Consider the following 57,671-nt stretch of genomic DNA (forward strand, 5'->3'; position numbering starts at 1 on the left):
GCTATGGTTCTGAGTAATCATATAAAACACTAAGAGCAACACCATAAGCGCCGTATAAAAGACCAAAAAAAGAAGGGCCAAAAACACAGCATCCAACAACATCATCATCGCCGCGATTTGCAGCATGAGCAGGGAAAAACTCAACAAAATCCGGATAGGATTTTTTAAGGAGAGAAATAAAAAGCTTGCCCCCCCCATCCCCAAAGCCAGCCCATAAAAACCCATGTCAAAAAAAGTCATGATGGCAGCTTCTCTTTCAAAACCCTACCATTTTCAAGAAGGCTCTCTTTGGTGTGATAAAGTTTTTCTTTCTGATCAACACTCAGCAGGGTGCGAGGCACCAGCCCAATGGCATCCACAGGGCACGCCTGTTCACACAATCCACAGGTGATACACTTGGTCATGTCCACATCAAACCGCCCAGGATAGGGCATTCCCTTACCATCCATAAACGTATCAATAATGATCGCTTGGGCGGGGCACGCCACTTCGCACAGTTTGCATCCCACACATTTTATCTCACCTTTCTTAGACTCGAATAGCGCCAGGTCTTTATTTGTATTTTTTTCGGGTACACTCGACCGAAAGGCGCTCTTAAAAAGATTCTTAAAAGAGAGAAAGGGCACCCAGAAGAAGAAACGAAAATGAAATAAGATGGAGCGAAACAATACAGACATTTGGAAAGATTCTATAATACTCAAGCGACGCTGTCACTAAGACTTTGACAACCTCAGGGTTGTCTTCTATCTTTAAAGACATGAAAAAATTATATCTCTGGCTTCTGGAGAAATCCAAACATCGTCATGCGCCTTGGTATCTCGCTCTCGTCTCTTTCACTGAAAGCTCCGTCTCTTTCATCCCACCAGACCCCATGATGATCCCCATGATTGTGGCTCACAAAGAGCGCGCGTGGTCTCTTGCTTTCCTCACCACTCTATCGTCTGTTGTGGGGGGAGCTTTGGGGTACGCCATTGGATTTTATCTGTTCGAACGGATTGGTGTCCCTCTTCTCAAGACCTACGGTCTTATGGAAAAAATTACTGTCTTTCAAACCTTTTTCAACGAATGGGGGTTCTGGGCCATTGTGATTAAAGCGTTTACTCCCATTCCCTTTAAGCTTGTGACCATCACGGCTGGCGCACTTAAGTTTAATTTTGGCCTCTTTATGCTCGCCTCAACGCTCTCACGGAGTATTCGTTTCTATTTAGAAGCGGCTGTTGTGTGGAAGTGGGGAGAAAGAATGAACACCATCATTCAAGAAAACATGATGCTGATCAGCTCTCTATTCTTTGGGATCCTCATCGGTGGATTTTTCATTTTGAAGTATCTGGTTTAGGGGTTTTTCTAATGAAAAGAGATACAAACTTCCTCAAAGATCGTTAATTCCAAAGCCTAATCTTCCTTTGTCTTTGGTGCCGTTTTGACAATTTCATCAATCAACCCAAACTTCTTTGATTCTTCCGCTGAAAGAAACCGATCACGTTCCAACGCATCCGCAATCACTTCAAAGGATTGGCCTGTGCGCTCCACATAAATATCATAGAGTCTCTTGCGCAGAGACAAAATTTCTCGCGCTTGAATTTCTATGTCCGTTGCTTGTCCACGGGCCCCCCCATGAGGTTGATGAATCATGACGCGCGCATTGGGGAGACAATATCTTTTTCCTTTGGTTCCCGCCGTTAAAAGCAGTGACCCCATGGAGGCTGCCTGACCCAAACAAACGGTGGAGACATCTGGCTTGATATAATTCATGGTATCAAAAATGGAAAGACCCGCTGTCACCGCCCCCCCGGGGGAGTTGATATAAAAAGAAATATCTTTTTTAGGGTTTTCTGATTCTAGAAACAGAAGCTGGGCACAGATAAGACTGGCCGTATGATCGTTCACCTCTCCCACCAAAAAGATGATACGCTCCTTCAGAAGGCGGGAATAAATATCAAAAGATCTCTCTCCGCGTGGTGTTTGTTCAATCACCATAGGAACAAGTGTATTCATATAAGTATTTAGTGGATCCGACATCGCTACTACCTCTGCTTTAAATATAAGTTAGAGGACCTCAGCCGCTTCGCTAACTTTCTGGAACTCTTCTTCTGATACTTCTTTTTTCTTAATTTTAACAGTTTTTAGAATAAAGTCGATGGTTTTCTCTTCCAAAATCTGGGCACGGAGATGATTCACCGCTCCCGGATTTTGGCGATAATAATCAACCACTTTGTTTTCTTGACCAGGATACCGTTGGGCTTCTTGAAGCATCAGATCTGTCAGCTCTTTCTGGGCCACTTGAATATTGTGACGTTTCCCCACATCTGCCAAAACCAGCCCTAGACGGACACGGCGTTCTGCGATTTTTTTATATTCCTCGCGCCATCTTTTAAAGTCTGCTTCTGTGGGTTCATGAAGGCCTTCTTCTCGGGCGACTTGCTGAAAAATACTGTCCAGCTCCATATCCACCATACCAGGAGGCACATCAAAAGAATAAATGGAGGCCAACTTGTTCAGCACTTCTTGCTTCGATTGCCCATGCTCCATACGAACGTGAGAGTCTTCCAAAATTTTCTGATTGGCGACTTCCATGGCTTTCAAATTTTCAAACCCATGTTTCTTCGCCAATTCATCATCAATGGCCGCCGGGATACGTTCCATGATTTCATGAATCGTCACGTCAAAGACAACCTTTTTCCCTGCAATGGTCTTTTCATGATAGTCTTTTGGAAAGGCTAAATTAAGAGTCAATTTTTTTCCCGTATCATAACCAAGGAGGCCTTCTTCAAACCCAGGAATAAACTGTTGTGCCCCTAATTCCAGTTCATAATTTTCAGCTTTGCCACCCTTTAAAGGTTTACCATCGATTTTTCCATCAAAGTCAATGCTTACAATATCTCCAAGTTGTGTCTTGCGCTTGGTTTTGATGGGCTCATTCAGCCCCGCTGCCTTCGCGCGTAACTGGTTTAGGTGCTCTAATTTCTTAGGATCTTTTTTAATCTTATACTGGATAATCTCCAGAGACTTGAAGTCCACTTCTTCAATCTTGGGCAATATTTCCACATGAACGATATAAGAGAAATCTTCCCCTTTTTTGTACGCCGCCTCAGGGTGAGAACACGGACGCAAAGCAGGTGTCAATTTATTATCTGTAATCAGTTTTTGGTTAGATTCACTCATCAACGTCTCCAGAACCGCCGAGACAATTTCGTTGCCTTGGCGCTGCTCAATCACCTCAACAGGCACCTTACCTGGGCGGAATCCAGCAATGCGCGCTGTTTGGGCGCGACGCATCAATTCGGCTTGAACTTTCGACGCAATGTCCCGATGAGGGATCGTTACAACAAATTCTTTGACAAGGGTCTTTGAGGGATTTTCTTTAATTTGAATCGTCATTTAAAACTCTGAGTCCTTCATTATATTTACGTGTTATTGTTTTTGAATGGTGCGGGTGGAGGGACTTGAACCCCCACAGCTTTCGCCGCTAGAACCTAAATCTAGTGTGTCTACCAATTTCACCACACCCGCGAACTATGCTGGCATTTTTCACGCCATATCTTGTTAAAGCGATTTTCTGTTATCTCGTCAAGTTTTACCTGTAAAAAAATATCATCCGACAGTTTTTTAAAACAGGGATGTATTAAATAGGTCTAAGCCACGTGGCCGATAACCCTGACTATTGGTCAGAGTCTTCCGCCTCTGGATCATAGAACTTTACAGATTCATTTGGCATCACCGTAGAGATCGCATGCTTGTAGACAAGCTGTAGGTGAGATTCCCGACGCAGCATCACAGCAAAATTATCAAATCCAGTAACAATTCCCTGAAGCTTAATTCCATTTACCAAAAACATGGTTAAAGGAATCTTGTTTTTCCTCATGTGGTTTAGGAAAACATCTTGTGTGCTTTGTTTCTTTTCTGTAGTCATTTTTTCCACTTAATTTTGTTTAATTGTTCTCTTTCATATACTGAATAAGAAAATTTTTCAAATCTAAACACGAATTTAAGTAGATTTTTGGCGGAAAAAGGTTCTTTTTGTCTCTTTTTAGCTTTGGATTATTCAATAAGACGGGGACAACTCCCGCCCGATGGGCGCATTCCAGATCAGCCAACCAATCCCCAACAAGCCATACACGGTCATTGGGAAGAGGGATTTTTTTCTTCGATAGAATGTATCGAACCGGAACAGCAGACGGTTTATCCTCTGGACAATCTTTCGATCCCACGACTTCAAAAAAGAAAGATTCAAACCCTAAATGTTTGATCTCTTTTCGCAAAATGTCACCTCTTTTATTACTGATCACGGCCATGGGCATTCCTAAAGTGTGCAAAAATGCCAGCACCTCCCCTGCCCCTTCTGTTTGTTTCAAACAAGACAAATGATTCTCATGGATATGGCGATAAAAGGTAGTCTCTGCCTCTTTCGCCCGCGCCCCAAAAATATGGGGAAAATAATCCCTCAGAGAGGTGCCTGGCAACTGATGCAAGGTATCAATGGGTAAAGGGTCCATCCCCACCGCCTCAAATGTTTTCAAATAGGCTTCTGCGATCAATTCTTTGGTGTCTACCAACACACCATCCCAATCAAAGAGAATAGCGACAGGGTTTAAACAAACCTTTTTGTCTAAGATCTCAGCCATGGCGAAGACCGTCTTCCACAAATCTGAGATACGCTTGATGTAATCTTCGACTGATAGGGCCAGGAACCCCCGTTCCAATTTTCCGATCATTGATCTGAACAACAGGAGTCAACGGCGCATTCGAGCTGCTGTTAAATGCCTCCTCCGCTTGATAGGCGTCCTTCACCGTAAACGATTTTTCCACCACGGGGATTTTCTCTTGGGCCGCCAGCATTATAAGTCGCTTTCGGGTGATGCCTCCTAAGATATTACATGTGGTGGGTGCTGTATAGAGACGTCCCTCTTTTACAATCCATGCATTGGAGAGACTACCCTCAGAAATAACGTCCCCTTCCCCCACCAACCATCCCTCAAAAGCGTTCTCTTCAAAGGCTTTTTGTTTGGCTAAAACATTCGGCAACAAGTTGGTGGTTTTAATGTCACATCTTTTCCATCGCGTGTCCGGAAGTGTAATGATTTTTTTGGGCTCAAAAGATGTGAAGAGCTGTCTTTTGATGACCACCACCAGCGTCGGACTTGCCCCCACCGGAAACAAATGGTTTCGAGGAGCCTGACCCCGCGAAATTTGGATATAAACAAATCCTTCTTGGATGCGGTTTTTTCTCCGCAAATGACGCACATGCATCATCAACGTAGCACGCGGAAGGGGAACGGGGATTTTAAGTTCTAAAAGGGATCGTTCTAACCGATCCAGATGCCCCTCAGCATCCACATAAAAATCGCCAACGAAATGGATAACCTCGTAAATGGAATCCCCAAATTGAAAGCCTCGGTCTTCAATAGAGATACGGGCAGACGCCATATCTACATAGGCTCCGTCTACAAAGGCTACTCTACTCATTCCGAGACCGCAGCATTTTCTCAACACGGCCGATATAAGTGTTGTTCACTAAGAGAATCAAGTGATCGTCCTCCTCGATAAATTCTTCCGAACTAGGAATATAAAACACGCCATCGCGCACAATCCCCCCCACAATAGATTTTTCATGGATGTTCAGCAGGGCGAATTTTTCCCCAATCAGTTTGGAATCAGAGGGCACATTGGCTTCAAAAATTTCCCCTACCTGACCTTGCAAGACATGAGCAGTTCGAATAGATCCGCGACGAATGTGGTTCAAAATGGTAGAGATGGTGATAAAGCCCGGGTTCAGGATGCTATCTACCCCGAGGGAGGGTAAAAATTTGGGGTACATCATGTTGCTCACCAATGTTGTTACCCGAGGAACACCCAAACTTTTTCCGAGGAGTGAGGACAAAATATTCGCAGCATCATCATTTGTAACCGACACAAGCATATCTGTTTGGGAGACCTTTGCCTCTTTCATCACATTTAAATCAATCACGTTCCCATGCAACACCACAACATTTTCCAGGGCTTCTGCCAAAAATCGGGCGCGCTCTCTATTATTCTCAATAACCTTTAACGATACTTCTGGCATTTCTCTGAGAATACCTTGGGCCAAATACAACCCTACATTCCCCCCCCCTGCGATGATAATTTTTCCGAGTGGTTCAGACTTAATCCCAAACACAGCCAAGAAACGGGGTAGTTTGTCTCTTTCCACCAACACATAGACATCATCTCCCGATTGCAAATAATCGTGGGCCTGGGGAATGATAAATTGATCACTTCTAAAAATACCCAAAATGCGGAAAGGAAGCCCCGAGAACTGTTCCCCAATTTGTCTGAGTGGAATATTGTTCATGGGAGAATGTTCATCAAAATGCAGAAACAAAACCACCGCTTCTGAATTCTTCAAATGCAAAACTTCCATAACCCCAGGAATCTTCAGATTCGATAAAATAACTTGGGCCACCTGACGCTCGGGCGAAATAATGTAATCGATAGGAAAATTGTGAATGGTTTTATCCAACCATCTCGAGTTGAGATAACTTTGATTGCGAATATGCGCAATCTTGACGGGAATGTTCAGAAGAGACTGCGCGATTTGACATGCAATGATGTTATGCTCGTCTGACACCATCACCGCAATGAGAATATCCGTATCGTTCCCCGCCAATTCTTCTAGTAAATCAGGGTTGGACCCTCGTCCCACCACAGCCTGGACATCCAATGTCTCTCGCACATATCCAATAAGATCAGGAGATTCATCAATAATAATGATATCGTTTTCTTCTGCTGCTAAATAAGAGGCAATGTTGTAACCAATCTGATTGGCCCCACAAATGACGACCTTCATTGTCCTTCTTCCACATATTCAGGCGTCTCCAACCCAAGCTGCTTAATTTTGCGGTGGAGCGCTGTTCGATCCATCCCAACCGATCGAGATGTTTTAGCGATATTGCCATTAAACCGGCGTATATGAAGGGCCAGGTACACTTTTTCAAATTTTTCCCGCGCTTCTTTTAATGCTAAACTTAAAATCCATTCTTTATTAAAGACTTCTGAAATCATTTTTTGATTATCGAGCTTTAATTCAGTTGGCAACATTTGTGCTGTGATATCAATGTCAGAGGGGTACGTAATAAACAACCACTCAACAACGTTCCGGAGTTGGCGAATATTCCCAGGCCACTCGCACGCTTGCATCACAATCCGAGCATCTTGTGACAAAATTTTTTCTGCCTCCTGCTTGCCCTGCGCCATTCTTTGAATCAAGTGATCACAGAGGAAAGGAATGTCTTCACACCGTTCGGAAAGGTTGGGAACCTTCATAAATACAACATTAAGACGATAATAAAGATCTTGGTGAAACTTATTTTCTTTAACAAATTGCCCTAAATCTTCTGTGGTTCCACAAATAAAGCGAGTCTGCGTGACAACCACGCCCCCTCCTCCTCGCGTGAACTTTCCTTCTCGGAGGATTTGTAAAAATTTTAATTGTGATTCCATAGGCATATCTTGGATATCACTTAAATAAATTGTGCCGCCTGATGCGGTCTCTAAAACACCGGATGATCGTTCTGTCCCTAAGAACTTTGCTTCAAAATCGACCGCTGATAATTGGGCACAGCTCACCACAATAAAGGGCTTGTTGGCGCGGACTGATTTCTCATGAATAAGATGGGCAATGGATTGTTTCCCTACCCCCGCAGATCCTTGAATGAGAACACGCCCATTTGTTTTAGCCGTTCGCTCAATAGACTGCCGCAATAAGTTAACTTGAGAAGAAACACCGACCAGATCCTGAGGCTTGTCCACAATCTCCTTGAGATGATCAAGTTCTTTTCTTAAGACGGAAAATTCGATAGCCCGCGAAATGGTGGCCAAAAGTCGGTCCGTCTTAAACGGCTTTTCAATGAAATCATACGCCCCTTTTTTCAGCGAGCTCACCGCTGTCTCTACGGTGCCATGACCGCTGATCATGATGACTGGCACAGAGGAATCAATCTGCTTAATCAGATCCAAAAAATAAACACCATCAAAACGAGGATTGGCAAGCCAGACATCTAAGAGCACCACACTTGGGCGATGTGTCTTGATTTTATCTAAAGCTTGTTCACCGGTTTCCACGGCAATAGTTTCGTATCCCTCGTCCTGCAAAACACCGGACAAAAGTTGGCGAATATCCACTTGATCATCAACAATTAAAACGACTGGCTTCATGATACGACTCTCTGTGACGACTTTATCATATCTTTTCCATGATTGGGAATATTAAAGAAATCGTCGCTCCCAATCCTTTCTTTCTATTGGCGAGCTCTAGAGTTCCTTGATGGTCCTCCATAATTCGCTTCACGATGGACAAACCCAATCCTGTGCCGGCAGGACGCGTAGTGACATAAGGATCCATCAAATTGTCCTGCAAGTCTTCTGGAAACCCTGGGCCGTTGTCTTCCACCAAGACCGTCGCCTTTTTCTCTGAGACCTTTAAAATAAGAGAAATTTTTCCTTTTTTCTTTGGCAACAGAGCAGACTCTAAAATAGATTCCATAGAATTTTTCACAACATTCAGTAACGCTTGGGAAACTTGCTGTTCATCACACAGAATGATCACCTCCGTTGAAGGCACCTTTACCTCAAACTCAATGCTTGAGGGGGCCACATTTTTTTGCAAAGAAACCACCTGATGAATAATACGGACTAAGTTTTCTTCTTTCATTACAGATATGGGCATCCGCGCAAAAGATGAAAATTCAGACACCATATTCCCAATATACGCCACCTGTCGAGTAATGGTGTCCACACATTCTAAAAAAGTCTCAGGAGAGGTTGTAATTTCTTTTACATACTTCCTCTTCATCCGTTCTGCCGCCAAATGGATGGGTGTCAAAGGGTTTTTAATTTCATGGGCTACCCGACGCGCCACATCTGACCACGCCGCCTGTTTTTGTGCATTCAGTAATCGTGTAATTTCATCCAGCGTCACCACATACCCTGTTGATTTTCCTTCTTCGTCTCTTTCTCCCAATACTCGGATAAGGAAAACATGCTGCAGACCCCGAATTTGAAACATGACTTGTTGTTCAAAAAAAGTATCATGTGATCGTAGGGGGGCTGACAATACTTCCCCCAACGGCGGGAAAACGGTCGCTAATTTTTGACCAATTTTCTTGGAAAGATTCACATTCAATAAGTCAGACGCCCGCTGATTCGGATACAGAATCTTTCCGCATTCATCCAACCCAATAACCCCCACAGAGACACCGGCTAAAGTGGATTCAATGAATTGTTTTCGGGTCTCCAACTCTTTGTTCGTTTTAAGAAGTTCAGATTGTTGGTACTGTATCTTCTGAGCCATTCGGTTAAAAGCGCGGCTTAATACATTCATCTCATCTTCTTGGTTTTTCTTCTGCTCAGGAACGCGTGTGTTTAAATTTCCCGACCTCATTCTTTCCGCCGCATCAATGAGATGGCGAATGGGGGCGATGAGACGGCTGGAAATGGAGATCCCAGCCCAGATGGAAGCTAGCAATAACAACAAGGCTACCACCGAAAAAAGCGCCATAACCAAAAGTTCAAACCCTGTGCGGTGACCTTCTAGAATCCCGTATTCCGTAAAAATTTCTTCAGATTTTTTTAAATGTTGCAGAACCTTAGGATCAACAGATCTCCCCACAAAGAGAAACACGCCCGGACGCCCGGGAAGAGCAATCAACGCCCTGAGACGATCGTGCGTATTGCTGCTGAGGAGGGCGACTTTCCCCTTTTGAGCCCGTTCCAAAGCCCAGGTGGGGACAGGTTCGAACTGCAGAGCGAAGGTTAAATGAGATCGACCCAGCAGCGTCTGCTCTTGATCAAAAACAATGGCTTCGGTTAAAGAACGTAAAGAGGCCATCACCGTCAGATAATGATCAAACGTACGCCGATCTTTAACCAACTGAGGAAACTCTTGGTTCAGGTCATACGCCATAAGGGAGGCATCTTTCGCCACAATGTTTTGATGCTCCTCCATGTAAGAGGAAGAAACGGCCACCGACTCTGCGAGCGCTCCTTTAATACGGCTGCTAAACCAATCTTGAATGCCATAATGAAAAAAAAGAATGGCAAAGATGGTCATAGAAATGGCCGGAATAATGGAAACAATGGCAAAAAGGGCCGTAATGCGAACATGTATTTTAGAGCCGGCCAGCCCCTGTTGACGATCCACCCAAATTTTTACAATTTGTTTGGCAATCACCGCCCCTAATAAAAGAAGCACCACCACATCCACCCCTAAGAGGATGAAAAGATGTCGATTGGACATATCGAAAACAGAAAACCCGGCCAAAACACCAATAGTCAACAATCCAAAGAAAAGACCCGATAAAATAAGGGTTAACGGAATTTGATCCAACAGTTTCAAAGTGCGGAGAGAAGAAAAGGGCATCAGGCTAAAGGTTTTTTTTACTCTCTCAATCACTTTTTTTCCTAACTTTAGAGAGATTCAAAGCAATCATTTTCTTCTTAAGGGTGTTGCGGTTTAGTCCTAAAATGACCGCCGCCTTTGATTGGTTATACCGTGTCTTTTTCAAAACCAATTCTATCAATGGCCGTTCCGTTCCTTGCACAATCAATTCATACAATCCGTTTAAACATAAGAGGTGCTCTTTATTGGATTCCAAATAGGCCTCCACAAGCTGGCTCAAAGTGGCGGGAGAAGGGGGTTTGTTCTCTCTCACTTTTTTAAGCTTCTCCTTCCAATGTTCCATAAAATTTGCGCACCAAATTTTTGAGTGCCTCTGCTGTTTCTTGTTGATTAATCTGAACGCGAAAATCAGCTGAGTTATGCAACCCGCGACTATACCACCCGAGATGTTTCCGAGACATTCTCACCCCCGTGTACTCTCCATAATGCTCCATCATATCTTCCAAATGGCCCAAAATGGTTTCTTCCTGCACCGCCAAAGAGGGGTCAGGCAATCTTTCCCCCGTTTTTAAAAAATGATTAACCTGTGACAAAAACCAAGGCCGACCATATGACCCCCGACCGATCATCACCCCATCCGCTCCAGACTCTGACAAAAGACGTTGGGCATCTTCAACAGTTTTCACATCCCCATTGCCGATCACAGGAATGGAGACAGCCTCTTTAACTTGTCTGATAAACGGCCAATTCGCAATGCCATTATAAAGCTGGCATCGGGTACGGCCATGAACCGTGATCATTTGAATGCCACAGTCTTCCGCAATCTTCGCCAATTTGGGGGCATTTAAATGGGCATGGTCCCACCCCATTCTCATTTTCAGGGTTACCGGTACCTTGACTGCTTTCACCGTGGCGTCGATGATCTGAGAGGCTAATAATTCATCCTTCATCAAGGCGGAGCCCGCATACCCATTGGTTACTTTTTTCATGGGACATCCCATATTGATGTCGATCACCGACGCCCCTCTGTCCTCATTCAATTTGGCCGCTTCTGCCATCACCTCTGGTTCACATCCCGCCAATTGAACCACCTGAGGAAAGTCTTCTAAATCATGCTTAGCTTTCAAGAGAGATTGCTTGGTTTCTAAAATCATGGCACGACTAGCGATCATTTCTGACACCACTAATCCGACCCCTCCATGCCGCTTAACCAATCGCCGAAAAGGCAAATCGCTCACCCCCGACATGGGCCCCAATAAAACGTTTGATTCTAACTCAATGGAATTAATTTTTAACATCACGCGTTCAAAATTGCTCAAATAATAAGCAATTTACATGACTTCTCCCCCTCTGACAAGGCTGAGCTATATTTTTACGCCAGATTTTTCCCTTATCTCATAAGTTCAGTTGACAAACCCTAGGGGGAGGGGGATAAATTAAACAAAAGAGCTAAGGGAAAAAAGATGATTGAACATGTGTTTAATTTTTATAAAACTTTTGAGTTAAACCACCCTCTGACCTCCCTCTTATCAACCATCACCATCGCTCTGGGGCTGATCGCTCTGGGGATTATTTTTCATAAAACACTTCATCATGCCTTGGCGCGTCGTTTCCATGCTTTTATCCAACGCCGATACCCTGAAATAGCGGCTGTCACGGCCGAGATTCCCATTCTGGAGCATTTTTTAATGCTCTTGGTACCCATCATGTTGTTTCTCTCTCTTCCCCTCATTGTTGGTCCTCTCGAAGAAAAGGTCCTCTCCCACATTTTGCACGCCATAGAGAAGATTTTAATGACCTATATTCTGTTACTTTTAGGCATCCTCACCAATACCCTGATTAGCGGGATAGAGTTGGCCTATAAACAGCATTCTGGAAGCCAAAGATGGCCCATTCGCAGTTATGTTCAATTCACTAAAGGATTCACGTTCATTGTCTACACGATCCTCATCGTGTCCTATCTTTTAGGAAAGTCGCCGCTCACGTTCTTAACAGGGCTAGGAGCTATCATGGCCGTCATTACCCTCATATTCAAAGATGCCATTTTGTCTTTTGTTTCTAGCGTTCAACTCGCCACATCTAATATGATGCAGAAAGGTGATTGGATTGAAATTCCCGAGAAAAACATTTCGGGATATATTATTGAAATGTCCTTAAACACCATCAAAATTCAAAATTTTGATAAGACCATTTCCACCGTTCCTCCCTACTATCTCACCTCAAACGCTGTTAAAAATTGGCGCGGTATGTTTGAATTTGGTGGGCGACAGATTAAACTGTCTTTTACAATAGATGTGAACACCATCCAATTTGCTGATAAATCCCTGCTCTCCAAACTCGGGAAACTGTCTCTCCTTTCCGAGTACATCTCAGAAAACCAAAAAACACTTTTGGGACAGCCGGTTACAAACCTATTTCTGTTTCGATATTATGCCGAAGCCTTTATGCAAAAGGATCCGAGATTCATAACAAAAGAAAAAACCGCTGTCTTTATGGCCCGGGTTATACAGCCTTCCTACGTGGGGGGAATACCTCTGGAAATCTATACCTATACAAAGGAAACAAAGTTAAAACAACATGAGCATGTGCAGGCTGATCTAATCGAACATCTCATCGCCATGATGCCCCAGTTTGAGTTAAAATTAATGCAGCAGAAATAAAAAGAGGCAAGACCATCAGCAACCAGATCCCCTATTTCTTTCTCTTCTTCGCAAGATTGACCAAGGCATTTGTTTGTTCAGGTAGCTTATTCACCACCCCCTGGGCTACCAGACGAACCCACAGAAAAGAAAGAAATCCTGAAACGGTCATAGTGGTGGTTAATTTGAGCCCTTCCTTCGTGTCGATCATCTCGTGCATACCATACATGGTTGCCCCCGGAAATTTAGTACAATCCTCATAGAGTTTGTTTTTCACCACTTTCGTCAGCTGAATCCGCACGGACCTCACACCCTTTGGCTTTAACGTAAAAAAACTTCCTACTTTAAAAGGTCCTTCCAAAGTCGCAAATTCAATGCCCGGATTCCACAGATGCCACTGATTCACCTCTGTCCACAATTTCCAAATTTGCTCTTTCTTAATGTCTTTGAATGTTTTGGTGTATGTCCTGGTCCACATAGTGTTTCTCCTAGATGATAAGACTATCCTAGACCATAAAGCCCGAGAAGCCAATGGTGGCTCGTTCCCTACCCCCCGAACTTATTACTCTTGGAAAATCCGGTGGGGGCCAACCGTCCAGCGGAGGCCCGGCGGCCTAGCCATGTGGTCAGGTCTGTTTCCTGGTAACTTTTCTTTTTGTTCGACCAAGTGAGGCCCGTTTGCAAGGTGAACGTCTTCACGTCAGAGAGTCCCCCATCGCCATATTTCTGCAGCATGACCCCTCGCCCCCTGCTCATGGTAGGCAGGTCCGCCACGGGGAAGAGCAGCATTTTTCTGTTCTCACCCACCACAGCCACAGTGTCACCCGCAATTTTATGACAGACGAGCGCCCGCTCTTTGTCGTCTAGATTCAGAATTTGCTTACCGTTTTTGGTTTGGGCCACGGCACTCGCCGCCTCCACCACAAATCCACGCCCTGTGGAGGACGCTACCAAAAACTTATCCCCCTCTTGATACGGTTCCATCAGCAGAACTTCAGCCTCTGGCGGCAAATCGAGGAACATACGGATGGGTTCGCCAAATCCACGGCCCCCCGGAACATCGCACGCCCGCATGGTATAAAACCGACCATCTGTCCCAAAGAAAAGAAGGCGCTCGGTGGTGTCTGTTTTCACCATCAAGGACAATTCATCCCCGTCTTTGTATTTAATCTCATCGAGCTCGATAGAATGCCCCTTGAAAGAACGGATCCATCCCTTTTGAGTGAAGATAATGGTCACGGATTCTTTCTCAACGGTGGCTTCTAGCGGAATGAACGTCGCCTCTTCCACAACTTCAATTTTTGTCCGTCGGGGCCCAAGAACCACGTCATCCCCAAACTGGGTTTCCATCTCTTTGACTTCAGCCTTTAAATGGGCCATCTTTGCCGAGGGATTAGACAAGAGCTCGTTCAATATTTTGGCTTCGGCTTCTAATGTATCGAGCTCTGTTTGAATTTGCAGTTGCTCTAATTTCCGGAGCGACCGCAATCTCATATTCAGGATGGCTTCCACCTGCACATCACTGAGATGCCATTTTTTTTGCATCACCGGTTTAGGCTCATCTTCTTCTCGAATAATACGGATGACCGCATCCAAATTGAGGTATGCAATCAGCAGTCCTTTCAAGATCTCCATCCGATGGGCAATTTCTTTCAATCGATAGTCAGAACACCGCTTTAAAACCACAAGCCGGTGACTAATATATTCCTCTAAAATTTCTTTGAGGTTCATCACCCGCGGTACATTTTGATGGTTCAACACATTCATGTTTAGGTTGACGCGCGTTTCCAAGTCTGACTGCTTGAACAAGATGGACATGAGCACCGCAGGATCCACCGACCGGCTCTTCGGCGTCAGGACTACGCGGATATCATCGGTGGACTCATCGAGCACATTAGAGAGGAAAGGCACTTTTTTATTCAGCAAAAGATTGGCCAACTGTTCAACCAGTCTGCCTTTTTCCACTTGGTAAGGGATTTGGGTAATAATGATTTGGTATTGCCCATGCTCCAGGGGTTCGATCTCATAGCGCGCTCTCACCCGCAGACTCCCCCGCCCGGTTTCATAAACACTGCGGATGGTTTGTTTGTTTTCAATGAGCTGGCCGCCGGTGGGAAGATCAGGCCCCATGACGAATTCCAGCAAATCTTGAACTTCACAGTCGGGGTAATCGATCAGATGGGTGAGCGCCCCGCATAGTTCTTTCACATTATGGGGAGGGATGCTGGTAGCCATTCCCACCGCAATGCCTTCCGACCCATTCGCCAGCAAATTAGGAAACTTGCCTGGGAACACCACGGGTTCTTGATGCTCTCCATCATACGTCTCGCGCAAGTCCACCGCGTCTTCGTCGAGCCCATCCATCAAGGCATGGGCCACAGCCGTCAACCGCGCTTCGGTATAACGCATAGCAGCCGCGTTGTCGCCATCAATATTTCCAAAGTTCCCTTGACCTTCAACCAGCGGATACCGCAGCGTGAAATCTTGGGCTAATCGCACCAATGCATTATAAACGGCCACATCTCCATGAGGGTGATATTTACCGAGTACGTCTCCCACAATACGTCCACATTTCTTTGGAGAAGATTTGGGATCCAGCTTTAACTCACGCATGGCAAAAATCAACCGACGGTGCACCGGCTTCAGCCCATCCCGCACATCAGGTAAAGATCGTGCCATAATGGTAGAGAGAGCGTAAGAAAGATATCTCTCCCCCAGAGCGTCTTTAAAAAGGATTGTTTTTTCGGTCGACATCTTCGTCATAAAGTCTCTATAAATCGTTGTCTCATCTGAAAGAGAGAATCGTACTTCTGTTCAGAAAAGTGTTTTGTCAAAAAATGGCCCATCAACTCAAGGCCTCTTAAAATTTCAGCGTGATCCGCCCCCTGATCTTCTTTTACCAGGAAAGCAGGCAACGACAAAAGTTTGTCATGATACGGACGTCCCACCTCTTCGGTGACCGCACATCCCGTTCGGGGTGACACGTATTTTAAATTTTCTGCCGTATTCGTCACCGCACACGAGTTTAGTTTAAGGCCGAACCCAAGCTCTTGCAAGAGATGGTATTCAAATAGTATGTATCCCCTCTCCCATTCCTCTTCTTCCCCCAGCATTTTCAAGAACTGTTTCCAGGTATGAAAGAAAGAAGGATAGGGATGCCGCTCGGGCAAAAGCTGAGACGTAAACTGGGCCGCAACGGTTAAGGCCATCAATCGTTTCGCATCTAGAAAAATCTCTGCCAGATAAGATTTCTCTGCTTCCAAACGCCAGCTTCCCATATGCTCTGAGAGCCGCGCTTTCCAGTGACACGCAGCAAGAGTTCCCACTTGAAGAGATTGGTTTGTTCTTGATCTGATGTTCTTCAGGATCCCCGCATGACATCCATGATGGTGGGTGAGGATCTGGACAATCCCATCTTTTTCCCCAAAAGACCGGACGCTGAGCACGATGCCTTGGTCTGTCCACCCCCCCATTTAGACTAAATCAAGCCCCAACTCTTGGTAAAATTCGGGGTTGTCCTGCCATTTTTCATCCACTTTGACATGTAAGAATAAATGCACCTTACATCCCAGCGCTTTTGAAATTTCCGTGCGCGCGATCTCACCAATGGTTTTAATCTTCGTTCCTCCTTTGCCCAAGATAATGGCTTTATGGCTCGGGCGGGACACACAAATAAGTTGGAAAATTTTCACATCCCCATTGTCAAAGTCTTCCCACTTTTCCGTTTGCACCGCAAGGCCATGGGGCACTTCATCGTGCACTTGATGCAGCAGCACCTCCCGCGTCAGCTCTGCTGCCAAAAACCGCTCGGAAAGGTTTGAAAGCTGATCTTCCGGATACATCCACGGTCCTTCTGGCAAGGATTCGGATAAGAACTCTTCGAGCTTTGGAAGCCCTGTTTTTTTCTGGGCCGAAATCATAAATACTTTTTTAAAGTTAAAGGCAGCGGTCAACTCTTCTGTCAGACCTAGCAGCTTAGATTTATCTTTCAGCCTATCGGTTTTATTCAACACCAAAACCACTTTTTCTTCTACCGTTCTAAGGCGTTCGATGATTTTCTTGGTGTCTTCCAAAAGATAGGGGCTGTTGGTATCCACAATCAGAAGAATCACATGGGCTTCTGCCGTTGCTTGCCACGCCGCCGACACCATGGACTTTTCCAGGCGACCTTTTGTATCAAAAAAGATGCCTGGGGTGTCTATCAAGACTGCCTGCATCTCTCCCTTGGTGAGAATGCCGGCCACCCGGGTGCGGGTGGTTTGTCTCTTGTGGCATACAATGGAGAGCTTCTCTCCCAACAAGGCATTTAGCAAGGTGGATTTCCCTGCATTCGGCACACCCATCAGAGTGACAAAGCCAAATTTAGTCATCAAATCCTTTTTTCTTTAATAGAAATAACATTTCAGACGCAGCTTGCTGTTCTGCTTGCCGGCGTGAGGGCCCTTCTCCATAAACAACGGGTTCATCCAGAACAGCAAGAGAGACTTTAAAATAAGGAGCATGATCAGGGCCTGTAATAGCCATGACGGAATACTGAGGCAATGGTTTCTTATGTTTCTGCACTAATTCCTGTAACTGGGTTTTGGCATCCACAGAAATTTCCACAGATTGCTCTTCTAGCAAAGGACTCCATCGTTCCAAGATAAACCGGTACGCACTGTCAAACCCCCCATCCAAATAGATAGCCCCAATCAAAGCCTCACACGCATCTGCCAGAATGGATTCATTTTTTTGGCCATCCGCCACGAGCTCGTTTTCAGCCATATAAATGAAATCCCCCAAATTCAATGACTGAGCCACCTTCAACAGGGCTTCTTTCCGCACCAAGTTTGTGAACCGCTTTGACAGATCCCCTTCCTTATTCTGGGGGTACCGATGGTATAAATAAGACGCAATCACCAAGCCCAAAACACGATCTCCTAAAAACTCACACCGCTCGTAATTGTCAAGCCGGGTTTTTTGAGGAAAGCTCGGATGCGTCAATGCTTTTTTAAGCAACTTGGCATCTTGAAAGGTATAATTTAAACTCAGTTTTTTATGAGGCATGGCTAATGAATAACAGACAGAAATCTACGAAGGCGCACAATATCAGGCCACTTCAAAATTTTCCACAAATCTAAGATACCCGAATCAATGGAGAAAAGAATCATCTTGGCCTGACCAATGAGATAGTCTTTATGAACGGGGCCTAATTTATACCGACTATCATTGGAATGGTTGCGGTTATCCCCAATCATAAAGAAATGGTCTGCTGGCACGATATATTCCTCCGTATTGTCCCCAGGTGCCATTCCCTCTTCTGATTCCCGAATAATCTTGTGTTCTACACCATTCGGGAGTGTTTCGAGATATTGCGCCACGGGCCGCAGACGACCTGAGGGCATCTTTTCCTCGAACACACCGTCTGGTCGTTGAGGACAAGCCTCCCCATTAATATACAAAATGCCTTGTTTAAATTGAATCCGATCCCCGGGCAAGCCAATCACGCGCTTAACCCAATAAGAATCGAGCGGGATGTGATCTGGGACCACAAAAAACCATTCAAAAATCCCTTTAATATCCCCCCAGACTCTTTCTAGACGCGGCAATTCCGCCCCTTCTGGGTATCTAAAGACGGTAATCTCTCCTCGCTCAGGGGGCTTGAAAAAGAGGCGTTCCCCAGAAACCAAGGGTAAGCTATAGGGGAAAGAGTGTTTACTATACCCATATTTGCCCGTATACACTGCCAAATAGTCTCCGATGAGCAGCGTGGGATAGAGAGATTCTGACGGAATTTTAAAAGGCTGAAAAACCAAACTGCGAATCAGCAGCGCTACCGAAATAGCTAAAACAATTTCACCTAGATTTCTCAAAAATCCTTTGGGTTGAACTTTTTTTCTTGAAGACCGCTTTAAGATTCTCATACGACTACCTAAACTCTGTTGAAATAATGACAAAAGCTAAAGCCATAGGATACTCATCCGACAAGCTTAAATCAATTTTAATTTCTTTCCCTGCAAAACAGTCTAGAACATACGTCAAACTCTGCCCTTTGACAACGAAAGAGGGTTTCCCTTTTAAATTATTTTCGACTGCCAAGTCTAAAAATCTCAAATTTTTTCCAAACCCACACCCCATGGCTTTAGAAAAAGCTTCTTTGGCAGCAAATCTTTTGGCAAAAAACATGGCCTGCAACTTGGCGTCCAAGTAGCGCTCTGCTGCCAGCCTCTCGTCTTCTGTAAATGTTTTTTCTAGAAACCTTTGACCATGCGTTTGGATCAATGTCTCAATACGACGCACGTCTACAAGATCTGTTCCGATTCCCAATATCACTAAATACGTTCCACTATATGCACAACCTCCGACATCCGCAAGCTCTCTAAGATGGAGCTCAAATGGTTTAAGTCATGTACCATAAGATCTACAGAAAAATCAAATAAATCAGAATTTCGACGGGTAATTTTAATATCAGAAATATTCCCCCCCTTCTGCCCAATCACGGTTGTAAACTCTCCTAAGCTGCCAGCTGTATTGTATAAGACGGCAAAGATGCGGGAGACATACATATCTTCTTTAGAAATCGGCCCCCAGCTTACATTCAGAAGACGTCTCACGTCTCCTTGAAACCCTTCCACATCTTCACACTCTTCTTTGTGAATGGTCACCCCTTTCCCCGTTGTCACAAGTCCCACGATGCTTTCCCCCGGCAAAGGATGGCAACATCCCGCATAATGAATCACCATTCCAGGCACCAGCCCTTTGATCTCACTTTTTGGCTTGGGTTTTTTAGGAAGCTTACCTTTAGCTGGCGCCAAAGTCACCGGCGCCCCCTCCACAGACTCTTTTTTTTCTGACGGATGAATCACATTCTCCAGCTCACGCGTCGTGATCACCCCCTCCCCTAAAGACGCATAAAAATCCTCTTCTTCTAACTGAAATTTTTTAAGGAGTTTAGGAAGAATATCTCCCACTTTTTTTTTCGGAATAGCTTGCAATTCTTTCAGGAAAATTGATTTCCCTGTAGATAAAAACTGAGACCTTTTCTTCGATCTTAAAAATCTCCGGATGTTGGTTTTTGCTTTACCGGTGACCACAAATCTTTCCCAGGTAGGAGACGGATTTTGACCCGGAGAAATCACAATCTCAACTTGATCCCCATTGCGAAGTTCAGTACGCAAGGGCATCAGCTTGCCGTTAATTTTAGCCCCTTTGCAGCGATTGCCGATGTCCGAGTGGACGGCATAGGCAAAATCAACGGGGGTTGACCCACGCCTCAGCGCAATGAGGTCTCCGTAAGGGGTAAAGCAAAATACCTGGTCGTGAAACATTTCCAGCTTTGTATGCTCAAGAAACTCATCATCCCCCGCCGCATGCTCTAAAATATCCAACAAGCCTCGTACCCAACGATATTGTTTTCCCTCTTTGGGCTTAATACCTTGCTTATATTGCCAATGCGCCGCTACTCCATACTCGGCTACTTCTTGCATAGCATAGGTGCGAATTTGTATTTCAATCTGACGCTGTTTGGGGCCAATCACATAAGTGTGAAGAGATTGATAATTATTGGGCTTGGGGGTTGAAATATAATCTTTAAATCGACCAGGAATCACAAAGAACTCGTTATGAATAATCCCCAGAGCATGATAACAATCTGCAATGGAATCAACCAGGATCCGAAAAGCAACCACGTCGCAAAGTTGTTCAAAACTGACATTCTTGTTTTGCATCTTTCGCCAAATGGAGTACGGGCTTTTTTCGCGCCCCGTCACCGTTGCTTTGATCCCCGCCTTTTGCATCACACCACCCAGATCTTGAACCACAAAGGACATGGTGCTTTTATCAAGCTGATGCAAATGCCTGATGCGATTAGTGATAATGGTATAGGCCTCTGGGTTCAGTTGCGAGAAAGACAAATCGTGAAGCTCTTCCTGAATGCCCTTCATACCAATGCGTTCAGACAAGGGAGCATAGATTTCAAGGGTCTCCAAAGCCACACGACGCCGGCTCTCTTCTGATTGAACATGCTTAATGGTCCGCATATTATGAAGACGATCACAAAGCTTGATCATCAGAATGCGAATATCGTCCGACATGGCCAGCACAAGGCGACGAAAATTTTCTGCTTGTTTTTGTTCGGTGGACTGCAACCCAATCCGCGCGAGTTTCGTTACGCCCTGCACGAGAGACGTAATTTCAGATCCAAATATTTTTTCCACATCTTTGAGGGTGGCTGCCGTGTCTTCCACCGTATCATGCAAAAGGCCCGCGATGACGGAGGGTACATCCATCTTGAGGTCCGCCAACATTTCAGCCACCGCCAACGGGTGCATAATGTAAGGCTCTCCTGAGGCTCGCTTTTGATCAACATGATGGGCCTCAGCAAAATCATATGCTTTTTTAATCAGCTGGGCATCTGCCCGGGGGGCGTAGGAGAGAACTTTATTGACAAGTTCAGAGGCGTTCAACGACATTCAATTAAAAAGGGCACAAAAAGTGCCCCCTCCTTCACAAAAAACCCTAGATCTTGTTCAGGCTTCGCCGTTTTCTTGGCCGTTTTCCTGGCCATTTTCCAAGTCTTCCAAAATTGCTTCCTCAGAAACTTCTTCATGATGTTCTTCGGTCTCCAAATCATCGACAATGGTTAAGACATCTTCCTTGATTTCTTCTTCAATGTTACCACTTTCTTGACCGCTCAACCAACTGTTTTCCTCAGAGAGGGCCTCAACAGCCTGCCTCTCTTCATCATCTTCTTCCACATGCAGTTGAAAGCTCTGAATAAGTCCTTCTGACAGAAGATCGACGGAAACAGTGCCCTCCGCAATTTCACGCAAAGCGATCACCGAGCTTTTGTCGTTATCTTTTTCAACCGTTAAAGGGGCGCCTGTGGAAATCTCGTGCACCCGCTGAGACGCCATCAACACTAAATCAAAGCGATTGGGAATTCTTGTAATACAATCTTCAACCGTTACGCGAGCCATTGTGATCCTCTATTCCTAAAATTCAGAAGGTACTATATACCTAAAAAAGGAATAAGTCTAGCTTTTAGCTGAAAAAATGAATCTTAGATTCTCTCAAGAAACAGGGGTGGGGATCAAAAAAATTTTCTATCCCTAACCCCCCCTTAAATAGAGGAGGACAAAAATCGAGAGATATTGTATAAAAACTCTATGAATCCACTTTATATCACCCAACAAGGGCAGCTTGAGACACTCTGTCAGTCCCTCTCCGAAAATAAACCCAAAGTCATCAGTGTTGATACCGAATTTATCCGGCAAACCACGTATTGGCCGAAGCTATGCCTTATTCAATTGGGGTTTAGAGACCAGATCGTTCTCATTGACCCCTTACCCGAAGCGCTGGATCTTTCTCCGTTAAAATCCATGTTTCTGGATAATGAGATCCTGAAGATCTTCCATGCCGCCCGCCAAGACCTTGAGGTCTTGTATGTGCTCTGGAATGACGTTCCCCAAACCATCGCTGACACCCAAATCCTGGCCATGGTCTGTGGCTTTGGAGACAGCATCTCGTATGACAAACTTTCGGAAGCCATCGCTGGGCAAAAAATTGATAAGTCGCAGCAGCACACGGACTGGGCCCAGCGCCCCCTATCTCCCAAACAGATGGCCTATGCTATGGGGGATGTTCAGTGGCTTGGGCTCATTTATGATAAATTGTGTCTACAGGCCGGGAATAAGATAGAGTATATCCGCGAAGAATTAGATTTCCTGAAAAACCCCGAGCTTTACAAGCCTGCCCCTGATAAAGCCTGGCTAAAAATCAAAACCCACACCCATCATAAACCCGAAGTTCTGGGCGTGCTGAAAGAAATTGCGGCGGTGCGTGAGCGCTATGCCGAGCAGCAAAACCGCCCCCGCTCTCATGTGATTAAGGACGAAGTGCTGGTTCAAATCGCGACGAAAAATGCCGTCTCTGAAAAAGATTTGGCGTCGTTCGGGATAAAAGACAACGACTTACAAAATGATCTTCTCAGCGCCATTCAGGCCGCCATCCCCCTTAGACAAATAAACTTCAAGTCCAAACAAAACACACCGCTCGTGGACATTCTCATTATTCTGTTAAAAATAATGGCAGACCAGCATGGGATTGCGTCCAAACTGATTGGAAATCGCGAGAAACTAGAGATTTTTCTTGAAAATCCGCAGCATTCCCCCCTCATGCAGGGCTGGAGGCTGGATCTCTTTGGGGACACTGCGTTTAAAATCAAAGAAGGGACAATAGCCCTGGCCTTTGATCCCAAAACCCATCAGCCGGTGTTTACAACCCTAAAGTCATAAGATGATCAACCGTCCGCCCACCCTCTTCCCCTAAATAAACCGCCACCTCTGGACAGGACGCCGAGGGTGATGTATGTTCTGCTGAAGATTTTTGGAGCATAAATGTCGATTACCAAAGAACAAATCATCCACATTGAGAAACTCGCCCAGCTTAAAATGTCGGAATCAAAGGTGACGGAAATCACCGCCAGTTTGTCAAATGTTTTTGATTGGATTGACCAATTAAAGAAAGTGGACATCACAAATACAGAGCCTTTGGCTAACCCCGTGATTGATCTTATTCCCCAAACCCCTCTTCGGGAAGACGTGCCTCACCTTGAAAATTCCAGGGAAGATATTCTCGCTAACGCCCCTGAAAAAGACTATGGATTCTTTTTTGTCCCCAAGGTTGTGGAATAAGGACTGATCATGACATCTCTTTTAAAATTAGACTTTCATCTTCTGCGCCAAAAATTGAAAAGCCGCGAGATTTCTGTGGCCGAAGTCATTGATACATATATCCGTCAGGCCAAAGAAACCTCCCCTATCAATGCCTACATCTTGGATACCTTTGACCAAGCCCGTATCCAGGCTGACCTTGCTGACAGACGCTATGTCCAAGGCACTGCCCGCGCGCTCGAAGGCCTGCCGCTCGCCATCAAAGACATTTTTTGCACCAAGAATATTCGCACCACCTGCGCCTCCCGGATCTTGGAAAATTTTGTGCCCCCGTATGAGTCCACCGTCACCCAAAAGCTGAATGAGGCGGGCGCTATTTCCCTGGGAAAAACCAACCTCGATGAGTTCGCTATGGGATCTTCCACCCTGACCAGCGTGTTTGGACCGAGTATCAACCCTTTAAAACGCCTGAATGATCCAACGAATCTCACCCCGGGTGGCTCTTCCGGAGGGTCCAGTGCTTCTGTTGCCGCTGGCTCTTCTTTGGCCGCTCTCGGCACAGACACGGGTGGATCCATCCGTCAACCAGCCAGCCACTGTGGTGTTGTGGGCATCAAGCCCACATATGGGCTCTGTTCACGTTATGGAATCATCGCCTTCGCGTCGTCCCTCGATCATGCCGGCGTTCTCACCCGTTCCGTTCGAGATGCCGCCTTGGTGCTGGAACACATGGCGGGACACGATCCAAAAGACTCAACCTCCATCAATCTCCCCGTTCCTCCTTACGAAAAATTCCTGAGTGGTAAGGTGAAAGGCCTTAAGATTGGCATCCCCAAGGAATACAACTTGCCCGGTCTTCATTCGGATATCGCGCGTCTGTGGCAACAGTCTGCTGCCTGGTTTAAGGAAATGGGCGCCGAAATTATAAATGTCTCTTTGCCTCACACCGAGTATGGGCTGCCGGTTTACTATATTGTGAACCCCTCTGAAGCCTCTTCTAACCTCGCACGGTATGATGGCGTTCGATATGGCCTCAGAGTAGAAGGCGGATCCCTCGAAGAAATGTATGAAAAAACCCGCACCGCTGGTTTTGGGGACGAGGTCAAACGTCGCATCCTCATCGGCACGCACGCGTTGTCAGCCGGGTGTTATGAAGACTACTACCTCCGCGCCCAAAAAGTACGCCGGAAAATTGTGAATGACTTTACTGACGTCTTCGCAAAGGTCGATTTTATTTTGACCCCCACCACCGCGGGGGATGCCTTTGCGCTTAACGATCCCTCCATGGATCCCATCGCCATGTATCTGGAAGATGTCTTTACCGTGGCCGCTAACTTGGCGGGGATCCCCGGCATTTCAGTACCCGTGGGTCTCTCTCATCAAGGGCTTCCCCTGGGCATGCAGCTTTTAGGCCCCATGCTCAGCGAGGATCGGCTTCTCAATGCGGCGTTTGCCTTAGAAACCGCCGCTCAGTTCAAACATCCCATCATTGAGGCTTTCTAATGTCGAAAAATTATTGGCTCCATACAGACTCTGGTCCTTGGAATGTGGTGATTGGTCTCGAAGTTCATGCCCAAGTGACGTCCGCCTCCAAGCTGTTCTCCAGCGCCCCCACTTCCTTTGCGGCAGATCCCAACAGCAAAGTCTCTCTGGTGGACGCAGCCCTTCCCGGCATGCTGCCTGTGCTCAACAAAAAATGTATCGAGCAAGCGGTGAAAACGGGATTCGGTATCAATGCCAAAATTAATAAATTTTCCATGTTCGATCGGAAAAACTATTTTTACGCTGACCTCCCCCAGGGGTATCAGATTAGTCAGCTCTATCACCCCATTATCGGAGAAGGTTTCCTCGATCTTGATCTTCAAGACGGTACGTCACATCATGTGCGCATCGAGCGCATCCATTTAGAGCAAGATGCCGGGAAAAGCATCCACGATTTGCATCCCAAAAAAACTTGCATTGATCTCAATCGCTCGGGTACCGCCCTTATGGAAATCGTAACCTTTCCCGATATGAATACCCCCGAACAAGCTATGGCCTTTATAAAAAAACTACGCCTTATTTTGCGTTATCTTGGCACCAGCGATGGCAATATGGACGAAGGCAGCCTGCGCGCAGACGTGAATGTATCTGTCAACCGCCCGGGCGAATCATGGGGCTGTCGAGCTGAGGTCAAAAACGTCAACTCCATTCGCTATATTGGACACGCCATCGAGCACGAAGCCCGCCGCCAAGTAGAAATTTTGGAAAACGGCGGGACGCTCACGCAAGAAACCCGTCTCTATGACCCGAACCGAGGCGAGACGCGGTCCATGCGTTCGAAAGAAACTGCCATGGATTACCGTTATTTCCCAGATCCCGATCTGTTGCCCCTCATTTTGACGGATGAGTATCTTGAGGGTATTAAAAGAAACCTCCCTGAATTGCCCGACCAGAAAAAAGAGCGGTTCATGAAAAAGTATGGCCTCACCCCCTATGACGCCGACCTTCTCATCGAAGATAAGGATGTGGCCAATTTTTATGAAAAGGCCGTGTCTGAGACGGACGGATGGAAATCCAACAAGAATCCAGCCACCGCCAAACTGATCTCTAACTGGCTCTCAGGAGATTTTTTTGCGCTGATGAATAAGGAAAATAAATCCATTCATGACGTGCCCGTCTCGGCGGAGCATTTGGCCGAGCTCGTTAACCTGATTCAAAAAGATGTGATTTCCGGGCGCATCGCCAAGGAAGTGTTCACTGACGCGTGGACCTCCAGTAAATCCCCCAAGGCCATTGTATCTGAAAAAGGATTGGAACAAATCACAGATACCGGCGCTCTTGAACAAATCATTCAAACTGTGTTAGAAAACAACCCCGACATGGTGACTCAGTACAAATCGGGAAAAGACAAGCTGTTTGTCTTCTTCGTGGGTCAAGTAATGAAAGAAACAAAAGGGAAGGCAAATCCCGCTGCCGTGAATGATCTTTTAAACAAAAAATTGTCCACGAACTAGCGGGGGCTAGTCTTCTGGGCTATCCTATGGAATAATAAGAGTCCAAAAATGTTGATCAAAGAAAAAACAAATCTCGGGACAACGTCTCGCGTAAACAACCAATCCAAGCAGCAGCTGCTGGCCTTGTATGAGACCATGTTGCTCATTCGTCGGTTTGAGGAAAAAGCAGGCCAACTCTATGGCATGGGGCTGATCGCTGGATTCTGCCATCTCTACATCGGCCAGGAGGCCGTAGTGGTGGGCGTCCAGTCTATGCAAGAAAAGGACGACACCGTTTTAACGGCCTATCGTGACCACGGCCATATGCTCGCGTGTGGCATACCGGCTAATGGGATCATGGCCGAGCTCACTGGTCGCATCGGCGGCGTTTCAAAGGGCAAGGGTGGCTCCATGCACATGTTCAGCCGGGAAAAAAATTTTTTCGGGGGGCATGGTATCGTGGGCGCGCAGGTTCCCCTCGGCACTGGCATGGCCTTCGCTCATAAATACAAAAACACAAAAGCCGTCTCTGTTACCTATATGGGAGATGGCGCCGCCAACCAGGGGCAAGTGGCTGAATCTTATAATATGGCGGCTCTCTGGAAACTGCCCGTGCTCTATATCGTCGAGAATAACCAATATGCCATGGGTACGTCCATCGCGAGGCACGCCCCCAACCAAGACTTCTATAAACGGGGTGAGCCTTACGGTATTCCGGGCGAAAAGGTGGATGGGATGGATATTTTTGTGGTCCAACGTGCCGCCAAAAAAGCCTTCGCGCATATTCGTTCAGGAAAAGGCCCCTATATATTACAAATGGAAACCTATCGCTATCGAGGCCACTCCATGTCTGACCCCGCCAAGTATCGCAGTAAAGAAGAGGTGGAGGGGTACAAAACCTCCAATGACCCCCTTACCAACATGGAAGCTGTTTTGATAGAAGAAAAAATCTGCACCGCCGTTCAGCTCGATCAGATTGCCGATCGCGTGAAAGACATTATCAAAGAATGTGCCGAGTTTGCCCAAACCTCTCCTGAGCCCGAGGCCAGCGAACTTTACACCGATATCCTCACAGGAAATTAAGGAATATCCCATGCCCATACTCTCTGTTCGTGAAGCCCTTTGTGAAGCCATGGTCGAAGAAATGCGCCAGGACCCTTCTGTCTTCATCCTGGGGGAAGAAGTGGCTGAATACCAAGGCGCCTACAAGGTTACCCAAGGATTGCTGCAAGAATTTGGCGCCGCGCGCGTGGTGGATACCCCCATCACCGAGCATGGCTTTGCCGGCCTTGGCGTGGGGGCTGCTTTCATGGGGCTGAAGCCCATCGTGGAGTTCATGACTTTTAACTTTGCTATGCAAGCCATGGACCAAATCGTTAATTCCGCCGCCAAAACTCTCTATATGTCTGGTGGACAAATGGGCTGCCCCATTGTATTCCGTGGCCCCAATGGGCCTGCCTCTCGGGTAGGGGCCCAACACTCCCAATGCTATTCCAGCTGGTACAGCCATTGTCCGGGGTTAAAAGTGGTGGCACCCTATGATGCAGCAGATGCCAAAGGCCTCTTGAAATCCGCCATTCGCGACCCCAATCCCATCATCTTTTTAGAGAACGAGCTTCTCTATGGTCAAAAGTTTGACGTGCCCGACGGCGACCACACCGTTCCCCTCGGCAAAGGAAAAATCGTCCGCCAGGGACGCGACGTCACCATCACCGCCTTCTCGCTCATGGTGGGCAAAGCACTCCAAGCCGCCGAAATTTTAGCTGAACAAGGTATTGACGCCGAGGTGATTGACCTCCGTACGCTCCGCCCTCTCGACACAGATCTGATTGTGGACTCCGTCACCAAAACAAACCGGCTCGTTTCAGTGGAAGAAAGTTGGCCCACCTGTGGACTTGGCGCCGAAATCGCCTCACAGATGATGGAGCATGCCTTTGATCTGCTCGATGCGCCCGTCCTCCGCGTCTCGGCCAAAGATGTGCCCCTGCCCTATGCCGCCAATCTGGAAAAATTGGCCTTGCCCCAGGTGGCCGATATTGTTGAAGCGGTGAAGAAGGTAACGTATAAATAATTAAAATCGGAGGTTTTTCCTATGCCTATTGAAATTCTCATGCCCGCCTTGTCGCCCACTATGACCGAGGGAAACCTCGTCAAATGGCATAAAAAAGAGGGAGACAAAGTGTCTGCCGGGGATGTGGTTGCCGAGATTGAAACAGACAAGGCCACCATGGAAGTAGAAGCGGTGGATGAGGGCACGCTCGGAAAAATTTTGATCCCCGAGGGCACCGAGAATGTAAAGGTCAACAGCCCCATCGCCCTTATCCTTGAAAAGGGTGAAGATAAGAAAGTCCTTGAAAATTATAAAGCGCCTACGCCGGCCGCTGCCCAAAAAGAAGAACCCGTCTCAGCTCCCGTTCCCACAATGGCCAGCCCCGCCCCCACCATAGTGCTCTCCACCGGGCGGATTGTGGCGTCTCCCTTGGCCAAGCGTTTGGCCACCGAAAAGAACATTGATCTCCGCCAAGTCCAAGGATCTGGCCCCCATGGCCGCATCGTCAAGCAAGACATTGACACCTTTGTCCCTGGCTCTGCTGCCCGGGGTCATGCCCTGCCTACACACACTGGCCCTCTTTATCAGGATAAACCCGTCTCCAATATGCGCCGTGTGATCGCGCAGCGCCTCACCGAATCCAAGCAAACGGTGCCCCACTTTTATCTCACGCTGGATTGTGAGATTGATGCCTTACTCGCCGCCCGCCAATCCATCAACAGCCACTTCAACGTGAAAGTCACGGTGAACGACTTTGTCCTCAAAGCTGTGGCGCTCGCGCTGCAAGATGTACCCGATGCGAATGCCTCGTGGAGAGGCGAAACCATTCGCTATTACACCACGTCCGATATTTCGGTGGCGGTCGCCATTGAAGACGGACTTATCACCCCCATCGTGAAAATGGCCAACTTCAAATCGCTCCTCACCATTTCTGAGGAAGTAAAAACCTTGGTGCAAAAAGCCAAAGAAGGTCGTCTCAAACCCGAAGAATTCCAAGGTGGGTCGTTCAGTGTCTCTAACCTTGGCATGTTTGGCATCAAACAATTCGAAGCCATCATCAACCCGCCCCAAGGATGTATTCTAGCCGTAGGCGCGGGCGAGAAGCGCCCTGTGGTGAAAGAGGGTGGGCTCGCCGTTGCCACCGTCATGACGTGCTCCCTCTCTGTGGATCACCGCGTGGTGGATGGCAGCGTGGGCAGCAAGCTGTTGCAAGCGTTCAAGAAATACATTGAAAACCCAGCCTTACTTTTGGTGGGAGGAGCTTGAGCCATGTCACAATCCTATGATCTCATCGTTATCGGCGGCGGCCCTGGAGGGTATGTGGCGGCCATTCGGGCAGCACAACTGGGTCTTAAAACAGCCGTGGTGGAGCAAGAAAAATTAGGCGGCGTGTGCCTCAACTGGGGATGTATTCCCACCAAAGCTTTGCTACGCTCCGCTGAGATTTATCACCTGATGCATCGATTGGACGAGTTTGGCCTCTCAGCCTCGTCCATTAAATTTGACATTAAAAAAATCGTGGACCGCTCGCGTAAAGTGTCGCAACAGCTCTCTACCGGCATCAGTCATTTGATGAAAAAGAACAAGGTGACTGTCATCACGGGTCACGGTAAATTGCTGGGACAAAACCGGGTGAAAGTCACCCACGGTAAAGAGACCCAAGTTCTCACCGCCCCTCATATCATCCTGGCCACTGGCGCGCGCCCTCGCCTATTCCCAGGTCTCGAAGCCGACGGCCAGTTGATTTGGACCTCCAAAGAAGCCATGGTTCCTGAGAAAATGCCCAAGAGTCTCTTGATCATCGGATCGGGTGCCATTGGGGTGGAGTTTGCGAGTTTTTATGCCACCCTCGGCTCAGAGGTCACCCTCGTGGAAATTCAAGATCGTATCCTCCCCGTGGAAGATGCAGAAATCTCAGCCGTTGCGCATAAGGACTTCACCAAACAGGGCATCAAAATCCACACCAGCACCAATGTGAAGAGCTTGGAAAAAGAAAAAAATGCGGTCAAAGTCACCTTGAACCATAAGGACAGATCCTCGACCCTCACCGTTGATCGCGTGATTGTGGCGACCGGCATTGTTGGTAACACGGAAAACCTGGGGCTTGAAAAAACACGGATCAAAGTTGAGAATAACCAAATAAAAACCAACGAATGGTGCCTGACCGACGAACCCGGCGTTTACGCCATCGGAGACGTGGCCGGTGCCCCCTGGCTCGCCCACAAAGCCAGTCATGAAGCCATCATTTGCGTAGAAAAAATCGCGAACAGCCCCACCGCCCATCCGCTGAATAAACTCAATATCCCCGGCTGCACGTATTCTTTACCTCAAATTGCCAGTGTCGGCCTCACCGAAGCCGCCGCTTTGCACAAAGGTTACAAAATACGGGTGGGCCGTTTTCCCTATAGGGGGAACGGAAAAGCCGTTGCGTTAGGCGAAGCAGAGGGCCTTATCAAAACCATTTTTGATGAAAAAACAGGCGAGCTGTTGGGCGCGCATATGATTGGGTCTGAGGTCACCGAACTCATCCAAGGATACGTCATTGGGAAAACCCTCGAGACCACCGAACTTGACCTGATAAACACCGTATTCCCTCATCCCACCCTCTCAGAAATGATGCACGAGGCGGTGTTGGATGCCTACGGAAAAGCGATTCATTTTTAGAAAATTCCCATGACAGAAAAACTGCCCAAACCCTCTTGGCTCAAGGTGAAAGCTCCCGTCTCTCCTCAATATCACGCCACGCGTGAGCTGATTCGGGGCGCCAGGCTCAACACCGTCTGTGAAGAAGCCGCCTGTCCCAACATTGGGGAGTGCTGGGCCAAGCAACATGCCACTATCATGATTTTGGGCAGCGTTTGTACCCGAGCGTGCGCTTTTTGTAATATTAAAACGGGCCGACCCGATCTCTTGGACCCGCACGAGCCCGAGCGCGTGGCTGAGGCTCTTCAAAAACTAAACCTCGCCCATGTGGTGATTACCTCTGTTGATCGGGATGATTTGCCAGATGGGGGGGCTGAGCATTTCGCCCAAACCATAGCGGCTATTCGCAAAACATCCCCTCATACCACCATTGAAATTTTGACGCCTGATTTTTTGCGCAAACCTGGCGCCCTCGAAATTGTGGTGGCCGCCAAGCCCGACGTGTATAACCACAATCTTGAAACAGTCCCCCGGCTTTATGCCACCGTGCGTCCTGGCGCCCGATATTTTCATTCGCTGAATTTACTCCATCGCGTGAAGCAGCTTGACCCCACCCTCTTCACCAAGTCGGGCATCATGGTGGGCCTTGGGGAAGAAAGGGGGGAGATCTATCAGGTGATGGATGACCTCCGTGCCGCAGACGTGGATTTCATGACCATCGGTCAATATTTGCAGCCCACCCCCAAACATCACCCGTTGATGCGTTATGCTACGCCCGAAGAGTTTGCCGACTACGAGAAAATGGCTCGTGGAAAAGGGTTTCATATGGTCTCCGCCTCCCCCCTCACGCGCTCGTCTTACCATGCGGGAGAAGATTTTGAAAAGCTGAAAGCTGCGAGGATGAAGGCAGTCTGAGCCCTCTTCCCCCACTGGAGCCGTTTATTCAGGCCCTCTTTTCTGATCTTCTAATCCTTCTAAGGCAGCTTTTTTTATTCCCAAAGCAATATATTTACAAAGGGCCATCCTGTGTCTGACGCGTAAGAGATCTATTTCTTCGCGTGGTCTACGAGCAACCTTAGCTGCGTCTAAGTCTTTTCCCGTTTGAATCATACAGTTTTGGGCGTCTGTTTTGTCTCTATCTGAGGGAGGAGACACTTTCCTTCGGCCATTATTATGATTGGGATCATCCTCACCAGGCCCCCCTAGAGCGGTATGGCCAAGACTAAGCGTAAAGGATAACATGAGTCCTAAAGTTGTTATTCTGCCTATATTCATTTGGTTTTCCTCCTGATCATTCTCTCCTAACTTATGCTGATAGGGTTTTTCTGTACAGACAAAAATGAGGAACTACTGACCACTAGAGAAAAAATAATAACCTGGTTCCCTATAGTTGGACCACCTCACCCTTGTTTTTACATAAATTAATTCTTATATAAATCAACAGAGTATACAAAGATACTCAAAAGTAATTGATTTGAATAAAGGATTTAAACGATGTTTGGCCGTTTCTTAAAATTATCCCAGATCGCCTTTTTTGTGGGCATGATCTTCTCGTTCCACAGCGAGGCAGCCACTGGGGGAACACCGCTCGACGATGACCAACAGTCTGAGGCGTCTTCAATGGCTCTTGTGTCTTCCCAAGGACAACCGGCACAAGCACATTTGCCTGTTGAGTTAATCGGTGAGATAGCCCAGTTTTTGGACCCGCAAGACTGCAAAAATCTACGGTTAACGTGTCTGGCCCTTGCTCATCACATCAATCTCCCGAATATAAAGATAACCCCTCAGAAATTTAATGCGGAAGGATTTCCACCTACTCATTTGATTACTGCAAAGACAAAAGTTATTCTCCATGATTGGAGACAGTTCCCCGCTCAACAGCACGAAGCAATTTTGGGCCAGCTTACAGCCTTACCGCACTTGCACAAATTGGATTTGAGCCGCAATGACCTTGGTGCTGTGGGCGCTCGACATCTGGTTCCTACCCTTTCACAATTGACGCACTTGCGCATCTTGAATTTAGGATACAATAGGATTGGTGCCGAGGACGCTCAACATTTGGCCTCCATCTTCCCACAGCTTCCACACTTGCGCATCTTGGATTTGGCTGGCAATGACCTTGGCCCCGAAGGGGCTCAACATTTGGCCTCCATCTTCCCACAGCTTCCACACTTGCGCATCTTGGATTTGGCTGGCAATGACCTTGGCCCTGAGGGGGCTCGACATCTGGCCTCCACCCTCCCCCAATTGACGCACTTGCAGTTCTTGTATCTGGGCAGCAATGACCTTGGCGCCGAGGGGGCTCGACATCTGGCCTCTACCCTCTCCCAGTTGACGCATTTGCACAGCTTGAATTTGTGCTTCAATGACATTGGTGCCGAGGGAGCTCGACACCTGGCCTCTGCCCTCCCCCAATTAACGCAATTGCAGTTCTTGTATCTGAGGAGCAATAATCTTGGCGTCGAGGGAACTCAACATCTGGCCACCACCCTCCCCCAATTGACGCACTTGCACAGCTTGAATTTGAGCAGCAATAACCTTGGCTCCGACGGCATCCAACATCTGGTTCCTGCCCTCCCCCAGTTGACGCACTTGCGCAGCTTGGACTTGGGCCACAATGACCTTGACTTTGAGACGATCCAACACCTGTTTCCTATCTTCCCACAGGGGACACACGTGGTCTTCTAATAGGGGGAAGTTCTCTATACCCCTTGTTTTTACATAAATTGATTCTTATATAAATCAACAGAGTACACAAAGGCATTCAAATCATAGAATGAGTGTTTTATTTGAATAAAGGATTTAAACGATGTTTGACCGTTTCTTAAAATTATCTCGGATAGCTTTCTTTATGGGCATGATCTTCTCGTTCCACAGCGATGCCGCCACTGGGGGAACACCTCTTGATGAGGATCAACAGCCTGGGGCGTCTGCCTCTTCAATGGCTCTTGTGCCCCTTTCACAAGGACAACCGACATTACAAGATTTACCTCCTGAATTAATCGGCGAGATAGCCCAGTTTTTGGGCCCACAAGACTGTAAAAATCTACGGTTAACGTGTCGGGCTCTTGCTCAGCACATCAAGCTCCCAAATATAAAGATAACCCCTGAGAGATTGGATGCGAATGGATTTCTGCCTATCCATACCATATCTTCAAGGACACACGTTGCTTTCCGCTGTGGGACTCAATTCTCCCTCGAAGCGTACGAACATATTATTGTGACTCGGCTTGCAGGGTTGCACTTGCACAGCTTGGATTTAGGATACAATAGTCTTGGCGCCGAGGGGGCTCAATATCTGGCCTCCAGCCTCTCACAGCTGACGCACTTGCGCAGCTTGTATTTGAACACCAATAACCTTGGTGTTGTGGGCGCTGGACATCTGGCCTCTGCCCTCTCACAGCTGACGCACTTGCGTGTCTTGTATTTGCATCACAATGGCCTTAACCTCTTGAGTGACCGGCAACATCTGGCCTCCATCCTCCGACAACAGCTTCCCTACTTGCTCATCGTGAGTTTGTACGACAATCCTCCTTTTAATGAGGATATCAACCATATAGTTTCTACCCTCCAACAGATGCCGCCGCGCGTGCCGCCCACCCTCTTTTTCTAGGCGAATTGAAGCAGCAGCACACAAAAACCTTGAGAGCGCGCCCAGATCTCTTAGGTCATTGCAGGAGAGTTGAAGGACAGAGAACGAGACTTCTACATATCATTCAGTAAAAAATTTTCTTCCATAAGTCTATTGAATATAGATAAATACTTCATATATAAATAGTAGTTACGTAATTAAAGGTAAAAAAATTTATGTCTATTAAGAAAATTATGTTCATAGCTCTTTTGGGGTGGATGTCTGCCTACATGTCTTATGGGGCAAGTGCGGGCAGCGGTGCCCCTGTCCTAGAGGCAGCAGAACAAGCAGTTGAAGTGTCACGCCCGTTGTCCGTGCCGTCTGTTTTTGATGTTCAAGAAATGTCCATTGGTTCTGTACTGTCTTTGAAACTAGAAGAACTTGCAGAGCAGCGGACGTGTGACTTAGTAACACAAGACCATCTTGGGGCGTCAATGCAGGGTATTCCCGATATGAAAGCCTATCAGGCGTTAGTACCCTATAATCCCTACCTTGGAATGCTTTTTGCGGAAGGGGAACGACCCAGTTCTTTTTCGCCTCAATTAGAATCCTTTCTAGACCAGGTGCCGGCAGGGCATTCTTTTCAGATTTTTGCCTATCCTTTGATATGGGTCCCTGATCCTGCCTCTGCGATTTCTTACATCGTCTCCCATAGGGAGAGGAAGGACACAGATCCTGTTCTTCCTTGGGGTGAGATTTCCCAAAGTTTTTCTCAGGAGAGATTGAGAGCACTCTTTAGAATCGTAAAGGGATTTTTGGTTGAGGGAAATGCACAAGAGATTTTACAGTCCTCCATTGAGGAGCTGCGCCCCTCTGAAGCGGGATATTTAGGAAACGTTCTTCGACTCTATTATGACATAACGGAGGATAGTTACCCGTTTCTCGTCAACGAGCATTTTGAGCTTACATTTCCTGATTTCATTGGAGATCAACTCAAAAGAAATGAAGACACCCCCTGGGGACAGTTCATTTTGGGAGAATGGGAATATGCCACGGAACATCATGATCGGGGACGTACTTTGTACAAGCAATCTGCAGATCAAGGGTATGCTTGCGCCCAAGAAAGATTTGCCTGGCTTTGTCTTAATGAGGAAGAAGACAATGAAGATTCAGAGAGTGCACAGGTCTATTTCCAAAAGGCGGCGGATCAAGGACATGCGGACGCTCAATTTAGTCTGGCTCATATGTACCATAAGAGAGAAAACGGAGAGAAGAACTTAGCACTGGCCCGTCGCTATTATCAGCTGGCGGCGGATCAAGGACATGCGGATGCTCAATATTATCTTGCTGATATGTACTCTCAGGGGGAGGGAAGCGAGCGGAACTTAGAAGCTGGGCGTCGCTATTTAAAGCTTGCGGTGGATCAAGGATGTGCTGCCGCACAATATAAACTTGCGGAATTGTATAGAGACGAGGAAAAGAATCTAAAAACTGCGCTGCGCTATTATCAGCTGGCGGCGGATCAAGGATATGCTGAGGCACAGTATGCTCTTGCTTATATATATCATGTGGGAGAAAATGGAGAGAAGGACTTAGCACTGGCCCGTCGCTATTATCAGCTGGCGGCGAATCAGGGGCATGCTGAGGCACAATATTATCTTGCTGATATGTGTGCTCAGGGAGCAGGAGGGACGAAAAACCTAAGAACCTCCCGTCACTATTATCGCCTTGCGGCAGTTCAGGGGCATGCTGAGGCGCAGCATAATCTTGCTTATATGTACTATAAGGGAGACGGAGGGTCGCAGAACTTAGGACTGGCCCATCGCTATTTAACACTTGCGGCGGCTCAGGGGTATGAACTCTCTCAGAGAGCTCTTACTGCTTTGGATGAAAACCGCCTTCAAACAACTGATTCGGCAGCAGCAGCAGAACCTTTGCCTAAACAACAAAAATCATAATATATAGCTAACCTCTTATAAATTGATGACTAACCTGATCCATTTTTTTCAGGACCACCTCATATGGCCTCTCTGCGCAACCAAATCCCCATCATTGCGAGGCAATCCCTCTTTTTGACTGAGAAAGACAAAGGTAAAAAAAGTTCCCAAAATTCTCTGGGCCTGTTACACTGAACGAAAGATTCATCAAAAACGGAGGGAAATCTTATGACGCAAAAATCACCCACCCACGGCAGCTTCTGGGCCATGCTGTGCCACTTGAGCGGCTTGATTGGATTTATCTTTGTGCCTGTTTTGGGTAGTCTCTTGTTTCCCTTGATCGTGTGGAGTTTTAAAAAAGACACTTCTCCTCTCGTGGCCAATAACGGCAGGTCCATCATTAACTTTGTTCTCTCTTTGTGGCTCTATACCCTCATATTTTCTTTGGCCATGGTCCTTTTATGGGCTGTCATCGCCCCCACTTTCTTTTCCCTTTATGGCTTTCTTGGGCTTGAACACTTTCGGTCTTACTTTGTTGCTTCCGGCGGCATTGCTCTCTTCAGCCTAATGATGGTGGCCGTTTTTGGCGCTTTCTTCTGGTTATGGCAAGGCATCCTCATGTTGTATGCCAGTATCAAAGCCGCCAATGGGGAAGTCTATCACTACCCCTTCACCATTCAGTTTCTCAAGGGTTAAGGAAGAGGAACACATCCTGAGATCCTACAGACCCTGCAACAACAGGTTTCCTTATTCACATTTTTGGTTTTAGCTCCAACCCTTACTGCCCTCTTACAGTAAGTTGGTGTCCACTTTCGGCACACGCATGGGCCCCTACTATGGTTGCATCAATCATCATCGTCTCCCCATCTGGATCTATTTAAAATTTCTTTCACGAAACCTAAATCTCATATTCTGAGAAATTGTAGTTTTTTTCCACTAGATCTTCTGACATATTGTTTTTACTATCGCGACACATTTAACAGAAAGAGGATTTTATGAGAAAGTTTTTATTTTTATGTACACTGCTCTTGAGCTTTTCTGGATTTAGCGCACTATTATTGCAGGAGGTGGATTTGGTTTATCATAACCAGTGTTATAACAAGCTCCCTTCAGTTAAAGAGGCTGACCAGAATTTAGAAGCTCGCTCAGATTTTCAAAATTTCTTGAAAAAAGCGGGTGAGGTGGCCAACTCATATGGACTCCAAGACTATTTGGGTTTGCGCCTGATCCATCGACATTTTGACTTGAGACCAAGCCAAGTGATGGTGGAGATATTCGATCAGTATGAGAATACACCTTCTTTGATTACCACCCCATCTTCGATGGAAAGAGCGCATGAAAAAGGAGCGGTCCCCTCTAGTTGGATTTTTACAGATTCTAACCCAATGTTATTTGAGACTTCTACTGATGATGGTGCGAGAAAGGGATTAGAGAAATTGAGAAATGTTCCTAACTTTTGGAATGAAATGGCCGTATTGATCAAGAAAAATAATTTTCAAGATCTTGTTGCTCTAGCTATTTTAAAGCGAGAAAGCTTAATTCCTTTGTCAACAGAGCAGATTTATATGGAAAGAAATTACGGACGTTTGGAGTCTAGTATTGTTCAGTTAGAGAACCGCGAAGGTGTTGTAGACCAGAGTATTAGAACCAGCTGGGCATTTGATGAAACTGACGGGGTGTGCATGTGCTCGAGTCACTATTGCCATAGTAGAGATGATGGCGATCATACACGTAATGGAGTTCATATCGAATATTAAATCAGAGTAATCTCTCCTCTTTTAAAAGATAATTATGTGCGGATAGAACTTTTGGCAAATCTGTAGACGACATTTTGGTCATATCTTAAGTCCTTTTCTGCAGTATGGGCGACTTTTTGGGATTTAAGAAGCACAAAATGAGACTTTTTGGGAAATAAGGAGTCTTGAAAGGTGGCCATCGGTTACCCCAAAATCTCACAGCCAATTGTATGGTTCACTATATCTGACACTCGGAGATGCACCCTTTGCCCTCTCTACTTCTCTCACAGACCTCTCAGAAATCCTTATGATAAGTATATAAATTAAAAATATTGAAAATATCGATATAAAATAACAATTATTACTAGACATTTATTATTTTTTATTTTATCTAGATCCTATAAAAAAATGTATTTCATATCATGAATGAAGGGAGAAGAATAAGATGTCACATAAAAGAGCACTAAATCAAAGAAGACGAGCGAGCACCCCTAAGAAAATTCTGGCCTCCTTGCGGTCTCCTGCCGCCAAGATAATCTTTCAAACCATCATGGAAAGAAACAGATATTTGTTTCTCCAATCCCTGGAACAACGCTATCCTCTCAAAAAAGTAAAAGCTTCCTTGTGGCGGGGTACAGCGCTGCATCTCCTTGAATTAAGCGATAAAATTTCACCGGGCATGCACCAAGCGGCTACCCATTATTTAGAAATCTCCCACCAGATTTTAAGGGAAGGCCCTCAGCAGCCCTGTTCTAAATTTGAGGGCTCTTTGTCGCACCGCGCTATTCCCTCCTACGATCAAAAACAAGATCCCTGCCAGGAGTTGGCTCTCGAACAACACTGGAAGAAGATCTCCCTGATCCTTCAAGAAGCCCGTATCAAAAAAGTGGTGGATGCGCTGGGAGACATCCATGATCTGAGCGTCTTAGACCACGTCCTGAGAACAAGGGAAACCCTCGTGCAGCTGCAAAAAGGACTCGGTCGGCTGAAAGCTTATTTGGCAGAGGAGAGAATCTGATCCACCGCCTCTTGCACCTGAGAGAGCAAAATATCTTGGGTATCAGGCATAGGTTTCACCGCTACCAGTGATGACCGATAGGAGAGGGGAGGAGAGCTTAAAAACAACGCCACCGTCGGCTTGTTCAACACAGCGGCGCCATTCATCATGCCCGTATCATTGCCCACAAAAAAGGTCACTTGATGGAGAAAAGCCAATGATTCTTGTAATGAAAATTGAGTGAGTGCCACAGCCTCCCCTCCCTTGTTTTTTATAGTCAAAACCATCTCGGCAGCCTCAATCCTTTCTTTCGGCCCGCCCAGCAGAAATACTGACATTTTCTGAGAACGCGACAACCACACGGCCAAATCTTCCCAGTGAGACGACCCCCATTTTTTCGAAGGCTCTGTTCCCCCAATACCAATGGCCACCCACGGTTTTTTATAAGATAAGAGTTTCTTTTTCACATGCTTTTTAGCCGTCTCCGACACACTAAATTTGGGTTCTCTGAGGAGGGGAATACCCTGCTTTTCCAGCAAGAGGGTCGCCCGTTCGATGGGGTGCATCTTGAGCCATCTGAGGTCAGCAGGATAGCTGATAACGGTAGGGATGCCCGCTAGTTTGCAAGCCCAGCGATAAGTCCAGCTTTTATGAAAAATCCATACGACAGAAAATTTTTTCCGCCACAAAAAGAACGCGAGCGGCATCCAACCCAAAAAGCCACCATGCCTGCCGGGCCGCTCCACCCATAGAATTTCTTTCACGTAAGGGCTATTCTTATAGAGATGCTGGGCCTGACTTTGACGCTTGGTGAGTAACGTCAACGGGGCCTTATAAAAACGACTTAAGCTTTGCAAGGCTGCATCAAACCAAAACAAATCCCCAATCCCCGGTAAGGGTTGAATCACTAAAATTTTTGGATCTGGGTTCATTTAGCCCCTTTCTAAAATATCTTGCAATGCCAGCAAATCTTCTGGCAACGACGCCGTGAACACCCTCTTCTCCCCCGTAACGGGATGGATAAATTTAAGGGCTGCCGCATGCAAAGCCTGCCGCGTATCGGCCCACACACCGGGATTTTCGCGCCACAAACGTTTGAGCATGGGGTTGCTTTTTGCCCGTCCGTAAACGGGATCGCCAATGAGAGGGTGCCCCGCGTTCGCTAAATGTACCCTGATCTGATGGGTGCGCCCTGTCTCGAGTTGACATTCGATGAGGGAGGCTACCACTGCGTTTTCCCCATAATACTCTTTCACCTTATAGTGCGTGACGGCTTCTTTCCCTCCCGTGCGCCGCACCGTCATTTTTTGCCGGTTATGGGAGCTACGCCCAATATTTTGGGTGATGGTCCCCTCGGGCATGATCTGGCCCACCACAAAGGCTAAGTACGTACGGCTTAACGTCCGGTCGGCAAACTGGGCGGATAATTTTTGATGCGCCTCATCCGTCTTGGCCACCACCATGAGCCCGCTGGTATCTTTGTCCAACCGATGCACAATGCCTGGTCGCTTGACGCCTCCAATGCCGGAAAGATCTTCACAGTGGGCCAAGAGTGCATTCACCAGCGTGCCGCTTTTATTTCCGGCCCCGGGGTGCACCACCAGACCTGCGGGTTTATTAATCACCAACACAGATTCATCCTCAAACACCACATCGAGGGGGATTTCTTCCGCCATCAGGGAGGTCTCTTCTAGCGCAGGCTCCTGGAGTTCAATGCGTTGTCCTTCCAACACTTTGATCTTGGGGTCTGCCGCAATTTTGCCATCCACCCAGACATGTTCTTCCAAAATAAGCGCCTTCAGGCGACTTCGGGAAAACTCGGGCAACAAGATGGCGAGCGCTTTGTCTAAACGTTCCCTATTTAATTCATTAGGAATTTCAACTTGGTATGTTTTTAACATCTGACTTACATTTGACTTTCATTTATAATGTTGAGAGTATAAACTAAACACAGGAAACACATAACTTTTTTCTCGAGGGACCCATGAGGAAAATAGGACACTCAAGCTGGCGCTTCTTTTCTTCCAACATTCTCAGCCGGGCGCTCTTGCCCTTTGCCATCCTTTTGTTCTCTAGCCTCAAAGAGATCCTCCTCTTCCCCCAGCAAGGCGGCTCCCTCCAAGGATGGCTGTCCGTTGGCCTGAGTTTAGCTTTTTTCTATACTTTTTATATCTCCGTCTTGAAACGAGACCCCACCCGCTTTTCCCGGGGAGACCTGTGGATCATGGGGGTCATCTGGGCCCTCTTCGCCCTCCTCATTCATGCCACTGTTCTCTCTGGTATTTATGATATGGATTGGGGTGCGCTTTTTCAATCTTATACCTTCGTCCCCTTCAAACCCTGGCCCTTTGCGGTGATCGGACTTTTCTTAACCCCTCGCTTTGCCGCCATCATCGCGAAGAAGTGGTTTTTTTGAGTCTAGATTATCAAAACTGACGCAAGACGCGTTTCACAAAAGGGATGGTAATCGCTCGTTGCGCTCGCAAGGATTGTGTATCCAGCTCCTCCAAAAAGCGCACCAAAAAACCCGACGACCGCTCTATGTGTCTGAGAATATATTTCCGCACCGCAGGGTCTAAATCGATCTGCATTTCTGAGATTTTTTTTACCAGAATAGCCTCCAGCAGATCATCATCCGGTCGCTCTATCCTGAGGGCTGGAAAAAGCGCCAAGCGCGACCTCAGATCGGCCAACTGAAGAGGCCAAAGGGCCGGTGGTTGTTCCGCCGTTAGCAATAGAGTTCCCTTCCGTTCTTTGATCAAATTGCAGAGGTGGAATAAGGATTGCTCCGAAATGTCAGGGGACGACGCATCATCCACAATGTACGCCCGACCGGGGAGAATGAGAGGGTCAAAGTCGTCTAGGCTCTTGAGGTCTTTAGGGTGCAAAAACAGCGCTCGAGAAGTGCTCTGGAAAACATGCGCCAGATGGGTTTTTCCCACCTTATGAGCGCCAAAAATAAGGAGCCCATAGACGAGCCAGTGGGGCCAAGCCTCAAGAGCCGAAAGGGCCAAAGCATTACTCTCACTTTTTAAAAAATCCTCTGGAAAATAATTTTGTTTTACATCAAAACGCAGAGGTAGTTGCGCACCGTCCACCAGTCCCCCTTTTTTTCTGTTCCCGTTGTACGTGATTTTGGGTGAAAAAGATAGGGGGGAGCATGACCCTCTCTTTACTTTTTCCCCAAAGCATCTTACGGTTAAGGACAGAACTTATAAATAGGAGAAACTCATGCCAGGTCCGGTGGTTACAACAGGCGCAATGGCCATGTGCACCATGGGGACAGGACCAGGTGTCTTAAACTTTATGCCACCCCCTGTGGTGAATTGCCCCACCCAGGCCGGCAAAATCACGGATATCGTCCCTATCAAAAATATTCCCTCTTTTATCCTGTGTATCAGTCTGGCAAACCCAGTGGTCGCAGCTGCCACCGCTTCTCACTTAGGCGTCCTCACCCCCATGCCGTGCGTTCCAGCACCTGCTGGCCCGTGGATTCCGGGATCTGCCTCTGTTTTTTTAGGGGGTATCCCTATGCTGAATTCAAGCTGTATGCTACATTGTTCCTATGCGGGGGTGATTACCATTACCTTTCCTGGTCAGAAGGCTTCCATTTGCACCAAGTGATCCCGCCATGTTAAGAGTATTTGGATTCCATGTCGCAGCTTCTTAAGTATCTTATTGTTGCCCTCATTTGTCTGATCCTAGGCTCTCTTCTTGGCATCCTTATTTATAATCACCTTTCCCCTGTGGCCCTTCTAAAAAGCGGCCTCCACACCACTACAACAGTGCAAGACCTTGCGAAAGAAGCCAAAGCAGGCGGAGGCGGTGGTAGCGGCGGTGCAGATAAAAAAGACGCCGGCAAAGACGGGGCAGAGACAAAAGGAGGAGACAAAAAAGTCCCCGATAAAAAAGACACCGATGACAAAAAAGAGGGGGCGAAAGACTCAGCAAAGGACTCGGGGAAAGAGGAAACAAAAGGAGGAGAAGACTCCACTGAATACTTAAGATCTCTGTGGCCCATTAAGAAAAGAAAAGCAGCCGATGTCTCCGGAGACGTTGAAGGGGCTCTTTATCTGGATGGTACCAGCCCCTACGGCCCCCCGGCGAGCTATAAGGAAGATCTCTTTTCTGAAACAAAAACACTTACACTACCGGGAGATCCCCCCTCTCGTCTGCCCCCCCCTCTCACAGCACGAGAAAAAACAGAACCCCTCTTTCCACACTTTTCAATGGAATCATCATCAGAGCCACCCCTTCCTGCGTCCACCCTCTATCAAGTAGAAATTGGGCGATTTTCCTCTCTTGAAAAAGCTCAAGAGGCCCACAATACCCTCCGATCAAGAGGCCATGAGGTTGACGTTTATTACAGTGGCTCTATTACCAACCCCGATTGGTTTTATGTACGGCTCTCAGCCCTCCTCAACAAACCCCAAGCCTACCGAAAAGCCCAAACACTCTCCATTTTAGAAAAAATCGCCCCCACCCTGGTGGTGATCAGCCGAGACGTCAAAAAACTTCCCTCTGCCCTCTAAAAAAGGATCGGCCATATTCATTGAAATATATGGTTTTCATCCCTATATCTCTCTTTATGAACACAAGAAATACTAAAATACTCGTCACGTTTATCCGCACACTCTCTCAAAGAGCCATCATGCTTTTGATAACCCTTTTCTTTATCTGTGGCGCAGGCATCTCGTGCCACGCCGCCGCCCAAAGAGAAGACCTAGAGTCTATTCGGACAGAAGTCATCCTCATAAAGCAGTCTATGAGCAGGTTCTATCAAGACCAATTGGCGGCGGTTCAATCTTTAGATGTGAGATTACTCAAAATGTCCGATGCAGAGGTAGTTGAGTTCTATGTGAACAATATGCACGATTCTTCCCTTTCCCTGCCTTCCCCCAAACGAATAAAAGAGAAAATGAAGGAAATGATTGAGGGCAATAAAAATGTCTATCAACAGAATTTAATAAGAAATCAAGGACTCATTGATTGTTTAAAAAGCGCAAAAGAAGACGCCCTTAAACGGATTGCCAGAGATGGAATAAACGAACTGCTGCAGGTGCTGCAAGCTAGACAGACGAACCAAGCCATTCCTAAAACAATCCCAGAACTGATGAAGCTTTATCCCAAAGAAAGACAACAAATGGCAGAAAGGGCCATCATCATCCGCGCTGATGAATCAGCCATGATCAAGCTTCTTTCTCGCACGCTCACCCCTGCTGAGCTAAACCACGAGTTCTCCCCTTTAGTCATAAATCAAGACTTCGGAGGATATTTTACTGTCCTGCATGCTTATTTCCTCGACTTGGTGGAAAATCCTCCTCTCCCAGATCATTGGATATATCGGGTCAATGAATTTAACAAAAAAGAGAGTTTGAGTTTGGTAACCTATCTCAAGAGAGTTAAGGGGACTATGGAGGAAACCAGTCCTCGAACCCGAAGGATTCAAGAACGATTAACATCAATTTATACCCTTATTAAAGAACTAGGCTCTCTTCAAAGTCTGAAAGAGACAGAAGAACAGGCAGTGCAAAGTCTTGAGCTCTATCAACGAGGAAAGCTATGCCCCGGAGATTGGAGAACAGAAAAAGCAGTGTCTGTGCTAGAAACGACACTGTTGGATGAAATGCTTGACGAAGTGATAGAGGAGCATGAAGAAAAAGCTGCCAAAAAGATAGCTGCTAATAGAAAGAAAAAAGAACGACAAAAAAAGGCTAAAGCAGCCGCGAAAAACCTTCCGAGTTTATCTCCTTTCGTTGACACCCCACCCGACACAGAGGCTGTCCCTGCCGCTGACTCGATCTCTTCACCTCCCTCTCCTCAAAGACAAATTTCTGAAGGAACTCAAACATCAATCGAAGAAGGAATGGCCGCCTTCGCAGCTGAGTTAGAGTCTTACAAAGGAAAAAAGAAACAATCCTCCCCGCCCCCCGTTGCCGCTGCAGCAGAAACAACATCTTCGCAGAAGATCTTCCTAAAGCCAGGCGTGTACGAGGCTATGCAATATTTCTGGGAGCAACCCACGATGGAATGGGACACTTTTTTAACACTCATGACAAATCCTAAGATAGGATTTCGTCTGAAATCTAACGGTGGAAGCGCCTACAGCTTTTCCTACACAGAAGCCCGTCATGGTCAGAACGGAAAGTTTAATGTTCATAAGCCTCATGGTGTATTTGGTACAATGCTTGGCATTAACGCCATTCGATATGTGCGAAGAGAATTACGTGAGAATTTGAACTGGTCTCTTGAGTCCTTCGCGGCCTTGGTCTAACTAACTAGGACCACCCCTCAAAAATGATTTGTTAAATAGCTTATATCTACTGCATCATATGTACAAAAATAGGAGGTACATGGGATATGTTACAGATAAATATAACGAGGAGATAAAGGCTAATATGGTTTCCCTCAGAACAAATAGACTTTCTACCCCGCAGAAAATAAACGTCTTAGAAGGGATACTAGAGGAGAATTGGCAGCAGCCCGTCCTTCGGTGACTTCTTTTCTCTGGACCCTTCGCTGACACCCTGGTGACGAGAAGAGGCAGCATCAGGGTGACGGGGGAAACCAATCAAGTTTCCCTTGACATCCTCCTCTTTAGGATAAACAATTAAACAAAAACAGCGGGGCAAAATGGATAAATTATCCATAAAAACAATTGCCAAAATTCTTTTGAAAGGGGTGTTTTTAACCTTATTGTTCACCCCCATGGGGGAAGGCGCAGAAGCTCCCTTCCCAAATCCCCACAAGGCACACAGAACGCTCCGTCACTCAAAATGGATACAACCAAGAATCGGAACAACGGAGTATAAAACAGCTTTATATGAACGGTTTCCGATCATTCAAACCACAGGCATAAAAGGAGACCTTACCTCCGAGAAACTAAAAGAATGGTTGGAAAGAGCCCGCTTAATCAATCCTAAGTTTTTTCAGCATCCCAATTGTTTGACCATTACAAAGGGAAAAAGGGGGGCATCAACAAAAAAACTTTTCCTGGTAAAGGTTAACCCTAACTGTCCAGAAGCTGGCCCCTCTAATCTTGTCTTGATTATTAAAGAACTCCCCTCAAAGCTGGCCAAATGGGATACAGAAATGAGCAATTTAAGTATCCTCCAAAAATATCCCAAGTTAAGAGCCCTTGGAAAACCTAGAGATTCTTCCCTCCCTCAACTGACATTTGTAGAAGATTTCCTGAGCTATCAAGATGGGAAAGGACATCAAAACTACTTAACCTTAATCCACGCTGCCAAAGGAGAAAGTCTTGAGGAGATGGTCACGAAAGATCCTCAAGGTCCAGAAACCCTTGGCGCTTTTAAAAAGCTTGGGGAAGTTCTGGCGAATTTTCAGAAAAGATTCATGACTGGAAAAAATTGTTTGCTGAAAGGTGGCGATGATATTAACCAATGTTACACAATCAGTCATGAGGATCTTCATCCTGGAAATGTTTTTTTCGATCAAAAGACTGGTCTTATCTATTTTATTGATATGGAAACCATGAGACGTTCCTTAGAACGCAAACTGCCTTTACTAAAAGACGCTATCGATCTTTATTTCATTCCACAATATGATTGGAAGCTTCCTCATTATGACAAAGCATATAATGCCTTTTTCCGTGCTTATCTTGATCAGTTAAGCACAGACCCTGCCATCAGGCTCAAAATATGGACAGAGTTCAATGAGCAGAAATCGCGTAAAGCAGCTGAGCAAGCTCGTTCCAGGGAACTGTTAGAAAGAATTAAAAGCAGTTTGCCCCCTGGTAAGCTCTAGAGAACTCTCATTCAAAGTGAGGGCAAAGAAATATTGAGGGTGAGAAAATCTGATGGCTGAATTCCGATGCACCCCTACTAATTCAGCGGCTGTTCGAGCCGCTGCTCTTGACTATACTACTAAATGAGTTTTCCTATACTTAATTAGCAATCCCTTAAGTCTTTCAGCGAACACATCATTATAGGCTCTCCGGGCTTGAAACAAGGCATTCGTCACTCTGTCTATAACCTTCCCTCGCTCCGCTTGGGGAAGCTTCGAAAAGGCTCCGAGAGAAGGAAAATTTGCCTCCTCTTGGAAGGTTCTTTCCCCCCCGCTTTCGGGGGATATCTGTTTTTTCCCTTCTAGTTCTTCATCTGTTTCTGAGAGTGGCTCTGCCTCAGTCACGGAGAAAGATACCCGTCGTTTTCTCTTTTTATCATTGACACACATACACTCTTCTTGTGTTGTCATTCCCACTCTTATTCCATTCTGCTCTTGCTCTGGTTCCCTCGAGGGGGAGATCTTTGCTGGGGCAAGACACTTGGTTTTCTCCAAATCCTCAGCTGAAGCGCTTTCTGCTTTCTTTTTCTTTCCTAGAGAGTATCTGAGAGCTTCGACGTGCGCGTCTAGTCGAACTGCTTGTAATAATTGTGCTGTCTCTCTCGAAGGAGATCCGCACATTCTTTTTTGTTTCTTCTGAAGCACGGGAGGAGAACCCATAAGGCCATTGTCCTCAGGGTGCCTCCCTTCTTCAAAAACCCTTGGGCTTATGGGTTGGCGGCAGTGTATCATCGCCGGCATTCCAATAACAGACATAGCCCCCTCCTGCAAATCCTCTCGAGCGGGATGCTCCTTGGAGGCCCCAAAAACCGTGATACTCATCAGTCCCGCCCATACGGGCAGCATCATTTTGAACAGAGTCATTTGTTGTCTTTCATCTATTGAAACAAAGTTAAGTCTCTTGTTTGTATAAGAAAGAACGCAAGTAAAAACAAGAGATAATAAAAATTGTTCCAAGAAAATTTCTCAAGACAGAGTCTCCCCCAAATCCTCCGTGATTTTCTTCTCTAATTGAGAGCCTCAGCGAAAATTCTTGACCTTTTTCAAGGAAACACTGTAAAAAGACAGTTCGTGGCGGGTGTAGCTCAGGTGGTTAGAGCGCCAGTTTGTGGTACTGGATGCCGTGGGTTCAAGTCCCATCACTCGCCCCATTTATCTTGAGTCATAGACGTATACATTCATGAGTAAAAACAAGGTTATCACCTTTGGGTGTCGTTTAAACATCTACGAATCACAAGTGATGATGAACCTGGCAGAAGAAGCCGGTTTGGAAAATACTACCATTGTGAACACCTGTGCAGTCACAGCCGAGGCCGAGCGCCAAGCGGTGCAAAAAATTCGGCGCCTTCATCGGGAAAACCCAGATCAAAAAATTATCGTGACCGGGTGCGCAGCCCAAATCAACCCGCAGAAATTCTCTGTCCTCCAAGGGGTGACTAAAGTTCTCGGGAACCAGGAAAAAATGAAGCGCAGCAGCTTTCTAGACTCTCCCGAAAAAGTTTTGGTGAATGACATTATGTCGGTCACTGAAACCGCGACCCACATGATCAGTGGGTTTGATTCTAAAACCCGCGCCTTCATCGAGATCCAAAATGGGTGCAACCATCGGTGTACCTTTTGCGCCATTCCCTTTGGGCGTGGCAATAGCCGCAGCGTGCCGCTCGGCATGATTGTGGATCAAGTTCAACTTCTGGTCGAACACGGCATCCACGAAGTTATCCTCACAGGGGTGGATATCACCTCCTACGGGGAAGATCTGCCACTTGAGATAACGCTCTCTAAAATGATTCGTCGCTTGCTAATGAATGTGCCCGGGCTCAAGCGCCTCCGCCTTTCCTCCATCGATCCGGTGGAGTTTGATGACGACCTCTTTCAACTTTTTGCCACCGAGCCTCGCCTGTTGCCCCACCTCCACATCAGCCTCCAAGCGGGGGATGATCTGATTTTAAAACGCATGAAACGTCGCCATCTTCGGCAAGACGTGATTGATTTTTGCGCCAAAATGCGTGAGCTGCGGCCTGATGTAGTGTTTGGCTGCGATATCATTGCTGGATTCCCCACCGAAACGGAAACCATGTTCCAGAACTCCCTCGCCCTCATTACGGAGTGCGACATTACCTATCTCCACGTCTTTCCCTATTCCCCTCGTCCCGACACACCCGCCGCTCGCATGCCTCAAGTGGACCGCGCCGTGATCAAAGAACGCGCCAAACGCCTGCGCGATCTGGGTGACATGCAGCTGCACAAAACCTTTGAGCGGTTTGTAGGGAAAACCGTAGAGATTGTGGTGGAAAAAGACCACACCGGGCGCACGCCACACTTTTGTCCGGTTCAGCCAGATCAACAGCTTGACGCCGGTACCTTGACCACCGTCCGCCTCACCGGTCATACTAAGACTCATTTACGAGGAGAAGTGATTCTATGAGTTGGTTTTCAAAACTAACCTCAAGACTGAAGAAAACATCCGAGACGCTCACCTCTAGCGTCACCAAAATTTTTACTCATAAAAAAATTGATGCCGCCACGCTCGAAGATTTGGAAGAGACGCTGATTCAGGCCGACCTCGGGGTTTCTGTTGCCACCAAAATTACGACCCGTCTCAGCAAAGAAAAAGTGGAGAAAGAAACCTCTGTCACAGAAATCCAAGAACTGATGGCCGATGAGATTGCCCAGATTCTGATCCCCTTTGAAAAAAAACTACCCCTCCTCTCTTCCAAAAAACCGTTTGTGATTCTCATGGCGGGTGTGAATGGCAGTGGAAAAACCACCACCTGTGCCAAGCTCGCCTATCAACTTCAAACCCAAGGGCTCTCTGTAGCCATCGCAGCTTGCGACACTTTTCGGGCGGCCGCCATTGAACAATTGGAAGTGTGGGGCCATCGCCTCTCTATTCCCATCATTCGGCGAAATTTGGGCGCTGACCCCTCAGCCCTTGCCTTTGACGCCTATAAAGAGGCCGAGAAAAAAGGATATGATGTGTTATTAATCGACACCGCTGGCCGGTTACACACGAATCAAACCCTCATGGCTGAGTTGGAAAAGATACAACGAGTGCTCAAAAAAATTGACGCCCACTTGCCCCATGAATCTTTTTTGGTGTTGGATGCCACCATCGGGCAAAATGCCTTCATTCAAATAGAATCCTTTGGGAAGTCTGTTCCCTTGACGGGATTGGTCATCACAAAACTAGACGGCACCGCCCGGGGAGGCGTGGTGGTGGGGATCACGGAAAAATATCATCTGCCTCTTTATTATGTGGGCGTGGGTGAGTCAAAAGACGATCTCCAACCCTTCCACGCTGTTTCTTTTGCGCGCGCCATCGTGGGATTAGCCTCATCACGTCATGGTGCTGAGACGGTTTAATAAATCCTTCACCGAATTGTTCAAAGAGTGGATCTGATCAGGTGGTAGTCTATCCATATGCTGAGAAATATAATTGAGAATAGCCGACGCATATGACGCCTGTACGCGCACAACAGCACTGATGACATAAGGAGACATGTAGACCTCCCAGACACTCGCACTATTATTTTGGTTAATAAACATTATTTGCATATAGGGATTCGTTGAAATACTCCCTTTAATGGCAGCGATCGTCTGCACAGATGACATGGCAGCTGTGCCCAACAACATATTCACCACCCCATCGATGGTGGAGGAAACTCTTTTGGCATGCTCCGGATTTATAAGCTGCTGAGGATTTGCACCCTGTAAAGCGCTCATTTTTGCGATTAACGTGGAAATATTGGTTCTGAGCTCATTCGCCTCTGGCGAGTTGATGATAATCAGTGACGACACATTCCTTATGTCTTCATAGAGACCCGACAGACTTTCGCCTCCGTCAGCGCCTGATCCCCCCATTCCAAAAACGGTTGAAATACTCGTGGCTGTTAGAAAAATTGCTCTTATAAAAAAAGACATAAATATTCCCTGTGCTCCGTGGGACAGGCGTCAAGAAGGAATTGAGTTGAGGCGATTTAACAAAGCTTTAACGGAATTGTTCAAAGAATCGATCTCGCCTGGCTTTAATCTATTCATATGTTGAGAAATATAATTCAGGATAGCGGACGCATATGATGCCTGGATACGAATAAACGCCGTCAGGATTTGCGGATACATATAGGCTGTCCACACACTCACACCGTTATTCTGGTTCATAAAGATGGCCTGCAGATACGGGTTATTTGAAAGAGCCCCTTGAATACCTTCCACCGTCTGCACAGACGAGAGCGCCGCTGTTCCGAGTAACATATTCACCACCCCATCGATGGAGGCAGAAACTTGCTGCGCGTTCGTCGCACTCACAAGCTGGCCTGGGGTTGATCCCCCCAAAGCACTCAATTTACCCACCAACATGGAAATATTAGTTCGAAGCTCATTCGCCGCCGGCGAATTGGCATCCACTAAACCTGACACATTTGCCACATCTTGATACAAACCTGAAAGACTTCCGCCTGCGCCCGTGGCACCCCCAGCGCCTGATCCCCCCATTCCAAAAACAGTTGAAATACTTGCGACTGCTAGAAAAATTGCTCTCATAAAAAAGGACATGAATACTCCCCGCGCTTCGTTCGTTATCTTATCAAAGATCACAGAACACTCAAACAAAAAACTAATGCAAAGTGCGTGTAATCAGCTTAAAGGCAAAATACACCATATAAACCCCCATGACTCTGTTGACCCAACACCCTGATTTTTCTAAAGCTTTCTTGATAACGGACTGTGAGAAGACCAAAGATTGCAAGGAATACCACGTCAAAGAACTCAGAACCAACAATCCGCCATACATAAACTGGATGGAAAGAGGTGTCTCAGGCGCGACAGTCGCCGCCACGATACTGATAAAGACGAGAGAGGCAGACGGGCACAAAATATCGATGGTAAACCCCATGCGAAAGGCTTTCTTCGGCGTCATCTTTTTTAAGTGCGTAATATATTCATTGTCTTCTCCATTTGCACTCACCAATCTCTTAGGGCTCAGCAACATTTTCACCCCCAAGTACGCGAGATACGCGCCGCCCGCATATTTAAGGGTGTTAAAGAGAAAGGGTGATTTGGAAATGAACGCCCCAAACCCCAAAAAACTATACGTTTTATGAATCATGGTGCTACACACAATGCCAAGCCCAGTATAAAAGCCGATACGCCGAGAATAATAGCTGCTGTTATGCACCATCAAGGCCGTCTCTGGCCCTGGACTGGTGAGATTCATCAGGTTTAGAAGAAAGAGATTAAAGAACTGGGTGATATAAAAATCCATTTTTGTGGTCACACCTATTGATGTTTTTGGGAAGTCGCCTTATAAAATAGCTATGCGTACAGAAATAACTCAAATGGTCGAAGAAATCAAACACTCTCTCTCCCTCTTGCGGAGGTTTCTTTGACTGGGATGCGGCACAGGCCCGCCTTAAAGAATTAGACACCCTCACCGAAGCGGTAGATTTCTGGGACGACCCTCAAAAAGCCCAACCCATTATGCAAGAGCGGACAGGTCTTACCCAAAGAATTCAAACCCTCCACGACTTTGAGAAAAGATTGGAAGACGGCCTCGTGTTCATCGAACTGGGCGAGGCAGAAGAAGATGAGGCCACCATTCTAGAAGGCGAAAACGCCTTAGAAGCCTTAAGAAGAGAACTGAAATTGGCACAATTGGAAAGCCTACTCTCTGGCGAAGCTGATGCTTGTGGTGCGTTTCTTGAAATTCATGCGGGAGCTGGTGGCACCGAGGCCCAAGACTGGGCCGAAATGTTGATGCGCATGTACCTCAGATGGTGTGAAGGCCGACGATACAAAGTCTCCGTGCTACAAGAAACACCGGGAGAGGAAGCCGGCATCAAATCCATCACCTTTCAAATCACGGGCCCCAAAGCCTATGGATGGCTCAAAACAGAAAGCGGCGTCCATCGTTTGGTGCGCATTTCGCCCTTTGACGCCAATGGCAAACGCCACACCAGTTTTGCCTCTGTGTGGGTGTATCCTGTAATCGATGAATCCATTGAAATTGAGATTTTGGAAAAAGACCTGCGCATCGACACCTATCGAGCGTCCGGCGCTGGGGGGCAGCACGTGAACAAAACAGACAGTGCCATCCGCATCACCCACCTTCCCACGGGCATTGTGGTGCAATGTCAGAACGATCGCTCTCAGCACCGCAACCGCGCCCAAGCGTACGAGATGCTGCGCTCACGCCTCTATGAATTCGAGTTGCAAAAAAAGCAAGAAATTGCCCAAGCCCAGGCTGACTCTAAAACAGAGATCGGCTGGGGCCACCAAATCCGCTCGTACGTTCTGCAGCCGTACCAAATGGTAAAAGACTTGCGGACGGGCGTGGAAAAAGGCAACGCCATGGGCGTTCTGGATGGCAAGATCGACGATTTCCTCGAAGCAGCGCTCAGTCAACGATTGGGGTCGTAGGGGTAAAATTGTCAGCTGCGCAACGACGGTTTAGGAAAGATCCCCTAATGAAAAAAGTCGTAGATAGTTTGGGCAATAGCCTGGCTAATCCCCGTCACTTTTTTCAAATCCGCCACACCAGCTCCTGAAATCGCTTTCACCGATCCGAAATGTTGCAGCAGATCTTTTTTCCGCTGCGCGCCAATGCCTTTGATGTCATCCAACTGCGAGCCTGTCACCGCCTTTTGTTTCTTCTGGCGATGGGCCCCAATGGCAAACCGATGGGCTTCATCCCGGAGTCGTTGCAAGTAATATAAAACAGGATCCGTAGGCTCTAAGGAAAAGGGCGCCTGATTGGGCAGAAAAAATTTTTCCCGTCCCGCGTTCCTGTCTGGCCCCTTGGCAATGGCGGCGATAGGGATGTGCATCACGCCTAACTCTTGCATCACCTGAAGACCGGCGGATAGTTGCCCCTGCCCCCCATCCAGTAAAACAAGATCGGGAAACTGGGCAGGTTCTGCCTTCTGAAAGCGACGATTCAGTACCTCGCGCATCATGGCATAGTCGTCCCCGCCGTGTTCGTGGGCCGTCACATTCTTAATACCAAAGGTGCGGTACGCTTTTTTATCGAACCCCTCTGGCGTCGCCACAATCATCACCCCATAGGCCTCTCGTCCTTGGTTGTGGCTGTTATCATAAACCTCGATGCGTTTCGGGAGGGTAGGCAAGGCAAAGAGACGCGCCACCTCTTGCCAAATCTTTTTGCTAGAGGCCGTCTCGACCAGTTTGGAGGCCAGCACCTCTTTGGCATTTTTCTCCGCTTGCTGAATCAGTTGGAATCGCTTGCCCTGTTGCGGCACCTCCAACGTCACGGCGTACCCTGCTTGTTCTGACAACATTTTTTCCAGAGTTTCTTGTTCGGGCAAAGCTTTGTTCAGCAACACTTGTTTGGGCACAGCCGCCCCCGCGTAAAACCAAGACACAAAGGCCTCCAAAATCTCTTCATCCGTATCCGCCGGGTCATATTTGGGAAAGTAAGACCGGCTGCCATAATTCGACCCATGCCGGAAAAAGAAAATTTGCACCGCCGCTTTGCCATGCAAGCGCACCAAGGCAATCACATCCAGATTCTCGGCCCCCTTCAGATACACCCCTTGCTCTTCTTGTGTTTTTGTCAGGGCCTGAATTTGGTCTCTCAAGTGCGCTGCCCGCTCATAAAACCGGGCCGCGCTTGCCTCTTCCATTTGCTGCGCGAGACGCTTCTGCAACGTATGCGTCTTGCCCAATAAAAACTGACGCGCATTTTCCACCTGCTGCTCATAGTCAACGGCCGAAACTTTCGCCACACAGGGCGCCGTGCACCGCTTGATGTAATATTGCAAGCAGGGGCGAGTCCGATTTTTATACACGCTGGAGGTACAGGTGCGAAGCTTGAACACCCGCGACAAAATCTCCAAAGTCTTGCGCGCTGCTTGGGTGGAGGCAAAGGGTCCAAAATAATCACCTGCCTCTGTTTTCGCACCCCGATGCAGGGTCAAGGCGGGCGGTAACTCTCCCCGTGTCAGCAAGATATAGGGGAACGATTTATCATCCCGAAAAAGAACATTATATCGAGGTGTGAGGCTTTTGATGAGATTCGCCTCTAACAGCAACGCCTCCCCTTCCGTATGGGTGGTGACGAACTCCATGGTGCGCGTCAGAGAAATCATGCGCTGAATCCGAATAGTCTGCTTTTCCGGGCGCGTATAACTCACCACCCGTTTCTTCAGATTCTTGGCCTTGCCCACGTAAAGAACGGCGCATTGATCATCCAACATGCGATACACACCCGGCGCCGAGCTGAGTGTTTTTACATAGCTCTGGATAATCTCCACACCCTTTTCAAGAGACGATTTGTTCTTCATATCTCGCGGAGTATATCACTCCACTCCCGTCACTGCGAGGAAATCCAAGAGGATTGACGACGCAGTCCCCACCTGTCTTCCTCGGTAAAAAAGCTGGATTGCTTTGTCGCCCCTGACGGACCTCCTCGAGAATGACGTATTGTGGCGAGCAGAATGAGGAGTGTTCGTTCTCGTAGAGAGGACCCGCTGAAATTTTTCTTCCATTTGATTATTTTATAAGCTAGAGTCCACAACTGCGTAAAGGAGGCCAAAACGATGAAATACCTCAGTTCTTTTTTTCTATTATTTTTAAGCCATAATGTGCTTTCGGCTCCATTTTCCACCTCGGAGGATCTTTCTAAATTTGATGGAAAACCCGTTGTTGTCCTCTGGCGCGGTACCCACTTCTCCCCTACCCATTTCGAGGATGACCAAGCTCAGCGGGATTATATGGCAGCTCACGGTCTTCAAATTCCCATTTATTGTGCAGCAGCCCATAAAAAAAATAACGTCCTTTACACAGACCCTCTGACGCCAGCGCGGGAAAAGTCATTAGACGCTGTCGTTTCCCAAATCCAAGTTTTCTTTAAAAAAATGGAAGCCAGTCAACCCATTACAATTAACCGTAAGGGTTTCTCTAATCGCCGCCATGCCTTTCAACAAATTTATTCTAACAGTACTGACTTTATTTCTGGGCTGAATCAACCGATTTTGCCACAAACTTATAGTAAGTACAAAGCGATGGTGGAGGGCCTCCCAAAAGGCAATCCTCTTTTATCTTTTACTACAGATGTGAGTCATGCTGGAAACTACGGATATGGCTTGAAAGACTATGGGCACATTGATACTCTAGACAGTCTGTACGATGCAGAAGGACATCGTCAACATACGCACCTAGGATATTTGCAAGGAATTTTTTTAACCGATACCATCGCAAAAAAAACGATGCCCTATGATGTGGTTGCCCACCATAAGGAGAAAAACATAAAAATTTCCACTCATTTTTCAAACAATATTTTGTCAGAGAAGGAGGTTTCCTTTGTGGGAAAAATGCTGGGTCAAGCCGTTGTCATAACCTTGCCCTTGGAAATTCCAGATCTATATGGTGACTATCCGGGTGAATACCGAACCCAATTTGGTCTCACAAAAAAGAAATACGATAATATTCGTGCCATCGTAACAGATAAGAATACCTCTGTAGAAATAAAACAGGCTCGCGTTACCCGTATGTTAAAAGAATTAATCTATCCTGCTAAAGAGGATGGACAGCTTATTTACAAAAATACTCTGGCCCATAGAGCCCGAACCCACCTAAGAGAAATTCTTGAAAACCGCGAGAACTTTAAAAAAGGAATTATTGGGTTAAATGGTCGCGTCTATGATGCCGAGTGATATAAGTAAAATAGTCCGAGATAGCCTCCCCAATTTGGCTATCCTTTATTCAGACAATTTTTCTTCACCGCGACTCCCAATGGCCGATGAAAGCCACAGCTTCATCATCTCCTGACCAATGGAGGATGGTCACCACAAAGAATTTCAACGGCTAATCGCCGATGGCGCGGACCTGAAAGATGGCCTCCTTCGGAAGGGTCAGCGTGGTGCCACGTTTGACTTTAACGCAGCTTTTGGCCTCCGTCTTCAGATCTTTCCGCCGAAACCAGCCTTCTCCTGAAATCACGTGCCACACTCCTGTGATGGTTTTGTGATAAACAGGTTTGGAAATACTGCCTGCCGAGAAGGTACATTTGATAGAGCTCATAACACCTGAGGAGACCCAGCGCTGAGCTGAGTGTTTTCACATACCCCAGGATAATCTCCACACCCTTTTCAAGAGACGATTTGTTCTTCATACCCAAGACAAACTCTTCAGTTTGGCCATGACTTGGTCCGGCGTAATTTCTTCCAAATTGTTGGGTAGCTCAACCACCTGATCTGTCTTGGACGCCCGCAACCCTTCCAACGGTGCGTAATGGTGAATGGGAACCTGCGCTTGCCCCAACAAAACCAACCCCTTTGT

The 57,671-nt window shown here is 46.9% G+C and carries 59 protein-coding genes and 2 tRNA genes (2 of these 61 only partly in view); 27 read left to right on the plus strand and 34 right to left on the minus strand.

What is annotated here, in order from left to right; translation table 11 throughout:
* Both A2621_03950 and A2621_03955 read right to left on the minus strand, forming a co-directional pair.
* Positions 1 to 240, minus strand: the 5' portion of a protein-coding gene (locus tag A2621_03950) for a hypothetical protein (GenBank protein ID OFW90002.1). Its footprint begins 429 nt before the window's first position; the window shows 240 of its 669 coding nt (coding positions 1–240); its start codon is at positions 238 to 240; its stop codon lies off the left edge, out of view.
* Positions 237 to 677, minus strand: a complete 441-nt coding sequence (locus A2621_03955) for a hypothetical protein (protein OFW90003.1) — start codon at positions 675 to 677, stop codon at positions 237 to 239. Before A2621_03955 ends, A2621_03950 begins: the two co-directional genes overlap by 4 nt.
* 80 nt (positions 678 to 757) lie before the next feature.
* On the opposite strand from A2621_03955, the gene A2621_03960 reads away from it, so the two are divergent.
* A complete protein-coding gene (locus tag A2621_03960; GenBank protein ID OFW90004.1) occupies positions 758 to 1,336 on the plus strand; it encodes a hypothetical protein in 579 nt (192 codons plus the stop codon).
* Positions 1,337 to 1,392: 56 nt separating this feature from the next.
* Here the strand turns inward: A2621_03960 and A2621_03965 are convergent, their stop codons facing one another.
* The 11 genes from A2621_03965 to A2621_04015 form a co-directional block, all read right to left on the minus strand.
* Entirely contained in the window at positions 1,393 to 2,019 is a 627-nt protein-coding gene (locus tag A2621_03965; protein OFW90005.1) for an ATP-dependent Clp endopeptidase, proteolytic subunit ClpP, read from the minus strand.
* Between the two features lie 27 nt (positions 2,020 to 2,046).
* The gene (locus A2621_03970) at positions 2,047 to 3,378 is read right to left on the minus strand and encodes a trigger factor (protein ID OFW90006.1); all 1,332 of its coding nucleotides are present in this window, start codon (positions 3,376 to 3,378) and stop codon (positions 2,047 to 2,049) included.
* A 47-nt stretch (positions 3,379 to 3,425) separates the two neighbouring features.
* Positions 3,426 to 3,510 (minus strand) — tRNA-Leu (locus A2621_03975).
* Positions 3,511 to 3,658: 148 nt separating this feature from the next.
* Positions 3,659 to 3,910, minus strand: coding sequence for an RNA chaperone Hfq (locus A2621_03980; protein OFW90145.1), 252 nt, complete (start codon positions 3,908 to 3,910; stop codon positions 3,659 to 3,661).
* A 19-nt stretch (positions 3,911 to 3,929) separates the two neighbouring features.
* On the minus strand, positions 3,930 to 4,622 hold the full coding sequence (locus A2621_03985) for a hypothetical protein (GenBank protein OFW90007.1): 693 nt from the start codon (positions 4,620 to 4,622) through the stop codon (positions 3,930 to 3,932).
* Positions 4,615 to 5,463 carry a hypothetical protein gene (locus tag A2621_03990; GenBank protein ID OFW90008.1) on the minus strand — a complete coding sequence of 283 codons (849 nt, stop codon included), beginning with the start codon at positions 5,461 to 5,463 and terminating at the stop codon, positions 4,615 to 4,617. Before A2621_03990 ends, A2621_03985 begins: the two co-directional genes overlap by 8 nt.
* Complete coding sequence (locus tag A2621_03995) at positions 5,456 to 6,823, minus strand: hypothetical protein (GenBank protein OFW90009.1); 1,368 nt, start codon at positions 6,821 to 6,823, stop codon at positions 5,456 to 5,458. Before A2621_03995 ends, A2621_03990 begins: the two co-directional genes overlap by 8 nt.
* A complete protein-coding gene (locus tag A2621_04000) occupies positions 6,820 to 8,190 on the minus strand; it encodes a hypothetical protein (GenBank protein OFW90010.1) in 1,371 nt (456 codons plus the stop codon). The genes A2621_03995 and A2621_04000 overlap by 4 nt, the downstream gene beginning before the upstream one ends.
* 25 nt (positions 8,191 to 8,215) lie before the next feature.
* Positions 8,216 to 10,426, minus strand: coding sequence for a hypothetical protein (locus tag A2621_04005; GenBank protein ID OFW90011.1), 2,211 nt, complete (start codon positions 10,424 to 10,426; stop codon positions 8,216 to 8,218).
* Complete coding sequence (locus A2621_04010) at positions 10,419 to 10,715, minus strand: hypothetical protein (protein OFW90012.1); 297 nt, start codon at positions 10,713 to 10,715, stop codon at positions 10,419 to 10,421. The genes A2621_04005 and A2621_04010 overlap by 8 nt, the downstream gene beginning before the upstream one ends.
* A complete protein-coding gene (locus tag A2621_04015; GenBank protein ID OFW90146.1) occupies positions 10,690 to 11,670 on the minus strand; it encodes a tRNA dihydrouridine synthase DusB in 981 nt (326 codons plus the stop codon). The genes A2621_04010 and A2621_04015 overlap by 26 nt, the downstream gene beginning before the upstream one ends.
* Positions 11,671 to 11,835: 165 nt before the next feature.
* Between A2621_04015 and A2621_04020 the strand changes: the two genes are divergently transcribed.
* A complete protein-coding gene (locus A2621_04020) occupies positions 11,836 to 13,032 on the plus strand; it encodes a hypothetical protein (GenBank protein ID OFW90013.1) in 1,197 nt (398 codons plus the stop codon).
* A 31-nt stretch (positions 13,033 to 13,063) separates the two neighbouring features.
* Here A2621_04020 and A2621_04025 read toward each other — a convergent pair whose 3' ends face one another.
* The 9 genes from A2621_04025 to A2621_04065 form a co-directional block, all read right to left on the minus strand.
* Positions 13,064 to 13,489: a hypothetical protein gene (locus tag A2621_04025; GenBank protein OFW90014.1), complete on the minus strand. Its 426-nt coding sequence runs from the start codon at positions 13,487 to 13,489 to the stop codon at positions 13,064 to 13,066.
* Positions 13,490 to 13,557: 68 nt separating this feature from the next.
* Positions 13,558 to 15,774 (minus strand): DNA topoisomerase IV subunit A, encoded by a 2,217-nt coding sequence (locus tag A2621_04030; protein ID OFW90015.1) that lies wholly within the window; start codon positions 15,772 to 15,774, stop codon positions 13,558 to 13,560.
* Positions 15,771 to 16,484: a DNA repair protein RecO gene (locus tag A2621_04035; protein OFW90016.1), complete on the minus strand. Its 714-nt coding sequence runs from the start codon at positions 16,482 to 16,484 to the stop codon at positions 15,771 to 15,773. The genes A2621_04030 and A2621_04035 overlap by 4 nt, the downstream gene beginning before the upstream one ends.
* A complete protein-coding gene (locus tag A2621_04040) occupies positions 16,485 to 17,381 on the minus strand; it encodes a GTPase Era (protein ID OFW90017.1) in 897 nt (298 codons plus the stop codon). It abuts the gene before it with no gap.
* Positions 17,374 to 18,057 (minus strand): ribonuclease III, encoded by a 684-nt coding sequence (locus tag A2621_04045; protein OFW90018.1) that lies wholly within the window; start codon positions 18,055 to 18,057, stop codon positions 17,374 to 17,376. The genes A2621_04040 and A2621_04045 overlap by 8 nt, the downstream gene beginning before the upstream one ends.
* Before the next feature lie 2 nt (positions 18,058 to 18,059).
* Entirely contained in the window at positions 18,060 to 18,914 is an 855-nt protein-coding gene (locus tag A2621_04050; protein ID OFW90019.1) for a signal peptidase I, read from the minus strand.
* A 4-nt stretch (positions 18,915 to 18,918) separates the two neighbouring features.
* The gene (locus tag A2621_04055) at positions 18,919 to 19,323 is read right to left on the minus strand and encodes a holo-[acyl-carrier-protein] synthase (GenBank protein ID OFW90020.1); all 405 of its coding nucleotides are present in this window, start codon (positions 19,321 to 19,323) and stop codon (positions 18,919 to 18,921) included.
* Entirely contained in the window at positions 19,323 to 21,461 is a 2,139-nt protein-coding gene (locus tag A2621_04060) for a GTP pyrophosphokinase (GenBank protein OFW90021.1), read from the minus strand. Before A2621_04060 ends, A2621_04055 begins: the two co-directional genes overlap by 1 nt.
* Before the next feature lie 57 nt (positions 21,462 to 21,518).
* Positions 21,519 to 21,968: a DNA-directed RNA polymerase subunit omega gene (locus A2621_04065; GenBank protein OFW90022.1), complete on the minus strand. Its 450-nt coding sequence runs from the start codon at positions 21,966 to 21,968 to the stop codon at positions 21,519 to 21,521.
* A 189-nt stretch (positions 21,969 to 22,157) separates the two neighbouring features.
* Between A2621_04065 and A2621_04070 the strand changes: the two genes are divergently transcribed.
* From A2621_04070 to A2621_04110, 9 genes are all read left to right on the plus strand, one after another.
* The gene (locus A2621_04070; protein OFW90023.1) at positions 22,158 to 23,285 is read left to right on the plus strand and encodes a ribonuclease D; all 1,128 of its coding nucleotides are present in this window, start codon (positions 22,158 to 22,160) and stop codon (positions 23,283 to 23,285) included.
* 102 nt (positions 23,286 to 23,387) lie between these two features.
* Complete coding sequence (locus A2621_04075; protein ID OFW90024.1) at positions 23,388 to 23,684, plus strand: hypothetical protein; 297 nt, start codon at positions 23,388 to 23,390, stop codon at positions 23,682 to 23,684.
* 9 nt (positions 23,685 to 23,693) lie between these two features.
* A complete protein-coding gene (gatA, locus tag A2621_04080; GenBank protein ID OFW90025.1) occupies positions 23,694 to 25,166 on the plus strand; it encodes an aspartyl/glutamyl-tRNA amidotransferase subunit A in 1,473 nt (490 codons plus the stop codon).
* Positions 25,166 to 26,659, plus strand: coding sequence for an aspartyl/glutamyl-tRNA amidotransferase subunit B (gene gatB / locus A2621_04085; protein ID OFW90026.1), 1,494 nt, complete (start codon positions 25,166 to 25,168; stop codon positions 26,657 to 26,659). Before gatA ends, gatB begins: the two co-directional genes overlap by 1 nt.
* A gap of 48 nt (positions 26,660 to 26,707) precedes the next feature.
* A complete protein-coding gene (locus A2621_04090) occupies positions 26,708 to 27,721 on the plus strand; it encodes a pyruvate dehydrogenase (acetyl-transferring) E1 component subunit alpha (protein OFW90027.1) in 1,014 nt (337 codons plus the stop codon).
* 10 nt (positions 27,722 to 27,731) lie between these two features.
* Positions 27,732 to 28,709: a pyruvate dehydrogenase gene (locus tag A2621_04095; protein ID OFW90028.1), complete on the plus strand. Its 978-nt coding sequence runs from the start codon at positions 27,732 to 27,734 to the stop codon at positions 28,707 to 28,709.
* 21 nt (positions 28,710 to 28,730) lie between these two features.
* Positions 28,731 to 29,954, plus strand: coding sequence for a pyruvate dehydrogenase complex dihydrolipoamide acetyltransferase (locus A2621_04100; protein OFW90029.1), 1,224 nt, complete (start codon positions 28,731 to 28,733; stop codon positions 29,952 to 29,954).
* A 3-nt stretch (positions 29,955 to 29,957) separates the two neighbouring features.
* On the plus strand, positions 29,958 to 31,352 hold the full coding sequence (locus tag A2621_04105; GenBank protein OFW90030.1) for a dihydrolipoyl dehydrogenase: 1,395 nt from the start codon (positions 29,958 to 29,960) through the stop codon (positions 31,350 to 31,352).
* A gap of 3 nt (positions 31,353 to 31,355) precedes the next feature.
* Entirely contained in the window at positions 31,356 to 32,246 is an 891-nt protein-coding gene (locus tag A2621_04110; protein ID OFW90031.1) for a lipoyl synthase, read from the plus strand.
* A 24-nt stretch (positions 32,247 to 32,270) separates the two neighbouring features.
* Here A2621_04110 and A2621_04115 read toward each other — a convergent pair whose 3' ends face one another.
* Entirely contained in the window at positions 32,271 to 32,606 is a 336-nt protein-coding gene (locus A2621_04115; GenBank protein ID OFW90032.1) for a hypothetical protein, read from the minus strand.
* 219 nt (positions 32,607 to 32,825) lie between these two features.
* On the opposite strand from A2621_04115, the gene A2621_04120 reads away from it, so the two are divergent.
* The 6 genes from A2621_04120 to A2621_04145 all read left to right on the plus strand — a co-directional run bounded on the left by A2621_04120 (position 32,826) and on the right by A2621_04145 (position 39,593).
* Complete coding sequence (locus A2621_04120; GenBank protein OFW90033.1) at positions 32,826 to 34,019, plus strand: hypothetical protein; 1,194 nt, start codon at positions 32,826 to 32,828, stop codon at positions 34,017 to 34,019.
* A 121-nt stretch (positions 34,020 to 34,140) separates the two neighbouring features.
* Entirely contained in the window at positions 34,141 to 34,944 is an 804-nt protein-coding gene (locus A2621_04125; GenBank protein ID OFW90034.1) for a hypothetical protein, read from the plus strand.
* A gap of 194 nt (positions 34,945 to 35,138) precedes the next feature.
* Positions 35,139 to 36,860: a hypothetical protein gene (locus A2621_04130; GenBank protein ID OFW90035.1), complete on the plus strand. Its 1,722-nt coding sequence runs from the start codon at positions 35,139 to 35,141 to the stop codon at positions 36,858 to 36,860.
* A gap of 207 nt (positions 36,861 to 37,067) precedes the next feature.
* Positions 37,068 to 37,535, plus strand: coding sequence for a hypothetical protein (locus A2621_04135; GenBank protein ID OFW90036.1), 468 nt, complete (start codon positions 37,068 to 37,070; stop codon positions 37,533 to 37,535).
* A gap of 299 nt (positions 37,536 to 37,834) precedes the next feature.
* Entirely contained in the window at positions 37,835 to 38,596 is a 762-nt protein-coding gene (locus A2621_04140) for a hypothetical protein (GenBank protein OFW90037.1), read from the plus strand.
* Positions 38,597 to 39,020: 424 nt separating this feature from the next.
* Positions 39,021 to 39,593: a hypothetical protein gene (locus tag A2621_04145; protein OFW90038.1), complete on the plus strand. Its 573-nt coding sequence runs from the start codon at positions 39,021 to 39,023 to the stop codon at positions 39,591 to 39,593.
* Here the strand turns inward: A2621_04145 and A2621_04150 are convergent.
* Positions 39,569 to 40,504, minus strand: coding sequence for a hypothetical protein (locus tag A2621_04150; GenBank protein ID OFW90039.1), 936 nt, complete (start codon positions 40,502 to 40,504; stop codon positions 39,569 to 39,571). The genes A2621_04145 and A2621_04150 overlap by 25 nt on opposite strands.
* Positions 40,505 to 41,473, minus strand: a complete 969-nt coding sequence (locus A2621_04155) for a hypothetical protein (protein ID OFW90040.1) — start codon at positions 41,471 to 41,473, stop codon at positions 40,505 to 40,507. It abuts the gene before it with no gap.
* An 83-nt stretch (positions 41,474 to 41,556) separates the two neighbouring features.
* Between A2621_04155 and A2621_04160 the strand changes: the two genes are divergently transcribed.
* On the plus strand, positions 41,557 to 41,988 hold the full coding sequence (locus A2621_04160; GenBank protein OFW90041.1) for a hypothetical protein: 432 nt from the start codon (positions 41,557 to 41,559) through the stop codon (positions 41,986 to 41,988).
* Between the two features lie 10 nt (positions 41,989 to 41,998).
* On the opposite strand, the gene A2621_04165 is transcribed toward A2621_04160, so the two are convergent.
* A complete protein-coding gene (locus tag A2621_04165) occupies positions 41,999 to 42,673 on the minus strand; it encodes a hypothetical protein (protein OFW90042.1) in 675 nt (224 codons plus the stop codon).
* 130 nt (positions 42,674 to 42,803) lie between these two features.
* On the opposite strand from A2621_04165, the gene A2621_04170 reads away from it, so the two are divergent.
* The 3 genes from A2621_04170 to A2621_04180 are packed head-to-tail and all read left to right on the plus strand — an operon-like array spanning position 42,804 to position 45,846.
* Positions 42,804 to 43,196, plus strand: a complete 393-nt coding sequence (locus tag A2621_04170) for a hypothetical protein (GenBank protein OFW90043.1) — start codon at positions 42,804 to 42,806, stop codon at positions 43,194 to 43,196.
* Between the two features lie 29 nt (positions 43,197 to 43,225).
* Complete coding sequence (locus A2621_04175) at positions 43,226 to 44,104, plus strand: hypothetical protein (GenBank protein OFW90044.1); 879 nt, start codon at positions 43,226 to 43,228, stop codon at positions 44,102 to 44,104.
* 29 nt (positions 44,105 to 44,133) lie between these two features.
* Entirely contained in the window at positions 44,134 to 45,846 is a 1,713-nt protein-coding gene (locus tag A2621_04180; GenBank protein OFW90045.1) for a hypothetical protein, read from the plus strand.
* Between the two features lie 187 nt (positions 45,847 to 46,033).
* Here the strand turns inward: A2621_04180 and A2621_04185 are convergent, their stop codons facing one another.
* Positions 46,034 to 46,222 carry a hypothetical protein gene (locus A2621_04185; protein ID OFW90046.1) on the minus strand — a complete coding sequence of 63 codons (189 nt, stop codon included), beginning with the start codon at positions 46,220 to 46,222 and terminating at the stop codon, positions 46,034 to 46,036.
* Here A2621_04185 and A2621_04190 point away from each other — a divergent pair.
* Positions 46,206 to 47,339 carry a hypothetical protein gene (locus tag A2621_04190; GenBank protein OFW90047.1) on the plus strand — a complete coding sequence of 378 codons (1,134 nt, stop codon included), beginning with the start codon at positions 46,206 to 46,208 and terminating at the stop codon, positions 47,337 to 47,339. The two genes, A2621_04185 and A2621_04190, sit on opposite strands and share 17 nt — an antisense overlap.
* A 111-nt stretch (positions 47,340 to 47,450) precedes the next feature.
* On the opposite strand, the gene A2621_04195 is transcribed toward A2621_04190, so the two are convergent.
* Positions 47,451 to 48,242: a hypothetical protein gene (locus A2621_04195; protein ID OFW90048.1), complete on the minus strand. Its 792-nt coding sequence runs from the start codon at positions 48,240 to 48,242 to the stop codon at positions 47,451 to 47,453.
* A gap of 210 nt (positions 48,243 to 48,452) precedes the next feature.
* Here A2621_04195 and A2621_04200 point away from each other — a divergent pair.
* The 3 genes from A2621_04200 (at position 48,453) to A2621_04210 (ending at position 50,741) form a co-directional block, all read left to right on the plus strand.
* Positions 48,453 to 48,529 (plus strand) — tRNA-His (locus A2621_04200).
* Positions 48,530 to 48,558: 29 nt separating this feature from the next.
* The gene (locus A2621_04205; protein OFW90049.1) at positions 48,559 to 49,803 is read left to right on the plus strand and encodes a tRNA (N(6)-L-threonylcarbamoyladenosine(37)-C(2))-methylthiotransferase MtaB; all 1,245 of its coding nucleotides are present in this window, start codon (positions 48,559 to 48,561) and stop codon (positions 49,801 to 49,803) included.
* Positions 49,800 to 50,741, plus strand: coding sequence for a signal recognition particle-docking protein FtsY (locus A2621_04210; protein OFW90050.1), 942 nt, complete (start codon positions 49,800 to 49,802; stop codon positions 50,739 to 50,741). The genes A2621_04205 and A2621_04210 overlap by 4 nt, the downstream gene beginning before the upstream one ends.
* Here A2621_04210 and A2621_04215 read toward each other — a convergent pair.
* The 3 genes from A2621_04215 to A2621_04225 form a co-directional block, all read right to left on the minus strand.
* A complete protein-coding gene (locus A2621_04215) occupies positions 50,715 to 51,299 on the minus strand; it encodes a hypothetical protein (protein OFW90051.1) in 585 nt (194 codons plus the stop codon). The two genes, A2621_04210 and A2621_04215, sit on opposite strands and share 27 nt — an antisense overlap.
* A 30-nt stretch (positions 51,300 to 51,329) precedes the next feature.
* Positions 51,330 to 51,929 carry a hypothetical protein gene (locus tag A2621_04220; GenBank protein ID OFW90052.1) on the minus strand — a complete coding sequence of 200 codons (600 nt, stop codon included), beginning with the start codon at positions 51,927 to 51,929 and terminating at the stop codon, positions 51,330 to 51,332.
* A gap of 61 nt (positions 51,930 to 51,990) precedes the next feature.
* Positions 51,991 to 52,638: a hypothetical protein gene (locus tag A2621_04225; GenBank protein OFW90053.1), complete on the minus strand. Its 648-nt coding sequence runs from the start codon at positions 52,636 to 52,638 to the stop codon at positions 51,991 to 51,993.
* A gap of 215 nt (positions 52,639 to 52,853) precedes the next feature.
* Between A2621_04225 and A2621_04230 the strand changes: the two genes are divergently transcribed.
* On the plus strand, positions 52,854 to 53,792 hold the full coding sequence (locus tag A2621_04230) for a peptide chain release factor 2 (protein OFW90054.1): 939 nt from the start codon (positions 52,854 to 52,856) through the stop codon (positions 53,790 to 53,792).
* 44 nt (positions 53,793 to 53,836) lie between these two features.
* Here the strand turns inward: A2621_04230 and A2621_04235 are convergent, their stop codons facing one another.
* The gene (locus tag A2621_04235) at positions 53,837 to 55,675 is read right to left on the minus strand and encodes an excinuclease ABC subunit C (GenBank protein ID OFW90055.1); all 1,839 of its coding nucleotides are present in this window, start codon (positions 55,673 to 55,675) and stop codon (positions 53,837 to 53,839) included.
* A gap of 255 nt (positions 55,676 to 55,930) precedes the next feature.
* Here A2621_04235 and A2621_04240 point away from each other — a divergent pair, with 255 nt between their 5' ends.
* Positions 55,931 to 57,046, plus strand: a complete 1,116-nt coding sequence (locus tag A2621_04240) for a hypothetical protein (GenBank protein ID OFW90056.1) — start codon at positions 55,931 to 55,933, stop codon at positions 57,044 to 57,046.
* A gap of 151 nt (positions 57,047 to 57,197) precedes the next feature.
* On the opposite strand, the gene A2621_04245 is transcribed toward A2621_04240, so the two are convergent.
* A complete protein-coding gene (locus A2621_04245) occupies positions 57,198 to 57,413 on the minus strand; it encodes a hypothetical protein (GenBank protein OFW90057.1) in 216 nt (71 codons plus the stop codon).
* 87 nt (positions 57,414 to 57,500) lie between these two features.
* A protein-coding gene (locus tag A2621_04250; protein ID OFW90058.1) for a hypothetical protein crosses the window boundary here: on the minus strand, positions 57,501 to 57,671 show its final stretch. It continues 858 nt past the right edge of the window; the window shows 171 of its 1,029 coding nt (coding positions 859–1,029); the start codon falls outside the window, past its right edge — the gene reads right to left on this strand; its stop codon occupies positions 57,501 to 57,503.

The organism is Alphaproteobacteria bacterium RIFCSPHIGHO2_01_FULL_41_14, from assembly GCA_001767855.1.
Taxonomy (GTDB): domain Bacteria; phylum Pseudomonadota; class Alphaproteobacteria; order UBA7879; family UBA5542; genus 2-01-FULL-41-14.

Coding starts and splice junctions, on each gene's coding strand:
- A2621_04100 (OFW90029.1), top strand. CDS start 28,731: ATGCCTATTGAAATTCTCATGCCCGCCTTGTCGCCCACTATGACCGAG.
- A2621_04125 (OFW90034.1), top strand. CDS start 34,141: ATGTTTGACCGTTTCTTAAAATTATCTCGGATAGCTTTCTTTATGGGC.
- A2621_04105 (OFW90030.1), top strand. CDS start 29,958: ATGTCACAATCCTATGATCTCATCGTTATCGGCGGCGGCCCTGGAGGG.
- A2621_04215 (OFW90051.1), bottom strand. CDS start 51,299: ATGTCTTTTTTTATAAGAGCAATTTTTCTAACAGCCACGAGTATTTCA.
- A2621_04020 (OFW90013.1), top strand. CDS start 11,836: ATGATTGAACATGTGTTTAATTTTTATAAAACTTTTGAGTTAAACCAC.
- A2621_04115 (OFW90032.1), bottom strand. CDS start 32,606: ATGAATATAGGCAGAATAACAACTTTAGGACTCATGTTATCCTTTACG.
- A2621_03965 (OFW90005.1), bottom strand. CDS start 2,019: ATGTCGGATCCACTAAATACTTATATGAATACACTTGTTCCTATGGTG.
- A2621_04040 (OFW90017.1), bottom strand. CDS start 17,381: ATGACTAAATTTGGCTTTGTCACTCTGATGGGTGTGCCGAATGCAGGG.
- A2621_04030 (OFW90015.1), bottom strand. CDS start 15,774: ATGACGAAGATGTCGACCGAAAAAACAATCCTTTTTAAAGACGCTCTG.
- A2621_04000 (OFW90010.1), bottom strand. CDS start 8,190: ATGAAGCCAGTCGTTTTAATTGTTGATGATCAAGTGGATATTCGCCAA.
- A2621_04155 (OFW90040.1), bottom strand. CDS start 41,473: ATGTTAAAAACATACCAAGTTGAAATTCCTAATGAATTAAATAGGGAA.
- A2621_04010 (OFW90012.1), bottom strand. CDS start 10,715: ATGGAACATTGGAAGGAGAAGCTTAAAAAAGTGAGAGAGAACAAACCC.
- A2621_04180 (OFW90045.1), top strand. CDS start 44,134: ATGGTTTTCATCCCTATATCTCTCTTTATGAACACAAGAAATACTAAA.
- A2621_04190 (OFW90047.1), top strand. CDS start 46,206: ATGGATAAATTATCCATAAAAACAATTGCCAAAATTCTTTTGAAAGGG.
- A2621_03955 (OFW90003.1), bottom strand. CDS start 677: ATGTCTGTATTGTTTCGCTCCATCTTATTTCATTTTCGTTTCTTCTTC.
- gatA (OFW90025.1), top strand. CDS start 23,694: ATGACATCTCTTTTAAAATTAGACTTTCATCTTCTGCGCCAAAAATTG.
- A2621_04185 (OFW90046.1), bottom strand. CDS start 46,222: ATGGATAATTTATCCATTTTGCCCCGCTGTTTTTGTTTAATTGTTTAT.
- A2621_03960 (OFW90004.1), top strand. CDS start 758: ATGAAAAAATTATATCTCTGGCTTCTGGAGAAATCCAAACATCGTCAT.
- A2621_04095 (OFW90028.1), top strand. CDS start 27,732: ATGCCCATACTCTCTGTTCGTGAAGCCCTTTGTGAAGCCATGGTCGAA.
- A2621_04060 (OFW90021.1), bottom strand. CDS start 21,461: ATGTCGTTGAACGCCTCTGAACTTGTCAATAAAGTTCTCTCCTACGCC.
- A2621_03985 (OFW90007.1), bottom strand. CDS start 4,622: ATGGCTGAGATCTTAGACAAAAAGGTTTGTTTAAACCCTGTCGCTATT.
- A2621_04065 (OFW90022.1), bottom strand. CDS start 21,968: ATGGCTCGCGTAACGGTTGAAGATTGTATTACAAGAATTCCCAATCGC.
- A2621_04225 (OFW90053.1), bottom strand. CDS start 52,638: ATGGATTTTTATATCACCCAGTTCTTTAATCTCTTTCTTCTAAACCTG.
- A2621_04025 (OFW90014.1), bottom strand. CDS start 13,489: ATGTGGACCAGGACATACACCAAAACATTCAAAGACATTAAGAAAGAG.
- A2621_04160 (OFW90041.1), top strand. CDS start 41,557: ATGAGGAAAATAGGACACTCAAGCTGGCGCTTCTTTTCTTCCAACATT.
- A2621_04090 (OFW90027.1), top strand. CDS start 26,708: ATGTTGATCAAAGAAAAAACAAATCTCGGGACAACGTCTCGCGTAAAC.
- A2621_04120 (OFW90033.1), top strand. CDS start 32,826: ATGTTTGGCCGTTTCTTAAAATTATCCCAGATCGCCTTTTTTGTGGGC.
- gatB (OFW90026.1), top strand. CDS start 25,166: ATGTCGAAAAATTATTGGCTCCATACAGACTCTGGTCCTTGGAATGTG.
- A2621_04075 (OFW90024.1), top strand. CDS start 23,388: ATGTCGATTACCAAAGAACAAATCATCCACATTGAGAAACTCGCCCAG.
- A2621_04195 (OFW90048.1), bottom strand. CDS start 48,242: ATGACTCTGTTCAAAATGATGCTGCCCGTATGGGCGGGACTGATGAGT.
- A2621_04230 (OFW90054.1), top strand. CDS start 52,854: ATGCAAGAGCGGACAGGTCTTACCCAAAGAATTCAAACCCTCCACGAC.
- A2621_04235 (OFW90055.1), bottom strand. CDS start 55,675: ATGAAGAACAAATCGTCTCTTGAAAAGGGTGTGGAGATTATCCAGAGC.
- A2621_04220 (OFW90052.1), bottom strand. CDS start 51,929: ATGTCCTTTTTTATGAGAGCAATTTTTCTAGCAGTCGCAAGTATTTCA.
- A2621_04170 (OFW90043.1), top strand. CDS start 42,804: ATGCCAGGTCCGGTGGTTACAACAGGCGCAATGGCCATGTGCACCATG.
- A2621_04245 (OFW90057.1), bottom strand. CDS start 57,413: ATGAGCTCTATCAAATGTACCTTCTCGGCAGGCAGTATTTCCAAACCT.
- A2621_04135 (OFW90036.1), top strand. CDS start 37,068: ATGACGCAAAAATCACCCACCCACGGCAGCTTCTGGGCCATGCTGTGC.
- A2621_04145 (OFW90038.1), top strand. CDS start 39,021: ATGTCACATAAAAGAGCACTAAATCAAAGAAGACGAGCGAGCACCCCT.
- A2621_04175 (OFW90044.1), top strand. CDS start 43,226: ATGTCGCAGCTTCTTAAGTATCTTATTGTTGCCCTCATTTGTCTGATC.
- A2621_03980 (OFW90145.1), bottom strand. CDS start 3,910: ATGACTACAGAAAAGAAACAAAGCACACAAGATGTTTTCCTAAACCAC.
- A2621_04240 (OFW90056.1), top strand. CDS start 55,931: ATGAAATACCTCAGTTCTTTTTTTCTATTATTTTTAAGCCATAATGTG.
- A2621_04140 (OFW90037.1), top strand. CDS start 37,835: ATGAGAAAGTTTTTATTTTTATGTACACTGCTCTTGAGCTTTTCTGGA.
- A2621_03995 (OFW90009.1), bottom strand. CDS start 6,823: ATGAAGGTCGTCATTTGTGGGGCCAATCAGATTGGTTACAACATTGCC.
- A2621_04205 (OFW90049.1), top strand. CDS start 48,559: ATGAGTAAAAACAAGGTTATCACCTTTGGGTGTCGTTTAAACATCTAC.
- A2621_04035 (OFW90016.1), bottom strand. CDS start 16,484: ATGGGGGGGTGGACAGACCAAGGCATCGTGCTCAGCGTCCGGTCTTTT.
- A2621_04210 (OFW90050.1), top strand. CDS start 49,800: ATGAGTTGGTTTTCAAAACTAACCTCAAGACTGAAGAAAACATCCGAG.
- A2621_04130 (OFW90035.1), top strand. CDS start 35,139: ATGTCTATTAAGAAAATTATGTTCATAGCTCTTTTGGGGTGGATGTCT.
- A2621_04015 (OFW90146.1), bottom strand. CDS start 11,670: ATGTTAAAAATTAATTCCATTGAGTTAGAATCAAACGTTTTATTGGGG.
- A2621_04050 (OFW90019.1), bottom strand. CDS start 18,914: ATGAGAATCTTAAAGCGGTCTTCAAGAAAAAAAGTTCAACCCAAAGGA.
- A2621_04150 (OFW90039.1), bottom strand. CDS start 40,504: ATGAACCCAGATCCAAAAATTTTAGTGATTCAACCCTTACCGGGGATT.
- A2621_04045 (OFW90018.1), bottom strand. CDS start 18,057: ATGCCTCATAAAAAACTGAGTTTAAATTATACCTTTCAAGATGCCAAG.
- A2621_03990 (OFW90008.1), bottom strand. CDS start 5,463: ATGAGTAGAGTAGCCTTTGTAGACGGAGCCTATGTAGATATGGCGTCT.
- A2621_04070 (OFW90023.1), top strand. CDS start 22,158: ATGAATCCACTTTATATCACCCAACAAGGGCAGCTTGAGACACTCTGT.
- A2621_03970 (OFW90006.1), bottom strand. CDS start 3,378: ATGACGATTCAAATTAAAGAAAATCCCTCAAAGACCCTTGTCAAAGAA.